Raw genomic sequence first — 54,862 nt, forward strand, 5'->3', positions numbered from 1 at the left:
GGACCTCGGTGACCCACGCCTCGGCGACGCCGATGCGCTCGCCGGGGTAGGAGTCGAGGAGCTTGCGCCACGAGCGGTGGATCTCGTGGACGGCGTCGTTGTCGAAGTACGGCACGACGTCGTTGCCGATGAGGCGGACCTGGTCGGCGTGGCCGATGTCGGGCAGCCCCTCGGGCTTGATCATGCCGTGCGCGACGTCGACGCGGAAGCCGTCGACGCCCAGGTCGAGCCAGAAGCGCAGGATCGACTCGAACTCCGCGCGCACCTCGGGGTTGTCCCAGTTGAGGTCGGGCTGCGAGGAGTCGAACAGGTGCAGGTACCACTGGCCGTCCTCGACCTGGGTCCAGGCGGACCCGCCGAAGATCGACTCCCAGTCGTTCGGCTCGTCGCGGAAGATGTAGCGGTCGCGGTTGACGCCGCGCAGCGCCTCCTGGAACCAGGCATGGGCGGAGGAGGTGTGGTTGGGCACCACGTCCACGATCACCCTGATGCCCATGCCGTGCGCCTCGTCGATGAGCGCCTTGGCGTCGGCGAGCGTGCCGAACAGCGGGTCGACGTCGCGGTAGTCGGCCACGTCGTAGCCGAAGTCGGCCATCGGCGAGGTGTAGAACGGGGTCAGCCAGATGGCGTCGACACCCAGGTCGGCGAGGTACCCCAGGTGGTCGCGCACGCCCTTCAGGTCGCCGACGCCGTCCGCGTCGCCGTCGGCGAAGCTGCGCACGTACACCTGGTAGATCACCGCGTCCCGCCACCAGCGGGTCGATGTCGAAGAGTGGGTCATGAGACGTCCCCCGGAACAAACTGACAGGCCCCGCCGTACGACAGGGCCCCCTCATATGAAAAGGCTTGCCGCAAGTTTACGCAAGGCTTTCCAAAGTGGGATTTTTCGCAATAACTGGAGGCGTGGGCTGGTTGCGGGCATACCGAAACGCGACCAGGGGTGGGACGGAAGTGGGTGGCCCGTCAGGGGACCTTGAATGAGGAACGCGACGGTTACAGATTTTTCATGTCAAGTCTGGACACCGGAGTGAACACGCGATGTACTACCTCAACATTCAGCCCCGTCACAGGTGACGTCTCATGCCCGCCAAGCAGCGATGACTCCCTCCGTCCCGGGAGTCTGATGCGTATCGACAAGCGTGGAGCAGACCCATGAGCACGGTCGTCCTTGACAAGGTAACCAAGGTCTACCCCGGGGGATACCTGGCGGTCGATCGGCTGAACCTGCGTGCCGCCGACGGGGAGTTCCTCGTTCTGCTCGGACCGTCGGGTTGCGGCAAGTCGACACTGCTCAGGATGATCGCCGGCCTCGAAGAGGTCACCGACGGCGACCTCTGGCTCGACGGCCGGCTCGCCAACCATCTGGCCCCGCGCGACCGCGACGTCGCCATGGTCTTCCAGAACGGCGCGCTCTACCCGCACCGCACCGTGCGCGGCAACATGTCCTTCCCCCTGGAGATCGCCAAGGCCGACCCCGCGCTGGTCAAGGAGCGCGTGACGGAGCTGTCCAAGGCCTTGCACATCGACGAGACCCTGGACCGCAGGCCGGGCACCCTGTCCGGCGGCCAGCGTCAGCGGGTGGCCATGGGCCGCGCCATCGTGCGCCAGCCGAAGATCTTCCTGATGGACGAGCCGCTGTCCAACCTCGACGCCGGCATGCGCACCGAGCTGCGCATGGAGATCTCCTCGCTGGTCCGCTCGCTCGGCGTCACCACCATCTACGTCACGCACGACCAGGTCGAGGCGCTCACGCTGGCCGACCGCATCGCCATCATGAACAGGGGCGTGCTGCAGGACGTCGGCACGCCCGGCCAGATCTACAACGACCCGGCGACCGCGTTCGTGGCCGCCTTCCTCAGCTCCCAGCAGCTCAACCTGCTGCCGGCGACCGTGCGAACCCCCCAGAACCAGTACGTGCTGCTGGACTTCGGCCCCCACCAGCTGGTGATGCCCTGGAGCGATCCCAGGGCGTACGCGGTCTCCCAGCACACCGGCGGCCAGATCATCGTGGGGCTGCGACCCGACGGGCTCGCTCCCGTCCAGGAGTCGTACGAGGGGCCGAGCTTCTACGGCAGGGTCAGGGCGCTGGAGTACCACGGGCACGAGTGGCTGGCGTACGTCGAGTGCGGGGTGCCCGCGGTGGCCGTCCCCGAGCCGCCCGACCCCAGGCGCAACGCCAACGGCCACGAGAACGTCGGCGGCGGGCTGCGCGCCATGGCCAGGCGGCTGTTCGGCGCGCCGGAGGAGGAACACGCCGAGCAGGAGCAGGTCGGTCACCTGCGCGACGGCAGCCACCGCAGGGCGGACCTGATCGTACGGCTCGGCGTCAGGCCCGCGTGGCGCACCGGCGACCCCGCCAAGATCGGTGTGGACGTCACCAGGCTCATGCTGTTCAAGCCGGACGGCGCCCGCATCGACCCGCCTCGCCGCTGAGGCCCCCGACCATCTGGGCGATCCTGTGGGGCCCGCGCGGGTGGCGGCCGCTGCCCTGAGACCCGCGCGGGCGGTTGGCGGTCAGTCGGCGACCGGCTCGAAGCGGGCGGCCATGCGGGAGACGACCTCGACGATGCGGGACGCGCGCTCGAGCTCGGCCCGGTGGAAGGGCGGGCCCTCGGAGCGGGCCACGACGACGTGCATCGCCGTGCTGGCCACGGGCAGGACCATCAGCCGGTGTTCGCCTGCCACGTGAGAGGCGGCCCTGAGCGGCAGCTCCTCCAGCCCGAAGGCGGGGGGCGCGGCGGGGCTGGCGTGCCGGACGACGCCGTCGGCCAGGGCGAGCGCCCAGTCGCCTCCGCACAGCGACGGCAGGGCGTCGACCATGGTGGCGAGCCCGCGCGCGGGTTCGGTCGCGACGTGCAGGAGGAGATCGTAGTCGGGCGCGGAGCCTGGCACCTCCCTGGTCGGCCAGACGCCCTCGACCCGCATGCCGGGGACGGCCGACAGTTTCTCACGCACGGAAGCGGGGGTGGCGGTGCCCGGCCACGACACGGTGAAGTCGTCGACCGCTCGGCCCGTCTCGCGTTCGAGCACGGTCACCTGGAGTATGTCGGCTCCGAGCGCGCCGAGCGCCCTTGCGACCTGACCCAGACCGCCTGGGCGATCCGGCAACGAAACCCTGAGTCTCAGCAACATCGCATCTCCCCCTTTCGAAGGCTCAACACAGTGCCGCAGGGAGATTTCGCGCGCGTTTCCGGGCTATGTCCAGAATGATGCCCAATCACCCTTTTGTCGACAGCCGGAAGGGCGCCCCCGAGTGCGTTGGAAAACCAAATGGTAGAGTGCATCCAGTTTTCCAACTAACTAGGAGGCGCGATGCGTGACGCCGTGATCGTGCAGGCCGTACGGACTCCCATCGGCAAGGGCAAGCCCACGGGCGCGCTGGCGCACGTCCACCCCGTCGAACTGCTGGCGCACACCCTGCGAGCGCTGGTCGAGCGCAGCGGCGTGGACCCCGCGCTCGTGGACGACGTGATCGGCGGGTGCGTCGACCAGGTCGGCGAGCAGGCGATGAACACCACCCGGTACGCGTGGCTGTCGGCGGGCTTCCCGGACGAGGTGCCTGCGGTGACCGTCGACAGGCAGTGCGGGTCCTCCCAGCAGGCGGTCCACTTCGCCGCCCAGGGCGTCGTGTCGGGCGCCTACGACCTGGTCGTCGCGTGCGGTGTGGAGTCGATGAGCAGGGTGCCCATGTGGTCGAACGTGCCGCAGGGCGCCGACCCCTTCGGCCCCGGCGTCGCGGCGCGCTTCCCCGAGGGCCTGGTCCCGCAGGGGATCAGCGCCGAGCTGATCGCGGCCAAGTGGGGCCTGACCCGTGAGGCGATGGACGCCTTCTCCATGGACTCGCACCGCAAGGCGGCCGCCGCCGACCTCTCCGCCGAGATCGCCCCGATCGACGGCTACGACAGGGACGAGTCCGTACGGCCCGGCACGACGATGGAGGTGCTCGCCGGCCTGAAGCCCGCGTTCGCCGACCCCGGCTACGCCGAGCGCTTCCCGCAGATCAACTGGTCGGTCACGGCGGGCAACGCCAGCCCGACCAACGACGGCGCGGCCGCCCTGCTGATCGCCAGCGGCGAGACCGCCGCGAGGCTCGGCCTGCGCCCGCTGGCCCGGCTGCACTCCTTCGCCGTGACGGGTTCCGACCCGCTGCTCATGCTCACGGGCGTCATCCCCGCCACGGAGAAGGTGCTCAGGAAGGCGGGTCTGAGCCTGTCCGACATCGATCTGTTCGAAGTCAACGAGGCCTTCGCCAGCGTGGTGCTGGCCTGGCTGCAGGAGACGGGCGCCGACCCCGCGAAGGTCAACGTCAACGGCGGCGCCATCGCGCTCGGCCACCCGCTCGGCGCCAGCGGCGCGCGCATCATGACCACCCTCGTCCACGCCATGCGGCAGCGGGGCTCCCGCTACGCGCTGCAGACCATGTGCGAGGCCGGCGGCCTCGCCAACGCCACCGTCCTGGAGCGGATCCAATGAAGATCGACGGCAGTGTCGCCCTGGTGACGGGCGCCAACCGCGGGCTCGGCGCGGCCTTCGCCCGCGCCCTCCTCGAGCGCGGCGCGAAGACCGTCTACGCGGGCGCCCGCGACCCCTCCACCGTGACCGACCCGCGGCTGGTGCCGGTACGCCTGGACGTCACCGACCCCGCCCAGGTCACCGCGGCTGCCGAGCTGTGCGGCGACACCGATCTGCTGGTCAACAACGCGGGCGTGCTCGGCCCGCCCGAGCGGGAGATGGCGACGAACTATCTGGGCGTGCTGGCGATGAGCCGCGCCTTCGCCCCCGTGCTGGCCCGCAACGGAGGCGGCGCGCTGGTCAACATGCTCTCGGTGCTGTCGTTCCTGACGTTCCCGCAGGTGGCCACCTACGCCGCCTCCAAGGCCGCCGCGTGGTCGCTGACGAACGCGCTGCGGATGGAGCTGCGAGAGCAGGGCACGCTCGTGGTGGGCGTCCACGCGGGCTACATCGACACCGACATGGCGGCACGCGTGGACGCGCCCAAGCTGGCCCCGGCCGAGGTGGTCGCCATGGCGCTGGACGGCGTCGAGGCGGGCCTGACCGAGGTGCTGGCCGACGAGCTGAGCAGGAACGCCAAGGCCGCCCTCTCGCAGCCGCCTTCCTGAGGCGGCTCAGTGCTGGTAGGCCCCGGCGTCGCGCGCGCCGCCGAGGGCCTTGCCCGCGAAGTCCTTGGTGATGGCGGAGCCGCCGAACCAGACGGGGCTCAGCACGGCGGCGCGCCCCACGGCGGGCGAGCCAGGGCGCAGGCGCAGGTCGGTCCTGGAGACGAAGCGCGGGTCGGCGATCACCGACTTGGGGCCGAGTGTGAAGCGCTTCTTCCTGCCCAGGTAGACGCTGCCCGCGTCGTCCGCGCCCTTCCCGTCCTCCCAGCCCATCTCGCCGCCGACCACGATCACGTTGTTGCGCAGCTTGAGGATGCCGGGCGCGCACCCGTCGTGGCACGACCAGCCGATCGTCTTGGCCGCGGGCAGGTACACCGAGTTGTGCACGGCCAGGGTCCCCTTCACGGGCCCGACCACGTGTCCCGACCCGCGCGTCACCAGGAACGAGCCCAGCTTGCGGCTGGAGGTGACCACGTTGAAGGCGAACACGTTGCCCGTCGCCGTGCTGCCCTTCCGCGCGCCGAGCTCGGTGAAGGTGACGTTGTCGCGGGAGAGGTTGTGCGTGATCCTGTTGCGGTCGCCGTTGAAGATCTCGATGGCCGCCCCGTCGACGCCGTAGTCCTTGCTGGCGGCGTAGCTGCCGGTGATCGTGTTGCCGGTGACGAGGTTGTCGTCGCCGTTGAGCAGGACGCCGAAGGCGCCCGAGTCGTTGTCGCCGCCGTCGTCGTTGACGCTCATCCGGTCGTTGCCGGTGAGCGTGCTGTTCCTGATGGTGTTGCGGCTGCCCTCAGGGGCGACGTGGACGCCCGCGATGTTGCGGTCGGCCGCCACGCCGTCGAGCTCGTTGCCGTCGCCGCTGATCTCGAAGCCCGCCCACTGGCAGTTGCTGGCCCTGATCCCTGCGACCTTCCAGTGGTTGCCGGTGATCACGACACAGGGCTGCTCCTGGCCGCTGAGCTTGGGGGCTGCGCCCGTGCCGTACGGCTGGAGCACGATCGGCCTGGCCGCGGTCCCCTTCGCGGCGAGGGTCAGCGTCTCGCTCCAGCCGCCGCCCCGCTTGAGGTTGACCGTGTCGCCGGGCTTGAGGGCGGCGGCGTTGACCATGGCCAGGCTCTTCCATGCCGTGGTCGCGCTGGTGCCCGCCGCCGCGTCGTCGCCTGCCTTGGAGTCGACGTAGTACGCCGTTCCCGCGACATTGCTCTCCAGGTGTCCGGCGGGCAACAACAACAGGGCCACGACCAGCGACTTCATCGGCGCACCACTTATCTAGTTGAAAGACGAACCGTCAGCTGCATACCGTAGCGTGATCAGCTCCGCACGGCGAGACGCCAAACCTTGAAGGATGGCCCTTCTCCCGGTAGGACAGGGGAGTCAAGGTCGTCGGCGTTGTAGACGCCGCGTGCCGTGCCGTCCAGCGGCAGGCTCACCGGGTCGCCCGGCGCCCTGCGCGCGCACACCAGCAGCGACTCGGTGGCGGTCTCCCTGAGGAACACCAGGCAGTCGGCGGAGGCGTGCACCCAGCGCAGCCCTCCCCTGCGCAGCGCGGGCTCGGCCCTGCGCAGGCCCAGCAGCTCGCGGTAGGCGGCGTGGATCTCCTCGTCGCGCTCGCCTGGCCTGTTCCACGGCATCGGGGTGCGGGAGTACTCGCCGTTGGCGCCGGTGAGTCCGAACTCGCTGCCCGCGAACACCATCGGCGTGCCGGGCAGCGTGGCCTGCAGGCCGAGGGCGACCAGGTGGCGCTCGGCCGAACCCGTGACGGTGCGGATGCGGGGCGAGTCGTGGGAGTCGAGCAGCTGCCACGAGTGGACGAGCGAGCGCCACGACATGTGCGCGGCGAACTCCCTGAAGGTGGCGACGGTCGCCACGCCGTCCCTGGTGGGCACGCCGCCAGGCACCCCGAGGAAGTGGGTGAGGTCGAGCGACTCGCCGCGCAGCCAGGCCCACACAGGACGGGTGAAGCCGCCGTAGTTCATCGTGCCGTGCCAGCCGTCGGCGTCCAGGTCGGCGGACGCGTCGTGGTTGTGCTCGGCGATGAAGGCCGCGCCGCGCGGCCTGAGCAGCCTGGCCACCTCGTGGTTGTGGTCGTCGGCTCCGCGCCTGCCCGTCATGTTCGCCACGTCGACGCGCCAGCCGTCCAGCGGGCCCAGCCACTTCGTCATGACGGCGGCCATCCTGTCGCGGACCAGGTCGCTGCCCCAGTTGAGCTTGGGCAGCGTCTTCACGCCCCACCACGACTCGTATTCGCCTGTGTCGCCGTCGAAGTAGTACATCTCCCGCTCGGGCGCGCCGACATCGGAGACGGCGGCGGCGAACCACTCGTGCGAGTCGCCCGTGTGGTTGGTCGTGATGTCGCCGAGCAGCCGCATGCCGCGCTCGTGCAGCGCCGCCGAGAGCCGCTCCAGCGCCTCGTCGCCGCCGAGCAGCGGGTCGACGGCGTCGAAGCGCGCCGCGTCGTACCGGTGGTTGGAGCGGCCGGGGAAGATGGGCGTGAGGTAGACGGTGTCGGCGCCGAGCGCCTGGATGTGGTCCAGGTGCTCGACGATGCCGTCGAGGTCGCCGCCGTAGAACTGCTCGGGCGTGCCCGGCCCCTGCCCGATGACCTCGTCGGTGTCCCACTCGGCCGGCAACGCCCACGCGGGCGGCTCGGCGTGCCCGCGCGAGCGGGCGAACCGGTCGGGGAAGATCTGGTAGACGATCGCGTCGGCCATCCAGGCGGGCGGCACCTCGTGGGCGACGAGCCTGAAGTCGGTCGCGTCGGTCACGTCGTGACCGACCATCCCGCGCGCGGTCAGCCACCGCTGCCCGCCGGGAGACAGCAGCAGGAAACGGTACGGCACGACGGGGTTGACCGCCGTGATCGTCGCCTTCCACCAGGTGTCGGCGCCGCCGTACCCGCCGAGGTCGCGACGGGACGGATCGGGCTCGGCCGCGCTGTAGCGCGGCTCGCCGTCCTGGACGGTGCGGACGTGCACGGCTTCCAGGGCGAAGCCCGGGGGGACGCGCAGCCATACCGTCACCTCCTCCCCCAGCGCGGGGGCGAGCGTGGAGACGTAGAGGGACGAGCCGTCGTGATGCGGCTGGTCGAGGAGATGCACGGAGCGTCCTTAGCCCTTGACCGCGCCCGCGGTCAGCCCTGAAACGATGAACTTCTGCAGCCAGAGGAACACGCTGACGGTCGGTACGGCGGTGAGCAGGGTGGCCGCGGCGAACATGCCGAAGTTGGCGTTGCGCCCGTCACCCGCGATCATGCCGTACATGCCCACGGCCAGCGTCTTGCTCTCGGGGTCGCGCAGGAAGATGTTGGCCATCAGGAACTCGCTCATCGTGCCGATGAAGGCCAGCAGCGCGGTGACGGCGAGGATGGGCGTGACCAGCGGAAGGATGATCTTCCAGAAGACCTGCGCGTGGGTGGCGCCGTCGACCGTGGCCGACTCGTCGAGCTCCTTGGGGATGGTGTCGAGGAAGCCCTTCATCAGCCAGGTGTTCACGCCGAGCGCGCCGCCCAGGTAGAGCAGCAGGATGCCCCACGTGGTGTTGAAGCCGAACGCCGGGTAGAGCTCGGTGACCCTGGTGAAGATCATGAAGATGGTCACGATGGCCAGGAACTGCGGGAACATCTGGATCAGCAGCAGAGCGAGCAGGCCGACCCTGCGACCGGCGAAGCGCATGCGGCTGAAGGCGTAGGCGGCGAACATCGACAGCAGCAGGCTCGCCGAGGAGGCCGCGAGCGCGATGAACACCGAGTTGAGGAACCAGCGGCCGAAGGGGTAGATGTCCGAGCCGAACAGCTTGACGAAGTTGTCGAGGCCCGCGCCGTTGGGCAGCAGGTCGGAGGAGGCGAGCGTGCCCAGCGGGTTGATCGCAGCCGAGACCACGAACAGGATCGGGAACAGCGCGAACGCGCACACCAGCAGCACGTATGCATGCCGCAGGGCCAGCTTCACCACGCCTCCTTGGTCGGCCTGGTGAAACGCGAAACGCTGTGTTCCCCGACCTCACGACGTTCGGTCATGCGTACACATCCTCCTGCTTGCGGGTCCGCCTGAACGTGATCGCCGAGATAGTGGCCACGATCGCGAAGATGAACACCGACATGGTCGCCGCCAGGCCGAACTGCGCCGAACCCGTGCCGAACGCGAGCCTGACCGTGTAGCTGATCAGCAGGTCGGTGCCGCCCACCGTGGGGCTCTCGGCGGGGAAGGGCCCGCCGTCGGTGGTGAGCGCGATCGCGTTGTAGTTGTTGAAGTTGAAGGCGAACGAGGAGATCAGCAGCGGGCTCAGCGCCACCAGCAGCAGCGGCAGCGTCACCTTGCGGAAGGCGTAGGACGGCGGCGCCCCGTCGATGGAGGCGGCCTCGGTCAGCTCGCGCGGGATCGCCTGCAACGCGCCCGTGGTGACCAGGAACATGTACGGGAAGCCCAGCCACAGGTTGACCAGGATGACGGCGGCCTTGGCCGACACCATGCCGCCCATCCAGTCGACGTCGAGCCCGAACAGGTTGTTGATCAGGCCGAAGTCGCGGTTGAACATGTCCCGCCAGACCAGCAGCATCGCGAAGGCGGGCATGGCGTACGGCAGGATCAGCGCGATCCGGTAGATCCTGGTGCCGCGCATCCTGGGATGGTGCAGCGCCAGCGCCACGGACATGCCGAGCGCGAACGTGGCCAGCACCGACAGCAGCGCGAAGGCCACGTTCCAGGTGAACATGCCGAGGAAGTGCGCCGACAGCGTCGGGTCGGTGACGACGCGGGCGAAGTTGGCGAAGCCGACGTTGACCTGCCAGCCCTGCGCGAGGTGCTCGCCCTTGGCGTTGACGAAGTAGCCCTGCGACTCGTCGGCCTTCCAGGTGTCGCCGTTGCCCTTCACGCAGTCGCAGGCCGCGTCGTAGGCCAGCGCCGCCCTGCCCTCGACCGCGCGGCTCAGGCCGTTGGCCTTGATCAGCCCGCCGTCGGTGGGCACGGCCAGTTCGGCGATCTGCTTGGCGCGGGCGGCTGCCTCCTGCGTCTTGAGCACCGTGTAGCCGGGCGCCTCGAGGACCTTGCCCGTCACTCCCAGCCTGGCGCCCTGGACGGGGGTGAGCCCGCCGGCCGTGCCCGCCTGCACCTGCTTGGTCTTGGGGTCGACCAGCAGGAAGACGAGCGCGTCGTCCTTGAGCGCGGCGCTCAGGCCGTACTCGGGCGAGCCCGGCGCCTGCCGTACCGAGCCCGTCTCGATCGCGGTGATCGCGGCCGCCTTGTCGCCGCGGTGGCCGTCGCCGAAGTTGGTGAAGGCGGTGCTCACCGTGTAGAGCACGGGGAAGACCTGGAAGGCGATCAGGAAGACGGTGCCGGGGACGAGGTACTTCGCCGGCACGAAGCGGCGGGTCAGATAGAGGTAGCCGATGACCGCGCTGGCCAGGCCGAGCAGGGTCAGCGAGACCCACGACTCGGCCGCGACCAGCGGCGGCACGGCGTAGAGCAGGATCGCGGCGGCCACGCCCAGCACGGCGATCCTGCTCACCACGAAGGCGGTGGTCAACTCGCGACGGGGCCGCGGAGAGGACCTGATCTCCGCGGCCTGACGCACGTCCAGGGACATCGGCTAGTTCTTCAGCGAGCCGTCGATGGTCTTCTGCGCCGACTCCGCGGCCTTGACCGGGTCGCTGCCCTTGACGACGGCGGCCTCGGCGATGCCGAACGGCTCCCAGATGGCCGACATCTCGGGGATGGCGGGCATGGGGATGCCGCCGCTGCCCGCCTCGAGGAACTTGCCGGCGTCGGGGTCGGCGGCCTTGACGGACTCGAGGGCGGCGGTCAGGGCCGGCGGACGCGGGTCGGCGTCGTAGAGGGCCTTGGCGACGTCGGCGTTGGTCACGTAGTTGGTGACGAACTCCTGGGCGAGGGTCTTGCTGGCGCCCTTGGAGGCGACGAAGAAGGACTGCACGCCCACGAACGGCGTGGCGGGCTTGCCGTCCTTGAAGCCGGGGACGGCGCTGATGTCATAGGCGACGCCGCTCTTCTTGACGTCGGCCATGGCCCACGGGCCGGAGACGAGGAAGGCGCACTTGCCGCCCGCGAACGACGGGATGGTGTTCTCGTTGGTGAGCGAGGTCTTCAGCGCCGCGTCGCCCTTCTCGCCGAGCTTGGCGAGCTTCTCGAAGGCTGCCTGCGACTCCTTGGAGCCGACCAGCACCTGCTTGGGGTCGGGGTCGCCGCCGGAGGTGGTGCCGAAGATGGCGCCGCCCGCGGAGGAGAAGAGCGGGTAGACGTGGTAGGCGTCGCCCTTGGCGGTGACGGGCAGGCAGAGCACCTCGTCGACCTTGCCGGCCTTCTTCAGCTCCTTGCCCTTGGCGATCACATCGTCGAAGGTGGCGGGGGCGTCGGGCGCGAGCTTGGTGTTGCGGATCAGCGCGACGTTCTCCACGGCGTACGGCGCGCCGTACACCTGGCCGTTGAAGGTGACCGCCTTGAGCGCGATCGGCGAGAAGCTCGCCTTCTGCTCCTCGGTCAGGTTGACGGGGTCGATGGCGCCGTTCTGCACCAGGTTGCCGATCCAGTCGTGCGCGCCGATCATCACGTCGGGGCCGCTGCCCTGCTGGGAGGCGGTGAGGAAGGTCTGCTGGTTGTCCTTGCTGATCTCCTTCACCTCCACCGTGACACCGTTCTCGGTGCCGAACTGCTCGGCGAAGGGCTTGAGCGCCTTGGTGCGGTTGGGGTCGGCCCAGATCACGAGCTTGCCGCTGCCCTTGTCGGCGGTCGCCGAGGCCGTGGCAGAGGCCGAGGTCGCCGAGCTCGGCGCCGCGGACGGCGCAGGCTCTGAGCCGCCGCACGCCGTGGCGCCGAACGCCACGGTCGTCAGCGCGGCCACACCCAGTGCTCGGATGCGCATGGGACCCTCCTGAGGTCAAGCGGCACGTGTGGGGGAGCGCCGCTGAAAGATCCTGAAACAGCCGCCTTTGCGGCTTATGTTTCGGGGACGTTAGCGACTCTTTGCAAGAATTGGAAGAACTTGCGTACGAGAGTTACCTCACCGCTACCTGCCCTGAAGCGCCATATGGGGGACGTGCGAGACGATCCACGATGTTGCAACTTTCCGAAACTTGCGCTTGACCATCTTCACGGGGGATCCTTCTTCCGACATCGTGGACATCGGGGAAGGACGGCTCCATGCTCGGCAACGACGACTGGTGGCGCGACGCTGTCGTGTACCAGGTGTACCCCCGCAGCTTCGCCGACGGCAACGGGGATGGGACCGGCGATCTGATCGGGCTTCGCGAGCGCCTGGGATACCTGTCGGAGTTGGGCGTGGACGCCATCTGGCTGAGCCCCTTCTACACCTCGCCGCTCAACGACGGCGGCTACGACGTGGCCGACTACCGTGACGTCGACCCGCGCTTCGGCACGCTCGCCGACTTCGACGCGATGATCGCCGACGCCCACGCGCTCGGCATCAGGGTGATCGTGGACATCGTGCCCAACCACACCTCCTCCGAGCACCCGTGGTTCAAGGCAGGGCTGCGCGACCGCTACATCTTCCGCGACGAGCCGAACGACTGGGAGTCGATCTTCGGCGGGTCCGCCTGGACCCAGGTCGAGGACGGCCAGTGGTACCTGCACCTGTTCGACCCCACGCAGCCCGACCTCAACTGGGAGCATCCCGCGGTCCGCGAGGAGTTCCGCGAGGTGCTGCGCTTCTGGTTGGACAGGGGCGTCGACGGGTTCAGGATCGACGTGGCCCACGGCATGGTCAAGGCGGAGGGGCTGCCGTCGGTGGGGCCCAAGGAGGGACGCCAGGCCGAGATGCTGGGCGACGAGAGCGTGCCGTACTTCGACCAGGACGGCGTGCACGAGATCTACCGTGAGTGGCGGCCCATCCTGGACTCCTACCCCGGCGGGCGGATGGCGGTCGCCGAGGCATGGGTGTCCTCCCCCGCCAGGCTGGCCCGCTACATCGGCCCCGAGGAGTTGCACCAGGCGTTCAACTTCGAGTTCATGATGGCCGCCTACGGCGCCAAGTCCTTCCGCGACGTCATCGACAAGGCGCTGGCGGAGGCGGAGCTGGTAGGCGCACCGACGACCTGGGTGCTGTCCAACCACGACAAGCCTCGCCACGTGACCAGGCACGGCAGCCTGGCCCGTGCCCGCGCCGCCACCCAGCTCATGCTGTCGCTGCCGGGCTCGGCCTACCTCTACAACGGCGAGGAGCTCGGCCTGCCCGAGGTGCTCGACCTGCCCGACGAGCTCAGGGAGGACCCGGCTTTCCTGCGCAGCGGCGAGAGCCGCGACGGCTGCAGGGTGCCGCTGCCGTGGACCGCCTCCGACGGCTACGGCTGGCGGCGGCCGTGGCTGCCGATCCCCTCCACCTGGGGGCCGCTGAGCCGCGAGGCGCAGGAGCGCGACCCCGGCTCGACGCTCGCCTTCTACCGGGCCGCGCTGCGGCTGCGCAAGGAGCACCCCGCGCTCGGCGGCGGCGAGCTGACCTGGCTCGACTCGCCGAAGGACGTGCTGGCCTTCCGGCGCGAGCCCGGCCTGCTCGTGCTGGTCAACTTCGGCGAGTCCACCATCCCCTGCGAGGGCCGGGTGCTGCTGTCGAGCGGCCCGCTGGCCCCGGACGGCTCGCTGCCCTCGGACACCGCGGTCTGGGTGGCCACGCAGGACGGCCCGCTCGGCTGAGCCAGGGCGGGCGGCAGGAGCGCGAGGGGGAACGCGGCGTGGAGACGCATGACGTCGTCGTGATCGGGGCCGGCGCGATGGGCTCGGCGGCGAGCCGCGCCCTCGCCGCGGCCGGCCGCCAGGTGGTGACGCTGGAGAAGTACGGGCTCGGCCACGACCGCGGCGGCTCGCACGGCGGGACGAGGCTGTTCAGGCTCGCCGTCGACGACGAGGACTACGCGCTCAGGGCGGCTCTGGCGGGCCGGCTGTGGGCCGAGCTCGAAGGCGAGTCCGGTGAGCGGCTGCTCGAACCCACCGGCGGCGTCGACCACGGCGTCGGCGAGAGGACCGCCGAGGAGTTCCGCTCCCTGTTCGCCCGTCACGGCATCCCGCACGAGGTGCTGGAGCCGGGCCAGGCCGCCGAGCGGTGGCCCGGCATGCGCTTCGAGACCCCGGTGCTGTACCAGCCGGGCTCTGGGCGGCTGCTCGCCGACCGCGCCGTCGCGGTGATCCAGCGGCTGGCCCGCGAGCACGGCGCCGAGTTCCGCCCCCACTGCCCGGTGACCTCGCTGCGCGTCGTCAGGCACGGCGACGGCGTCGCCGACGGGCTGGTGGAGATGGACACGCCGGGCGGCGCCGTACGCGCGCGCCAGGTCGTCGTCACGGCGGGTCCGTGGGCGCCCGGGCTGCTCGACGGGTACGTCGACCTGCCTGACATCGTGGTGACCCAGGAGCAGCCGAGGATCTTCGCGCCATGCGAAGGCGCCGATCCATGGCCGAGCTTCGTGCACTGGCGGCAGGGCACCGACCCGCTCTCGGCGGCCGGGGCGTACGGGCTGTTCGAGCAGGGCTCGGGCGTCAAGGTCGGGCTCCACGGGACCGGCCCTGTCGTCGACCCCGACACCCGCGACTTCGCGCCGGAGGCGCGGGCCGACGCGGCGCTGCTCGACTACGTCAGGGACTGGTTCCCAGGGCTGGACGCCGATGACTCGACGCCGATCAGCTGCCTGTACGACAACACGGCGCGCGACACGTTCGTGATCGACCGGCGGGGGCCGGTCAGCGTCGCCACGGGCTTCTGCGGGCAGGGCTTCAAGTTCGTCCCGCTCGTCGCGCGCCACCTCACCGACCTCGTCACGGGCGAGGGCCGGGCGCCGGACTCCTACCGGCTGGCGGCCCACGGGCGCTGAACCACGGTACGGCGCAGCCAGCGGAAGATGACCTAATCTTTCCCTCTCTTGGGCTTTTGGGACAACAGTCGCTCGTTAGCCTCGTGGCGTGTCGCGCATGTGGGCGAGCTCCCTCCGCGGACGGGTCACGCTCATCGCTGTGGCCGTCGCGGCCTTCGTGCTGGTCCCGACCGGGTTCGCGGGGGCCATCGTGACGCGGTCCGCCGTCACCGCGGGCGCGTGGAAGGACACCAGGGACGCCGCCGCCGCCGTCACCGCCTCGCTGCGCGAGGGACATCTGGTCACCGGCACGATCCCCGTCACGGTCGACCAGGTCGATCTGCTCCAGGTCGTCACCAGAGGAGGCAGGGTGGTGGCCAACAGCGGCGCCGCGGCCCGCCTGCCCCCGCTCGCCAACGTCATGCCCGCGCCCGGCAGGCGCATCGTCAACCTGACCACCTGCGGCGCGGCGGGCTGCGTCCACCTGACCGCGATCAGGCTGTCGACCTCCCCCGACTCGATGGTGGTCTACGCGGCCCGGCCGACACCCAGCCTCCTGGCCACCCGCACCCTCGAGCTGGCCATCGGCGCCCAGGTGATCCTGGTCATCGGGCTCGTGGGCTGGGTGACCTGGATGGTCACAGGCCGCACGCTGCAGCCGGTGAGCACGATGCGCACCGAGCTGGACGCGGTCAACGCCACCGACCTCAGCAGGCGGGTGACGGTGCCGCCGGGGGTGCACGAGGTGTCGCAGCTGGCCAAGTCGATCAACGGTACGCTCGACCGGCTCGAACGCTCGGCCGAGCAGCAGCGGCAGTTCGCCTCCGACGCCTCGCACGAGCTGCGCACCCCGATCGCCGGGCTGCGGGCGCAGCTGGAGAGCGCCCAGCTCTACCCCGAGGACACCGACCTGGAGGCGCTGGTGGACAGCGCCCTGCACGACACCGACAGGCTCGAGGCGATCATGACGGACCTGCTGCTCCTGGCCAGGATCGGCTCGCGGGTGGACGTGGCCAGGGAGCGGATCGACCTGCCGGGCCTGGTGCGCGAGGAACTGGCGGGCCGCGTGGACAAGGTCCCCGTCAGGCTCGACATGACCGAGGGCATCGTGGTCGACGGCGTCCTGATGCAGCTGCGCCGGGCGCTGACCAACCTGCTGGACAACGCTCAGCGACACGCCGAGAGCTTCGTGTCGGTGTCGGTGACCGCGCATGACGGCTTCGCCGTGCTCGCCGTACAGGACGACGGGGCGGGGATCTCGCCCGACGAGCGGGAGCGGGTCTTCGAACGCTTCACCAGGCTGGATGCCGCCCGCAGCAGGGACGCGGGCGGCACAGGACTCGGCCTGGCGATCGTGCGTGACGTGGCGGTGGCGCACCGCGGGGACATCAGGGTGGCCGACAGTCCCCGCGGGGCGCGCTTCGTGCTGAGGCTGCCTCTGGCATGAAGGGCGCCCACGCCGCAGGAAGGGACCGGTCAGACCGCCGTCATCTCGCGTTCGGCGGGCGGCTGCTGCTGCTCCTCCGCCTCGTCCAGGAGCGTCGCCTCGTCGAAGGGCGCCTCGCCGGCGAGGACCTCGACGGCGCGCTGCCTGTCGAACTCTCCGGTCCAGGTGCCGATCAGCACCGTGGCGACCGCGTTGCCCGCGAAGTTGGTCAGCGCCCTGGCCTCGGACATGAAGCGGTCGATGCCGACGATGAGGCCGACGCCGTCCACCAGGTCGGGCCGGTGGGACTGCAGGCCGCCCGCCAGCGTGGCCAGGCCCGCGCCCGTCACCCCCGCCGCGCCCTTGGACGCGATGATCATGAACAGGAGCAGCGAGATCTGCTCGCCGAGCGTCAGCGGCGAGCCGGTGGCCGAGGCGACGAAGAGCGTCGCCATGGTCAGGTAGATCGCGGTGCCGTCCAGGTTGAAGGAGTAGCCGGTGGGCACCGTGATGCCGACCACCGGGCGCGAGACGCCGAGGTGCTCCATCTTGGCGATCAGCCTGGGCAGCGCGGACTCCGAGGACGACGTCGACAGGATCAGCAGGAACTCCCTGCCCAGGTAGCGCAGCAGCGACCAGAGGTTGATCCTGGCGACCACCCACAGCAGCGGGCCGAGCACGAGGCCGACGAACAGCAGGCAGGTGGCGTAGAAGCCGACCATGATGACCGCGAGCGACTCCAGGGCCTTGATGCCGGTGGAGCCGACGACCGCGGCGATCGCGCCGAAGGCGCCCACCGGCGCGGCCCACATGATCATGGCCAGGACGCGGAAGACGAGCCGCTGGATGTGCTCGATGCCCTTGAGTATCGGGGCCCCCTTGGTCCCCATGGCCTGCAGGGCGAAGCCGACCAGGAGGGCGACGAGCAGCGTCTGGAGCACCTGACCCTCGGTGAAGGCCGAGACCAGGGTGGTGGGGATGACGCCGAGCAGGAAGTCGACGGTGCTCGACTCGCCGCCCTTGGCCGCCTCCGCCTCCGCGGCCTGCTTGGCGGCGTCGGTCAGCTGCAGCCCAGCGCCCGGGTCGAGGAGGTTGCCGACGGCCAGGCCGATGCCGAGCGCGACCGTCGACATGAGCAGGAAGTAGCCGAGCGCGAGGCCGCCCACCCTGCCGACCTTGGCCGCCTTGCTGACCGAGCCGACGCCGAGCACGATCGTGCAGAAGATGATGGGGCTGATCATCATCTTGATCAGCGCGACGAAGGCGGTGCCGAGGGGCTTGAGTTCCTTGCCGACCTCGGGCGTGACGAAGCCGACGACGACTCCGGCGACGACGGCGAGGATCACCGCCAGGTACAGGTACCGTGTGCGGTCACGCATGGGGCGACTCCTTGAACGCTTGGCTGCTGTTCGTGCGAATATGCGCTCCGGGAGTGATGTAGGTCACTATTGCGTAAGTTTCGTTCACGGGAGAGAGGAGGCGTCTGTGCGGAACTGGAGCCTGGCCCGGCAGATGCTGGTCCTCCAGCTCGCGGTCGTGGTGGTGACGCTCACGGGCGCCGTGGCGCTGACGCTGATCCAGACCCGCGAACTGCTCACCGAGGAGGCCGAGGGCAAGGCGCGGGCCGTCACGGTGAGCGTGGCCAACTCACCCGACGTGCTGTCGGCGCTGGACGACGCCGCCCCTTCCGTACGGCTGCAGCCGTACGCCGAGCGGGTGCGCACGGCCACGGGCGTCGACTTCATCACGATCATGGACACCCGCGGGCACAGGTACACCCACCCTAACCCTGGGCAGATCGGCGGGCTGTTCCTCGGCCACATCGACCGCGCGCTGCGGGGCGAGACGTTCACCGAGACCTACACGGGCACGCTCGGGCCCTCCATGCGGGCGGTCGCGCCGGTGAAGGACGCGACAGGCACCGTCAGGGCGCTGGTCAGCGCGGGGATCACGGTCGAGCGGATCGACGCGAGGCTGCGCGAGCAGATAGCGTGGGCGGGGCTGGTGGGCGCGCTCGGGCTGGGGGTGGCCGCGGGCGGCACGTGGCTGGTCGGCGACCGCCTGCGCCGCCAGACGCACGGGCTCGGACCGGCCGAGCTGGGGCGCATCCACGAGCACCACGACGCGATCCTGCACGCGGTGCGGGAAGGGCTGCTGCTGGTGGCCAAGGACGGCACGCTCACGCTGTGCAACGACGGCGCCCGCACGCTGCTCGGCCTGCCGTCCGACGCCGAGGGACGGCACGTCGCCGATCTCGGCATAGCCGACGTCGTCGCCCCCCTCCCGCCCGTCCCGGGCCCGCGCGAACCCACGTCACAGCGACCCACTTCACAGCAACCCCCGTCACAGGAACCCGCGTCACAGCCGCCCGGGTCACGGCAACCCGGGTCGCGGGAGCCCCGCCCGAGGGAAGCGACGCCGGAGGACGAGGTGGCGCCTGAGGACAGGGTGCACCTGGTCGGCGAGCGCGTGCTCGTCGTCAACGTCGCGCCCAGCAGGCTCGGCACCGTCGTCACCCTCCGCGACCGCACCGAGCTCCAGGCGCTCACCGGTGAGCTCGACGCCGAGCGCGGCTTCGCCGACTCGCTGCGGGCGGCCGCCCACGAGTCGGCCAACCGCCTCCACACCGTCATCACGCTGGTCGAGCTGGGCAGGACCGAACAGGCCGTCGCGTTCGGCACCGCCGAGCTGAGGGCCGCCCAGGAGCTCACCGACAGAGTGGTCGGCGCGGTGCGCGAGCCCGTGCTCGCCGCCCTCCTGCTCGGCAAGTCGGCCGAGGCCGCCGAGCGGGGCGCGGAGCTGGTCATCACCCCCGACAGCGAGCTCGACGACCTGGGCCTGGACCCCCGCCAGATGGTGACGATCGTGGGCAACCTCATCGACAACGCGATCGACGCGGCCACCCGGGTGGAGGTGCACCTGCACGCCGACCAGGAGAGCTTCGTCATCAGGGTCGAGGACGACGGCCCCGGCCTCGCCGACACCGCCGCGTTCACGAAGGGCTGGACGTCCAAGGGCGACGGCCGGGGGCTCGGCCTCGCCCTGGTCGGGCAGGCGGTTCGACAGCTCGGCGGCACGATCGAGGTGGCGGGCTCCGCCTTCACGGTGAAGGTGCCCCGATGACGGGCCCCACGATCACGGTCCTGGTCGTCGAGGACGAGGAGATCACCGCCGAGGCCAACCGCGTCTACGTGGAGCGGGTGCCCGGCTTCACCGTCGCGGGCGTGGCCAGGTCGGGCAGCGAGGCGCTGCGCTTCCTGCGGACCACGCCCGTCGACCTGATCCTGCTCGACTTCTACCTGCCCGACATGCACGGGCTGGAGGTGTGCAGGGCGGTCAGGGCCGCCGGCCTGTCGTGCGACGTGATCGCGGTGACCTCGGCCCGCGACCTGGTGGTGGTGCGCAACGCGGTGGCGCTCGGTGTCGCGCAGTATCTGCTCAAGCCGTTCACCTTCGCGACCCTGCGGGAGAAGCTGACGCGTTACGCGGAGTTCAGGGCAGGCGAGGGCGAGGTGACGGGACAGGGCGACGTCGACAGGGCACTCGCGACGCTCAGGGGCGGACCCTCGGGACTGCCCAAGGGGATGACGCAGGACACCCTGGACGCGGTGGCGGCCGAGCTGCGCAAGGCGGCCAAGAGCGCGCAGGCCGTGGGCGCCGCGATCGGCGTGTCGCGGGTGACGGCGCGGCGGTATCTGGAGTACCTGGTGGAGACGGGGGCGGCCGACAGGGTCCCGCAGTACGGCGGGGTGGGCAGACCTGAGCTCCTCTACCGGATCCGCACGCAACGTTAACAGGGAGTTCAGCTCCGATCCCCGGCACGGTCGGATGGCGTGGCTAGCTTCCTTGGCACCTCAAGCAATTCAAGGAGCCACGTTGCGAGTCCTCGCCGTCATTCCCGCCCGCGGAGGTTCGGCGGGCATTCCCCTGAAGAACCTCGCCCAGGTGGGCGGCGTCCCGCTGGTGACGCGCGCCGTCAAGGCCGCGCTCCGCGCCGAGCTGGTCGACCAGGTGGTGGTCAGCACCGATCACGAGGGGATCGCGAAGGCCGCCCGCGAGGCGGGCGCCACGGTCGTCGAGCGGCCCGCCGAGCTGAGCGGCGCGAGCGCCTCCAGCGAGTCGGCGGTCCTGCACGCGCTCGACACGCTCGGCGGCGACCCCGAGATCGTCGTGCTCGTGCAGTGCACCAGCGCGTTCATCGACCCCTCCGACCTGTCGGAGGCGGTCCGCAAGGTGCTGGACGGCGAGGCCGACGCGGTGCTGTCGGGCGCGCAGAACCACGCCTTCCTCTGGACGCCCGAGGGCGCGGGGATCAACCACGACCGGGCGACGCGGCAGATGCGCCAGGACAGGCCCGCCGAGTTCCGCGAGACCGGTGCCTTCTACGTCATGCGGACGGCCGGCCTGCGCGAGCACGGTCACCGCTTCTTCGGCGAGGTCACCGTCCAGCCGGTCCCGACCCGCCACGCGATCGAGATCGACGACCCCGAGGACCTGGAGATCGTCAGGGCGCTCGCGCCGCTCGTCGACCTTCCCGAGCCGATCGACGTCGACGCGGTCATCACCGACTTCGACGGGGTGCACACCGACGACCGCGCCTACGTCGACTCCGAGGGCCGCGAGATGGTCCTGGTGAGCCGCGCCGACGGCATGGGCATCTCGCTGCTGCGCCGTTCGGGTGTGAAGCTGCTGGTGATGTCCACCGAGCAGAACCCGGTCGTGGCTGCCCGCGCCCGCAAGCTGGGCGTGCCTGTCCTGCAGGGCCTGGCCGAGAAGCGGACCGTGCTGCGCGACTGGCTGACGATCGAGGGCCTCGACCCCGCCCGCGTCGCCTACGTCGGCAACGACGTCAACGACCTGGGCCCGATGTCGCTGGTCGGCTGGCCGATCACGGTGCCCGACGCGCACCCGAGCGTGCGGGCCGCGGCGCGGGTCGTGCTGACCAGGGCCGGCGGCGACGGCGCCGTCAGGGAGCTGTGCGAGCGGGTGCTCGCGGCCAGGCCCGAGGTTCAGGAGCCGGCCGCCCCCGCCCCCCTGACCAGGGCGTCGCTGCGGATCGGCCAGCCGAAGCCGGTGGCCGTCGGCGACCTGCTGGTCGGCGACGGCGAGCCGGTCTACGTGATCGGCGAGATCGGCATCAACCACAACGGCGACATCGACATCGCCCGCAGGCTCATCGACGTGGCGGCGGACGCGGGCTGCCAGGCGGTGAAGTTCCAGAAGCGCACGCCCGAGATCTGCGTGCCGGTGGAACAGCGCTCGCAGATCAGGCAGACGCCGTGGGGCGAGATGACCTACCTGGAGTACAAGGAGCGCACCGAGTTCGGCCGCGAGGAGTACACCCAGATCGCCAAGTACTGCGACGAGCGCGGCCTCCACTGGTTCGCCTCTCCGTGGGACGTGCCGTCGGTGGAGTTCCTCGAGGAGATGGACGTCCTCGTCCACAAGATCGCCTCGGCCAGCGTCGCCGACCACGAGCTGCTGCGCGCCCTGGCCGCGACCGGCAAGCCGCTGATCCTGTCGACCGGCATGTCCACGCTGCAGGAGATCGACCAGGCGGTCGAGATCCTCGGCACCGACAAGCTGATCATGATGCACGCCACCTCCACCTACCCGCTGCCGCCGGAGGAGGCCAACCTGCGCACGATCACCACCCTCAAGGAGCGGTACGGCGTGCCCGTCGGCTACTCCGGCCACGAGCGCGGCCTGCAGATCTCGCTGGCGGCGGTCACGCTGGGCGCGGTCACCGTCGAGCGGCACATCACGCTCGACCGCACCATGTGGGGCTCCGACCACGCCGCCTCGCTGGAGCCCGCCGGCCTCGAGCACCTGGTGCGCGACATCAGGATCATCGAGCAGGCCATGGGCGACGGCGTCAAGCGCGTCTTCCCCGGTGAGGAGGCGCCGAAGGCCAGGCTCCGCAGGGTCACGGTGTGACGAGGCGTGATCACCCTCTCCGTCGTCGTACCGGTCCGCGACGGCGAGCGTTTCATCCTCGACGCGCTCGCCTCGCTGGCCCGCAACGCCCGGCGTGACTTCGAGTTCATCGTCGTGGACGACGGCTCGGTCGACGAGACGGCGGCCATCGTCTCCGAGTCGGAGGTGCCTGGCCTGTCCCTGGTGCGCAACCCGGCGCCCGTCGGGCTGGCCGACGCGCGCAACACGGGGCTGAAGCTGGCCTCGGGTACCTACGTGACGTTCATGGACGGCGACGACTGGCTCGCCCCCGGATACCTGGCCGATCTCGTCGCCGCGATCGACGGGCTCGGCTGTGACTTCGTCCGCGTCGACCACGTGCAGGTCGAAGGGCGTAAGCGGGTGGTGCACCGGGCTCCGGAGGCGCGCCGGGGCCTGGTGCTCGACCCGCGCGACGCGATCCTGCCCGCGGGCGTCAGGACGATGGTCGACTACCCCTACGCGTGGGCCGGGATCTACCGGCGCGCGCTGGGTGACCTGCTGCGCTTTCCAGGGTCGCTGCACACGGCCGAGGACAGGCCGTGGATCTGGCGCCTGCACAGGCAGGCGGCCTCGTTCGGCGTGGTGTCCCTGGCCGGGCTGTTCTACCGCAGGGGCGTGTCGGGGTCGCTGACCCAGATCGGCGACGAACGGCAGCTGCACTTCTTCGACGCCTTCGAGCTCGTCTTCGAGGACCTGGAGCCCGAGTTCGCGCCGAAGGCGGTGCGCAACTTCTGCGCGCTGTTCGCCCATCACCTGGAGATCGCCGACAGGTTCACGCCCGAGCTGCGGCGCCGGTTCGAGACGCGGGGCGCGGCGATGGTGCGGGCACTGCCCGCCGAGCTGGTGGCCGACGCCGTGCCGCGCATGTCCGTCGAGCGCGAGCAGACGCTGCGCGCGCTGCTGCCTGAGATCCCCGCCGGTGTGCGGGTGCGGAGGGAGGAGCCGTGACGCGGGTTTTCTACGCCTCGACGCTGTTCGGGGCGATGTCGCTGGCGGCGGCGATCGACGCCGGCCACTTCGGCGAGGGCGGGCGCAGGCTGCTGATCGTCTCCACGAACACGGCCGTCCCCGAGGTGTCCACCCCCCTGGACCAGACGCCGGGGTTCGCGGCGCTGCGCTCCCGCTTCGACGAGGTGCGTTCGTGGAACGAGCTCATCGCGCCGCTGCACCCGTCCGACTGGAAGGCGCGCATCATCGAGGTGCCGATGATGAGCCGGCTGATCAGCGCGTCGCTCGGGCTGGACACGGTCGAGGAGTTGGTGCTGGAGTCGATCGCGGTTCCGCCCGCGCGCACGATCGCGGGGCTGGTGCGCGACTGCCCCATCACCGTCTACTCCGACGGGCTCATGAGCTACGGTCCCACCCGTGACCCGCTGCCGGCCGAGATCTTCCGGCGCGTCACCCGCCTGCTGCACCTGGACCTGGTCCCCGGGCTGAGGCCGCTGCTGCTCTCGGAGTACGGCGTGCCGGCCACCACCCTGTCGCCGGAGTCGTTCCTGTCGGTGGTCGGGCAGGTGGCGGGCACCGCGCCCGACATGATGGCGGGCGAGGCGATGATCCTCGGGCAGTACCTGTCCTCGCTCGACATCGTCACGCCCGAGGAGGAGCACGGCCTGCACGAGGCGATGCTGCGCGGGCTCGTCGCGCGCGGGCACAGGAGCGTGGTGTTCAAGCCGCACCCCGCCGCAGGCCGCCGCCACACGCAGTTGCTGCGGGCCTGCGCCGACGAGCTGGGGGTACGGCTGGTCGTGGCGGGCGAGAGCGTGCCGGCCGAGGTGTGCTTCGCGGCGCTGCGGCCCGCCCTGGTCGTGGGGTGCTTCTCGACCGGTCTGGTGACGGCTTCACGCTACTTCGGGCTCGAGGTGGCGACGCACGGGACCTCGACGGTGCTGGAGCGGCTCTCGCCGTACGAGAACAGCAACAGGATCCCGGTGACGGTCGTCGACGCGCTGCTGCCCTGGCTGACCGCCGACGGGGCGCTGCAGGCGCCGCCGCCGGTGGAGATCTCCGACCTGGTGGGGGCGGTGGGGTACTGCATGCAGAGCGAGGCCTACCCCGAGCTGCGGCCGGTCGCGGAGGCGTTCATCGCGGGGCACGGCGTCGGCCGCTACTTCAAGCGGCAGCGGTTGGGGGCGATCGGGCTGCTGCCGCAGGGCGAGCGCCCCGGCACGCTCGGCCGCATCCGCCGCCGCCTCTCGCGCACCCTCGGCTGATCCGCCTCCTGCCCCGGGTGCGGGGCCGCAGGACCGGGTACGACCACAGGCGCACACGAGGAGAGGGGCGCCTGAGATGGTCCACGATCTGCTGGTCAGGAACGCCGTCCTGGTGGCGACCTGCGACGACGACAGGCGAGAGCTGGCGGGCGGCTGGGTCGCCGTCACCGGCGGCCTGGTCAGCGGCGTGGGCGCCGGCGAGGAACCGCGAGCTGTGGAGATCCTCGACGCCTCCGGCTGCCTGGTGACCCCCGGGCTGGTCAACACCCATCATCACATCTACCAGAACCTCACCAGGTCCTACGCGCCGGTCGTCAACGGCAGCCTGTTCGAGTGGCTGACCGGCCTGTACCCGCTGTGGGCCGGCCTGGACGAGGAGGCGAGCTACCTCTCGGCGTGGGTGGGCCTGGCGGAGCTGGCGCTGGGCGGCTGCACGACCTCCACCGACCACCTCTACGTCGCGGGGGACGGCGACCTGTGGTCGGCGGAGATCCAGGCGGCGAGGGAGCTGGGGTTCAGGTTCCATCCGACGCGCGGCTCGATGAGCCTGTCGGTCAAGGACGGCGGCCTGCCGCCCGACTCGGTCGTGCAGGACGAGGAGGAGATCCTCGCCGACAGCGAGCGCCTGGTGAAGCTGCACCACGACCCCTCCCACGGGGCGATGGTGCGGGTGGCGATCGCGCCGTGCTCGCCGTTCAGCGTCAGCCCCTCCCTGATGCGGCGGGCCGCGGAGCTGGCCGAGTCCCTGGACGTGCGGCTGCACACCCACCTGGCGGAGGATCCCGACGAGGACGCCTACTGCATGGAGCGGTTCGGCAGGCGGCCGGTGGAGCAGTTCGAGGAGGTCGGATGGCTGACCGGCAGGTCGTGGGTGGCGCACTGCATCTACCCCTCGGACGGGGAGATCGCCAGGCTCGGGGCGGCGGGTGTGGGAGTGGCGCACTGCCCTTCGTCGAACATGCTGATCGGCGGAGGCGGCTTCGCGCCCGTCCGCGAGTTCAGGGCGGCGGGAGTGCCGGTCGGGCTGGGATGCGACGGCTCGGCCTCCACCGACTCCGCCTCGCTCTGGCTCGAGGCCCGTACGGCGCTGCTGCTCGGCCGCCAACGGCTCGGCCCCACGGGGATGACCGCCCGTGACGTGCTCGACCTGGCCACGCGCGGCGGCGCGGCGTGCCTGGGGCGCTCCGGCGAACTCGGCGTGCTGGAGCCGGGCGCCGTGGGCGACCTGGTGTGCTGGCCACTGGAGGGGCCGGCCTACGCGGGCGCGCTGACCGACCCGGTGGAGGCGTGGCTGCGGTGCGGGCCCGCCTCGGCCAGGCACACGCTGATCGCGGGCCGGGCGCTCGTGCGGGACGGGCTGCTGACCGCGCAGGGCGTGGAGGACGTGCTGCGCCGGCACCGGGCGGCCGCCGCCAGGATGCAGCGGCTCGCCGGCTGACGCTGGGGCGTCAGGTGAACGACCTGATGTAGCGGCGGACCTTGCGCTTGGCGCGGTAGCCGACCCGCAGCACCTGGGGTGGCACCTCCACCCGCAGGCGGGCGCGGCGCCGCGCGGCCACGTGTTCCGGCCCGTCGAGCAGGGACCGCGCGGGCGTGCGCGGCCCGATGACCAGCGCGGTGAGCAGCGCCACCCAGTCGCTGCGGCCGGCGGGGTGGAAGTAGTTCTCCGCGCACCACCCGGGCGAGGGCTCGCGGAAGGCGCCCTCCGCCACCTCCTGGAGCGTGCCGAGGACGCCGCTCCCCTCGAACACCAGGTTGATCATCTCGGCGCTCACCCCGAAGTCCGACAGGACCAGCAGCGGCACCTCCTGGGCGATCGCCTCCAGCGCCGCGGTGGAGCTGACGGTGACGAACCCCGCGGCCTGGGCCAGGTGCTCGTGCATCGGCCCCGCCGCGAACCTGACCGTGCCTTCGATGCCGAGCTCCCGCCACAGCCGCTGGTAGTGGTAGCGCTCGTTGTGCGTCTGGCGCTCGTCCTCCAGGGCCCGCAGCTTGACCACGACGTCCAGGTCAGGCCGGGCGGCGGCGAGCGCCGCCAGAGAACGCAGGATCAGCTCGCGTTCCTCGCGCCGCCCCGGCACCTTGGCCTGCGTGGCGAAGACCACGCGGTTGCCGCCCTCGACGGAGGGGACGTCGCGCAGGAAGGGCAGCCTGGCCAGGCCCACCGCGCCGCCACCGCCGAGCCGCGCGGCCAGCTCACCGAACTCGGCGACCTCCCTGCCGCTGTGCACGACGAACAGGTCACAGCCGCTGCGGAACAGCCAGGCCTTCTCGGTCGCCGGCACCGAGATGCCGGGCAGTCCTGTGACGAAGACCGGCCTGGGTCGCAGGCCGTCGAACACCTCGGCGACCAGCACGTCCACCACGGGGCCCGTGCACGCCACGAGGATCGCGTCGGGACGCAGCCGCTCCGCCGTACGCCTGAGGGCTCTGGCCGACAGGACCGGGACGGTCGAGGCCCTGGTCCCCGCCACCGCGGCGGCGATCTGCTCGGGCGAGGGGGTGATCGGGGTGCGCACGACCGCCAGTTCTGTCACGCAGTCGGCAGGCAGGTCGTCCAGGAGGCTGGCCGCCCACTTCAGGTACGAGTCGGAATCGGCCAGGGCCAGGACCTTCAACTGGGTACTCCCGTGAACATCTGCAGGTGCGAACGGAGGGAAGGCGCCGCGCGGCTGGTCCACCAGTCATCGGGCACGTGCACGGGCTCGACGGCGACGCCGCGCGGGGAGAGCAGCACCCGCAGCGAGCTGATCGCGGTCGAGGGAAGGCTGACCACACGTTGTTCGGCCGACAGGCCCCGCAGCGTCAGCTCGGCGGGGACGCCGGGGGCGTGGACGGTGATGCCCGGCCGCTCGCGGATGACCGCCAGGTCGATGGGGTCCTCGCGGCGGTGGGGGTAGTAGGCCAGCGGCTCCCGCTCTGCCAGCTCAGTCAGCCAGCGCAGGTAGCGCTCGCGGTGCACCAGGCCGTTCCTGACCAGGGAGGTGCCGAGGACGACCGTCCGCTCGGAGGGGCCGGGCGTGCTCATCGGCTGACTGCGCAGCCAGCCGAAGTCGTGGCGGGCCAGCTCCACGCCCGCCTGCCCGACGGCCGCGGCCAGTTCGCCCTCCACGGGAAGGGCGGTGAAGACGGAGAGCGCGCCCCTGCGGGCGGTGGCGCGCAGCCTGCGGGCGGCCAGGTGGCCGAGCGTGTTCCGCCACGTGCTCGGGGTGGCGCGCGCCCGCAGCAGCGGCTTGACAGGGCGGGCCGACAGCAGTTCGAGCAGCCTGATCGTGGCGAGACCGTCGTCGACGATCACGACGCGGCCCGGACGGATCATGACCCAGCGCAGTTGGACCCTTCCGGAGAAGGCGTCGCCGACGGCGTTGAGCCTGCGTGGCATGCGCTCGCTGGGCTTGGCGAGCTCGAGCCCCTCTGGCAGGTCGAGCGTGACCAGCTCACGCCTGGTGGCCGCGAGCGGGCGCAGCCCGGCGCGTGGCACCACCAGCGTCCGGTCTCCCAGCAGCCCGGCGTGGTGGGCCTCGACGGCGCAGAGCATCTGTAGTGGCGACTCCACCCAGGCCACGGATTCCTGTTCGTTCACGACACGCGCAACGGTAGGACGCCCACTCGAAGCGCCAGCTAACGCGGAGTGAACAATGGAGGCATGAACATGAACTCGCTGCTGCTCAACACAGACGGCGTTCAGATACCGCAACTCGGCTTCGGCGTCTGGCAGGTGCCCGACGACGAGGCGGAACGGGCCGTGTCAGCCGCGATCGAGGCCGGCTACACCAGCGTCGACACGGCCAAGCTGTACTACAACGAGGAGGGCGTCGGCCGCGCGATCGCCGGCTCGAGCGTGCCTCGCGAGAAACTGTTCATCGCCACCAAGCTGTGGAACAACGAGCACGACAGGGCCGAGGCCGCCTTCGAGACGAGCCTGTCGAAGCTCGGCCTCGACTACCTCGACCTGTATCTCATCCACTGGCCCGTCCCTTCCCAGGACAAGTACGTCGAGGCGTGGCAGTCGCTGGAGCGGCTCTACAGGGCGGGCAGGGTCAGGGCGATCGGCGTCTCGAACTTCACGATCGAGACCCTCGAGCGGCTCATGAACGAGACGGAGATCGTCCCCTCGATCAACCAGATCGAGCTGCACCCCCACTTCCCTCAGGCGGAGCTGCGCGCCTTTCACGAGGCCAACGGCATCCTGACAGAGGCGTGGAGCCCGCTCGGCCAGGGCAGGGGGCTGCTCGACGACCCCGCGCTGGCCACGCTGGGCCACAAGCACGGCAAGTCGCCAGCCCAGATCGTGCTGCGCTGGCACATCCAGCTCGGCAACGTGGTGATCCCCAAGTCGGTCACCCCCTCGCGGATCAGGGAGAACATCGACGTGTTCGACTTCACCCTCGACGCCGAGGACATGGCGGCGATCGGCGCGCTGAACAGGGGCACGCGCCTCGGTCCCGACCCCGCCACCTTCGACTGGATGGGCTGACCCGCCCGTCGGCCACGGCCTGCGCCCCGGGCGCGGGCCGTACGCGTGTCCGGGGTGATGGGAAGATCGATCACCGATAGAGAGGACTCTCATGCGTGACTTGGGTTGGGGAATCGCGGCCACGGGCGGGATCGCCAGGACGGTCGGCGCGGTCATCGCCGCGGAGCCCGGCATGCGGGTCGCCGCCGTGGGCTCCCGCGACCAGGGCAGGGCCGCCGAGCTGGCGGCGACGCTGGGGGCCGAGTCGGCCTACGGCTCCTACGCGCAGCTGTGCCAGGACCCGGCGGTGGACGTGGTCTATGTGGCCACCCCGCACGCCCAGCACCTGGAGGTGGCCGAGGCGGCCATCGCGGCGGGCAAGGCCGTGCTGTGTGAGAAACCTCTCACGGCGAGCCTGGCCGACGCCGAGCGGATGGTGGACCTGGCCAGGCAGGCTGGCGTGTTCCTCATGGAAGCGATGTGGATGCGCTTCAACCCGCTGATCAGAGGGCTGCTGACCGAGGAGCGGTTCGGGGCGCTGCGCTCTGTGCAGGCGTCGTTCGGGTTCGTCATGCCGTACGAGGAGCGGCATCGGCTGTGGGATCCCGCGCTGGGCGGCGGAGTCCTGCTGGACCTGGGGATCTACCCGTTCGGGCTGGCGCAGCTGCTGCTCGGCGAGCCGGCTGAGACGCATCTCACAGGATCGCTCGGTCCCTCGGGCGTCGACGCCGAGGTGGGGGCGCTGCTGACCTACGAGGGCGGGGCGCGGGCGCTGCTCGACACGTCCCTGCTCAGCCCGCTGGCCAACACCGCGACCGTGGTCGGGACGGAGCTGCGGGCCGACATCGCCGCGCCGTTCTGGGCGCCGCAGCGGATCCTGCTCTCAGGGCCCGGCGTCGAGCCCGAGGAACTCGTCCTTGACCCGGCCATGAACGGCTACGCCGAAGAGGTGCGCGAGGTACGGCTGGCACTGGCCGAGGGCAGGACGGAGAGCGCGATCATGCCGTTGGAGGAGAGCCTGGCGATGATGCGGATGCTGGAGGACGCGCGGATCAGGCTAGGCGCTCGCTAGCGCGGGCGGCGGCCTCCTCGTGCCCCGACCCCGCGGCCATGAGGAAGTGGGCCCGGGCCCGCTCCGGCCTGCCCTCCCTGTCCTCGAGCAGGCCCAGGTTGAACATGGCGCGCGGGGCCGCTTCCGGGTGGCCCGATTCGACAGCCTTGGTGTACCACCGGCGCGCGACCTCGGTGTTGCCGCAGCAGTCCTCCAGGACGCCGAGGTTGAACTGCGCCCTGGGTGTGGCGGCCCTGCCGTACCAGTGGCGAGCCTCGTCGAGATGGCCGCTCTCGTCCTCGATCAGCGCCAGGTTGAAGGCCGCCCGCTGGGCGGCCGCGGGATGACCCGATTCGATCGCCAGGAGATACCATCGCCGGGCTTCGTCCGGACGGTGTCCGTCTTCCCGCAGCCCCCTGTTGAACAGGTCCTGTGGCGACATGTCCTGACCGTAGATGATCGACGGACCTTTATCAATTTGTAAGCTACTTGCCTCATGTATTACCTTAGGCTCACTCAAGGCATAAACCGGGCAATCCGGACATTGCCAGACATTGCAATCATCACAGGTTCACCTGTGACCGCTGAATCCGCACCACGCGGAACCGGGGACCCAATCTCTCTGGGGTGAATCGGCACATCGTGCCGTAGGGCAGCTTCGCGTCCGAACCCGTCAGCTAACCCGGTAAGCGGCAGGAAGCTAGCAAGGAGTTCCCCTTCACATGGCAAAGCACAGCCGTAGCCGTGCCCCCAAGCTCAACTACGCGCATGCCGCGCTGGGCGCAGTCGTCATCGCCGGCGCGCTCGTACCCACCCAGATCGCTCAGGCCGACAAGCTCCCGCTTGCCGACAGCCCCCGGGTAGCCGCCCTCGCAGGCGCGCCCAAGGAGGACGCGGCCAGGGTCAGCGCCGCCGGCAAGGCTCAGACGAAGGCCATGCCGAGCGCTGCCGCGGTTCTGGCCGAGGCCAAGAAGCAGATCGGTATCAAGGAGAACGCCGCGGGCGGCGGCACCAAGTTCCAGAACTGGTACGTCAACTCGCAGCGCGCCAGGGAGACCGTCGCCAGGGACGGCGGCAGCGTCACCGCCTACGCCAACGCCGCGTGGTGCGCGATGTTCGTCTCCTGGGTCGGCGAGCAGACCGGCGCCCGTCCGCAGGTCGGCTGGGACGCCTACACCGTGGCTCACGCCAAGTGGTTCAAGGCCAACAAGCGCTGGGGCCAGACCCCCAAGCCCGGAGCGGTCGTCTTCTTCTCCTGGAGCGGCAGCAAGAGCCTCGACGACATCAACCACGTCGGTTTCGTCGAGAAGGGCAACGGCGACGGCACGATCTCCACGATCGAGGGCAACACCGGCAACGGCGTCGTCGAGCAGCGCGTCCGTCCCACGTCGCAGGTCGTCGGCTACGGCTACCCCACCTACTCGGGCTGACGATTCCGCCGCACTCCCCCGGCCCTGTTGCCAGGTCGGCCCGATGATCGAACCACGACTCATCGGGCACGTCTCCTGGTAACGGGGGCCCACCACGGGACCCGGGGCGGCCGCCGTCAGGGCCCTCGCCACGCGGGGCGCCTCGGCTCTCCCGCTTTCCAGCGGCGGGCCCCCTCCCCCCACCGCACGTGCCGTGTCCTCCCCCGGCCTTCCCCCCCGACGACACGCGTCCGGTCGCGGCGGGTCCAGGACACCTTCCCCTCCCGTCTCCGGCTGCCCCTGACCGGCGTCTCCGGCCAGGTCCCCCCTCCGTCGAACCCCTTTCGATGCGGTCCAGCGGCGCGCCGCGTCCGTCGCGGCCACCGCGTCGCCGATCCAGGCGTCCCGGCGCTCACGAGCGTCGAGTCAAAGGACCGTCGAGCCAGAGGAACGTCACGCCAGAGGACATCGCGTCAGAGGAAAACGGCGCGGCCGAACCGGGTCTCAGCCGGTCTTCCCCCTGTGGTGGGCAGCCGGACGACCCTGAGCACGCCGATGAGGATCAGGGCGAACCCGACGACCTGGCCGAGCGGCGGCCATGTGCCGCGTGCCGCGTAGACGTAGGCGAACCCGGCCACGGTCTCGACGTTGATGAGCATGCCCGCGGCCGTGGGCGACAGCCGGGCCGAGGCGACGTTCCACAGGCCCGTGGCCGCCCACGACACCACGACACCCAGCACGAGCACGGCGACGACGAACGCGGCCAGGTCCGGACTCTCCCCGGACGGGCCGGAATCGGGCGACAGTTCGCCCGACAGCGCGGCCACAGGAAGGCCGGCCAGCGTGACGACCCCCGTGCCGAGGCCGATCACCGTGGACCAGCCCCCGCCCGGCACCTCGGGGTGGCGGCTCAGGAAGCGCGCGTTGGCCAGCCCGTACCAGGTCCACAGGAGGACGGCGCCCACGGCGGCCAGCAGGCCGAGCACCTTCAGCCCGAGCGGCCGGTCCTCGGTGGGGGCGGCCCCACCCAGCTCCAGCGCGTTCACCACGGTCAGGCCGATCGCCACGAGCGTCACCGGCATGACGAGCGAGCGCCACCGGTAGGCCCCCGACAGCGCGTTGCCGAGCAGTGCCACTGTGACGGGGATGCAGCCGATCACGATGTCGGTGACCGGCGCGCCGACCAGCTCGATGCCGACGACGAGCAGCAGGTAGTACAGGACGTTGCCCGTCAGCGCGAACGCCAGGGCCACTCGCCAGTGCCGCCGCAGCAGGCGCCACAGAACACGCCCGCCGAAGGCGAAGAGCACCAGGGAGACCAGGCCGTAGGCCAGGTACCTGCCGACCGTCACGGCCACCGGGCTCCAGCCGGGCAGCAGCACCGGTATCAGGAAGGCCAGGCCCCAGATGAGGCCGGCCACCGTGCCGGCGGCGGAACCCACGGACTGTTCCCGCCGGGTGAGACCTCCCATGCGCTCCCCTCCTTCCCTCTTCCGCTACCCAGGTCAGCGGATGGCCGCCCCCTGCTGAGCGGCGGGGGCCACGCCGAGTCGCACGGCGGACGCCACCCCGAACCGCACGGTGCATGCCACGCCAAACCGCACGGCGGGCACCACGCCGAGTCGCACGGCGGACGCCACGCCGGGCCTCGGCTCACTCGTCCGGGCTCACGCCCTGTGCGGCGGCGATCACGCCGTGGACGGCCTCGCCGATCCGCGCGGCTGAATCGGCGGGGTCGGCCAGGTCGGGCCTGCCCGCGTCGAGCCAGGCGATGACCGCTTCCAGGGTGGGGGTGTGTAGCAGGCGCGACGCCCACGAACGCCATGGGCCCGGCGGGATGCGTCCGGCCAGGTTGCGCTCGGCGACCTCGCGGGAGGCCGCCGTGAGGCCGTGGACGAGGTCGCGGATGGGCGCTGTGGCTGCCTGCCGACCCCAACCGACGGCAGGCGCTCGTCGCCGACCCCTCCCTCATCGACCCAGCCGTGGAGGAGATCCTGCGCGCCCGGCCAGGGCGGCGGCATCCCCCGCTACGCCCGCACCGACCTCGACATCGAAGGCGTACGCGTACGCGCGGGAGAACCGGTGCTCCTGAACACCGGCGCGGCCAGCCACGACGCGACGGTGTCCGAGGGCCCGGCCCGGACCGCACCGCGCCGCACATTCGGCCACGGCCCGCGCCACTGCATCGGAGCGCCCTGGCGCGGATCGAGCTGCAGGTGCTCTTCTCCCAGCTCACTGCCCGTTTTCCCGCTACGGCGACTGCGGGGGTGGAGGAGCTGAGGGAACAACGTCCTGAGCGGCGAACTGACCGAAGTGCCGGTGCGGTGGTGACCTGCCTGCCGCGGCGGCAGGCGGGGCGTCATCGATGGCGCAGCCGATGGATCTGGGCTTCGAGCCATGCCATGGATCGCTCGACCTGCTCCCGGCTCAAGCCGGTGGCGTCGACCAGATCCGCGAGGGTCAGCGGCTCGGTCGTGCTGTCCATCACTCTGGCGATCTTCCCCGCCCACAGCTCTTCGTCGACGAAGGGTCTGCGGCGGTAGTGCTCGTCGAGGGCGGCCAGGTGCTCATGGGTACAGGCGGTCAGGAAACGTCTGCCGTCGAACCTGGGATTGCTGGCGTGGATCACGGAGGAGTCGAGCGCCATGCTGTACAGCTCTGCCCCCGCTGAGATCACCGCGCCGCACCAGTCGCACAGCGCGGGCGAAACATCCTCTTTGCCCGGCTTGTCGCGCTTCATGTCGGTCGTTTACCCGCCTGTACCCGCCGGACAGCCGTTATGTGCTTCCCGATCAGGCAAAGTGTTGGACCCGAGACGCGAACCGTGTCCACCCGCAGGCGCTCGGCCTGCCGCGCTCCCCTCGAACCCGCAGGCCGCGCCATGGATCTCCCGGTCCAGGCACACGCCGCAAGCGGCGCCGTGGCGCGTCGCTCATCCCCCTCGGCGACATTCCGCTCGACGTCGCCGACCATCTGCCCGTGGCGCTTCGTAGGAGCCCGCTCAGCCGTTCTCCTGGGCGATCCCCGCTCTCCTTCCTGACAGCGGCGCGCCCGGCCGTCGTTGGAGAGCCTTACGGATGGGGGATGCACCCCGGCTGTCAGGGTGAATGCCCAGCCAGATCGCCGCGTAGGTGTCGGTGAGCAGCGACTGTTCCTCGGTGAGATCCACGCGCTCCAGCAAAGCGGTCAGGACGTAGCCGGCCGCCTCTGCCGAACCGAATGCCACCAGCCACGCGAGCGCGTCGTCGATTCCCTGCGCCGAACGGCCCACCAGTCCCTGCCAGACCGGAGCAGCCTGCACGGCCATACCGTGGCGGGCGAGCCAGTCCGAGGCGTAGGCCAGCGCGTCGGTCCGCTGCTCGTAGTCGAGCTTCGCCTTCGTCAGCAGGCCGCGAAGCACGAGGCCCGCCTCCGGCATCGAGTGATGCCCTTCCAGCCAGGCCAGCGCACAGGAGCTGATGCGCTCCGCGGCGGCGGTCTTCCTCAGCCGCACGCTCATCAGCAGGGGTTCCAGCACCAGGTATGCCTGTGGCGCGCCGGAATGCGCTTCGGACCAGTCCAGGGCGAAGTCCGTCAGGGGCGGCGCGGTGGCCGCACCCTCTGCACCAGGATCGGCAAGGGAGAGCCGAGTGGTCCTCTTGTCACGCCAGGCCAGCGCGTAGTTGAGCGCTAGCGCGGCCTGAGGGACCGGAAGTCCGGGCCTGCGCAGCAGGGGCCGCAACACGTATTCGGCGTCCGGGTTGGGCTCCTCCCGCGCGAGGCGATGCCATTTGGCCAGCCAGGTCATGGCGTGATCGACAGCCTGGCGAGCCTGGCCGGTGTCCAGATCGCGGCGGTCGAGGAGTGGATGGAGCACGAAGCCGGCCTTCGGGGCGCGAGCCCAACCCCCCTCGCCCAGCCAGCGCAGCGCGTGGGAGACGGCAGCGCTCGCCTGATCGGCCGACAGGACAGGGCTCTCCAACAGCGGATGGAGCACGAAACTGACGTCGCCCTCGACCTGGGCTATCGCCAGCCAGTCCAGGGCTCGGGAGACGACTTCTGCCCACTGCGCGGGGTCCAGGTCGTCGCGTTTGAGCAGCGGACCCAGCACGCGGCTGGCGTCGATGTCGGCGAAAGGCCGGCCGAGCCTGCGCAGCGCGTGCCCGAGAGCGGCGGCCGCCTGCTCCAGAGGGAGATCCTGGCGGCGTAGCAGGGAGCCGAGGACCGCGTCGGTGTGAGCCTCGGCGGCGGGGTCATCGAGCAGAGCCAGGATACGGTCGACGGCCACGGCCCCTTGAGCGCCGTCCAGCTCCGGGTGCCGCAGCAACTGCCGCAGCACGGACGAGGCGTCCGGGTGCCCGACGTTGCGTTCAAGCCATGCCAGAGCCTTGTCGGCGAGCAGTGGTGGTGACTGCTCGGCTTCCTCGTCGAGGTGCTCGCCTCCGAGGGGCACGAGTGGCGCCTCCTCAGGGCTCCGCCAGGCCAGAGCATGAGCCAGCACACGCGCTGTCCTGTCGTCGTCCAGCATCGGAACGACCAGCAGGGCGCGCAGGACGGCCCGCGAGTTCCGACTGCGCGCGTCCCAGCTGAGCCACGTGAGGGCGGCGGACACGACGGCGGCGGTCTGGTCGTCCGTCAGGTGGCACCGCTCGAGGAGCGGCAGCAGGACGTGGCCGGTGTAGATGCTGCGCGCGGCCTCGGTGGCGAGCCATGCGAGCGCGTACTCGACGATGCTCCTGGCTTGGCGGCCGTCCGGTTCGGGACGTCCGAGCAGGCGGCGCAGCAGAAAATCGGTGTCGTTGTGCGGCGGCTTGCCGTCGTGGGACACGCCGTTGCGCGACAACCAGCTCAGCGCGAGATCGATCAGCCGGGCGAACTGGCCTGCCGTGAGGTCGCTCCTACCGAGGAGCGCGCGGAGCAGATCGGAATACAGGCCGTCGGTCCTGCGTGACTCCAGGAGATCCAGAGCCTGGTCGATGACCAGGTGAGCCTGGTCCGCACTGAGCGGTCGTTTCACCAGGAGGCGGATGAAGCCGGCCTCGGTGTCCGAGGACTGTGCCGCCATCCAGGTGAAGGCATGGGCGATGGCACGCTGTTCCTGATCCGCTCGGTAGGCCTCACGGTTGAGCACGCCCTGCAGAACGCCGACGGCGTTGGGATCCTTGGTGACCTCATTGGCGTCCAGCCAGGCCAGCGCGTGCGCGACGAGATCGAGTTTCTGCTCAGGCGAGGCGCGCCGGTAGCCGAGCAGGGAAGGCAGAAGGGTGGATGCCATCGGCTGGCGGCCGTGGATCCGCAGCCATGACAGCGCGTGGCCGATGAATCGCGTGGCCTGCTGCGAGGTCAGCCGGTCCCGCTTGACCACCCGTCTGCGCAGACCGTCCTGTCCTGCCATCCCCAGCAGGACGCCCAGCGCCTCCTGGTCGCCGGCGTACCGGTCCAGCCAGATCAACGCGTGCTGCACCGTCTCGTCGGCCTGGGCGTCCGTGAGGCCTTTCTTCTGGACCAGTCGCGTCAGGATGTACTGGGCTTCGCGCCCGGCGTTATGCCGTCCCAGCCACGCCAGAACCCGGTCGATGACCCAGGGGGCATCGTCGTCGCTCGGGCGTTTGATGAGCTTTTTCGCCACCGATCGGGCGTCCGCCTCGGCACCGTGGGCGCTGACCCAGGCCAGCGTATGGTCGACGAGGCGGCTGGCGTGCTGGGAGGCCAGCCGGGTTGTTCTCGGCAGGCTGCGGATGACGAATCGGCTCTCGGGGAGAGTTCCGTGCAGGTCGAGCCAGCGCAGCGCGTGGCGTACCGTCGCGGACTCGCTGTCGAGGGGTAATGCCTTCACTGCCAGCAGGGGCGCCAGCACGAAGCTGGCCTGCCGGGTTTCACCGGCGGCTTCCGTCCAGCGCAGGGCATGACCGGTTACCGCCGCCGTCACCTCGGGATCGAGGTCGTGACGGCGCAGCAGGTGGCGCAGCAGGAAGGGCGCCGCGCTCGGACTCACCCCCGCGTCGAGCACGGCCAAGGCCTTACGGCAGAGCGCTTCCACCTGCGGCGCGGGAAGGTCCGCTCGGGAGAGCAGGGCGGCGAGGATCTGGTGATCGTGCGGTTCGCGGGAGGCGAACAGTGCGGCCATGGCGGCGGCCGTCAAGCGCGGCGGGAGCGGACCGGCGGAGCGGCGTACGGCGCCCGCCAGGAGGGCGCGAGCCAACACGGGATTCCGCTCCTCGGCCCGGCGGAGCCAAGGCTCGACCAGCAAATCCCAGTTCTCGACCGCGCCGGGGAGCCAGGGGGAGCCGGTGACCAGGTTCAGCAGTGTCCCCACCGAGTCCGGCGTGAGCGGCGCGAGTAACTCGGCAAGACGTTCCGCATGCCTGCGCAGCCAGGACGTGCACAGGGCTTCCAGCCGGCGGGCCTTCCTGTCGTCGGCGTTCCCGGCCGCGCGCCGCAGATGACCGATGAGCCGATCGATTGAGCGGGCTCCGACCAAGTACGCGCCGAACAGGGCATGAGCCTGCTCAGCGCTGGTGGGAGGCAGCAGTGCGGCGATCAGCAGTTCCTCGACAACGGAGTCGTGCACCGCTTCGAGCTCGTGCCGGCCCGACTCCTGGATCCAGCCCAGCCTGCGCATGTTGCGGACGATGTCAGGACCCGGACTGGTGGTCTTGCCGAGTGTTCCGGTCTCGGCCAGCTCGTTCACGACGGCGATGACGTCGGCCGCCGGCTGCGGAGACGCGGCGAGCGCCGCCACCGACGCGAGCAACACCGGATTGGCGCTCTCGGCGCCGGGGATGAGCGAGTCCTTGTCCGTGTGTCCGTGGCGTCCGAGCGCGTCCTCGGTGAACAACGCGGTGCTCAGCCACTTCGTGAGGTCTCCGGTGCGCACTCCGGCAAAGGCGGGAATGGCCTCGCCGGCGGTCAGACGCCGCTCGATCTCCGCGGAGATCAGCAGAGCGATGATGGGGCGCTCGCCACAGATCCTGGCCATCTCGTCCTCGCCCCAGCGTTCCAGAGCGTGGGGTGCCACGTTCGCGTAGATACGCCTGGCCACCGCGGCAGAGTGCCGCCCTTCCGCCAGCGGCACCACATGGAAGTTCTCGTCGCCGTACTCGTCCGCCGAGCGAGGGTAGGAATTTCCCTTACGCACGGTCGAGAGGCAGGAGACCCGGACGCCCGTCCTGTCGAGATCGCTTCGTAGTGTCTCCAGCACCAGGCCTGTGCAGTTGTGCAGGCCGTCGATGATGAGGAGAACACGCCTGCTGCCCCAGCGCGACACCGCCTTGGTGAGCTGTTCGTTGGTGACGTCGGGCGCTGCGGCGACATGGAGGACCTGCCACTCCCCTGTCAGCCCGGCCAGGGCGGCGACCTGCATGCAGGTACGGGTCTTGCCCGAACCCGCCGAGCCGGTCAGGAGCACGTCCGCCGAGTCGGGGGCGGCGAGCGCGGTGAAGATGCGTGAAGGGTCCGCTTCGTCGTCCGGGCCCGGTGAGACGAACGGCAGGTGTTCGGGGAACAGGTGGCGTCTGGTCACGCGCAGGTCCCGTACCAGCGCCTCATGTGGGGTGACCTGTGTCAGCGCCGCGTCATCGCCGGTGGACAGCGGTACAGGGAGCGGTTCGGCGGTGACGTCGTGGTCCAGGAGGCACGCTCGGAAGGCGGGGTCGGCAGCCATCGTGTCGAGCCGTACGGCGGTGAGGTTGTTGGAGCCCGCCGACGTGAGATGGTGGGTCTGGACGCCGATGAGGTGGCCGGTACGATCAATGATCGCCATGCCGGAGGCGCCGACCCACGGAGAGGACCCGCGGATCTTTTCCGGATCACGGTCGGGCACCAGCAGGTCGAGCGTATCGACGTCGGTGTGCGAACCGGTGGCGATGTACCCCTCGACCTGGGTCTCCGGCGCGGGAGTGGCCGTCTCCTTGTCGAATGCGAACTCCGGGAAGCCCACGGCCCGGAACAGAACCCTGCCCGTCCGCTTGGGCAGCGTGCCGAGCGGGGCCGGTTCCAGGTCCCTGACTGATCTGTCCAGGACCAGCAGTGCGAGATCCAGCCGGGGATGGTGGACCACCCTTGCCGCCGCGAAGTCCTTGCCGCCCAGATGGGGCCGGATCAGGTATCGGCCGTCCTGCTCCACCGCGTGCTTCACGGTGAGGACCAGCCGCCCGGTCAGGAGGAAGCCGGTGGCGACGAAGAGGACGTCTGCCGTGCCGGGCTCTTCGCCCTTGACCTCCACCACCCGGTCGAGGAAGTCCCGTCCATAGTCGAGGCGCACCTTTTCAGGCCCCTCTCAACGGCGTGCGGGACGCCCCTGACTGCTGGTGAGGACTCGTCCTCCGCCTTCCGTCTCGGCCGCGAGGTGGAGGGAGACCGTGTGGGTGGACGTGGTGCTCGCCGAAGCCTTGCCGTTGGCCGATAGCACCCAGAACTTGATGCCGGCCGAGGCTTCCGCGGACGCCGTGACCGCGACTTGCAGCTCCAGGTCGACCGACTCCACGTGGAACCTGACCGGCTGGTCCTGGCCGTCGGCCATGGCGGTGATCAGTTCCTGCCGAAGTGCCTGGATGGTGTCCGCCAGCCCGATCTCCATCAACGCGCATCCCCATTCTGATGACCAGTTGCTCGCCGCCATGGCCGCACTCGCCTCAAGCGGCGGAGCTATGCGCGTCACATCATAAAGGTCAAGAAATGCAGATGATCAGTGATTCGATCATTGCCTGTGCGTGCGCCGGCTCTTGATGGCATGCCCGTCACACTCCGGCAATCCGGGTGGGCGATCGCGAGGAGTCACAGCGCGTGGCCGCCGGCGACCTGAAGGACCTGTCCGGTGATCCAGCGGGCTTGGTGCGAGGCCAGGAAGACGACGGCGCCGGCGATGTCGTCCGGCTCGCCGACGCGTCCCAGCGGGACGATCGAGCGGGCGTGCTCGACCATCGTGGCGCGCGGTGTCCGGTTCGCCGAGATCCGCCCTCACCGTGATCGCGTCGCCGAGTTCGGCCGCCAGCGCCTCGGCCGTACCGGGCGAGGGGGCGCGGTGCTCCCACGCCACTCCGGGAGGCGGTGCGGGCGCGTCGGCGGCGTGGTGCACCGCCACCCGCGCCCCTTCGGCCGCGAAGGCGCGGGCGATCGCCGCGCCGATTCCCCCGTCGGCCCCGGCGACCAGCACGACCCTGCCGGCGAGCTTCGTATCGACCATGACCGGAGCATGCCGAAAGCCGCGACGGATGATCAAGGCACCCCGGGCGGCGGAACCGCGGCGCGGGGCGTCAGCCGGGGAACAGCAGGAACTCCGGAGGGACGGCATCGGTGAGCCACACCCCGTTGGCACTGACCATGAACGTGTGTCCCGCCGCGTGCATCTCCCCCGCCGCGACCACCAGCACCACGGGAACCCCCCGACGCGCGCCGACCCGTACGGCCGTGGCCCTGTCGACCGACAGGTGGACGTGCGTCCTGGACATGGGCAGCAGCCCCGACCGCCGGATCGCGGCCAGGCTGCGGCTCACCGTCCCGTGATAGAGCACGTGCGGCGGTTCCACCGGCGGCAGGCCGAGGTCGACGCGCACCGAGTGTCCCTGGCTCGCCCTGATGCGGTCGCCCGAGATCGCGTACCGCCGTTTGTCGTTGTCCGACACCGCCGTGTCGAGCTCGGCCCTGGTGATGGGGAAGCCGTGCAGGGCGGCGGCGGTCAGCAGCTCGTCGATCGGTACCCAGCCCTGCTCGTCCAGCGTGATGCCGATCGCCGCGGGGTCGTGGCGCAGGTGCCTGGCGAGGTATTTGGAGATCCGCACGGTCCTGTCGGTCATGCGGGCATTGTGCCGACCGCCCGCCGTCCCCGGCAAAGGGGTTACGGCGGGCGGTGGCGCGCTCATCCGCCGCAGGCGGCGAAGACGAACGTGTCCTTGAGCAGCGAGTAGGAGTCGCGCACCTTGGTCGCGCCCGAGCTCGCGTCGTGCTGCAGGACGGTCATTTTGGTGGCCTTGCCCTCGGGGTACTGCGAGACGTGCAGGGTCACCTGGTTGTCGCCGGTCCAGTCGACCTTGTGGACGGTGCCCTCCTTGGGCAGCTTGATCGCGTGCCCGCCGAGGACCTGGCCGGCGGTCAGGTCGTAGAGCGTGACCTTCGTGCCCCCGACCAGCACCGCGAGCGTCTTGCCGTCGGCGTTGAGCGCGTAGGGGCCGTTGGCGGCCACCAGTTGGGGCGGCGTGTCGCTCAGCAGCCGCGCGCCCGACAGGTCGAGGACGTGCAGTTCGATCTCGGACTCCGCACCCTCGGTGCTGGCCAGGACCTTCTCCCCGTCGCCGCTGAAGCCGACGAAGGTGCTGTGCTTGGGCAGCGTGCCGAGCCTGCCGCCCGTCGCGGTGTCGAACAGCCGCACCCTGTCGGCGATGACGGCGAGCCTGGCACCGTCGTCGGACAGCTGCAACGTCACGTCGTACTGGTTGGTCTTCGCCGGCAGCGCGTCCGCGGGCAGCGGCTTGACGCCGCCCTTCATGGTGCGCACGACCAGCCGTCCCGCCTTCGTGTAGTAGGCGACCCTCGTGCCGTCGCCGGAGACGGTGATGGGGGCGACCGCGTAGTCGACGGGCTTGCCGTCGGCGCCGACCGCGCGCAGCTGGGCGTCCTTCAGCAGCGTGATCTCGCCCTTGTGGGAGACCAGCCGCCAGGTGCCGCAGGGCACGACGTTGCCGTCCTTCTGCGGACAGCCCTGGGCGGAGGCGTAGCGGATGGCGTCGCCCCTGCCGGCGCCGTGATGCTCGTGACCGGGCCCGTGGGCGGGGCCGGCGTACGCGGCCGCCCCCTGCGCTCCGAGCATCGCCATGGCGACCGCGATCGCCGCCAGGATCCTGAGTCTCATCTCGTCACTCTCCCGCCGTCAGCCAGGTCTGGTGCCTGGCGGTGAACCTGAACGTGTCGACGGGCCTGACCGCGCCCGTGCCCGTGTCGACGGTGAGCACCCGTACCACCGTCGGCTTGCCGTCCCCGCCGGACTGCGTCTTGATCGTCAGCCGGTCCTCACCGCTCCACTGGGCGTGGTAGACGGTCTCGCCCTTCCCCAGCCGGACATCGACCGCCGCGGCCAGCCGGTCGGTCGCCAGGTCGTACAGGCGCAGCTTGGGCTTCTCCCCCGTGAACGCCGCCACCGTACGGCCGTCGGCCGCCAGCGCCCGCACGGTCGCGTTGGCCACCACCTGCGGCGGGACCTGCGCGATCACGCTGCCGTCCACCCCGTGGGCGACGAGCGTCGTGGTGTTGTCGGTGTTGTAGCGCAGGGCGAGCGCCTCGTCGCCGTCGCCGCTGAAGCCCTCGAGATCGTCCCCCGCGGGCAGCTTCACGATCTTCCCCGTGGCCACCGTGACGATCTTGCCGGGCTCCTTCTCGTCGTCGTCGTACTCCAGCAGGACCCTGTCGCCCGTGGGCGACAGCCGTACCCACAGGTCCTCGGTGCCGAGCCTGGTCAGCGACTTCGGCAGCAGGGTGGCCCTGCCACCCGCGGCCCTGCGTACGGCCAGGCGGTGGTCCGTCCTCCGCTCGTAGACGATCCATCGGCCGTCGTCGCTGATGGTGAACCTGGCGGTGTCGTCGGTCCTGCGCCCGTCGGCGTCCACCGAGGTGGCGGCCGCATCCGTGACCGCGATCTCCCTCCCCGAGGTGAGCCTTAACCGCCAGGCGCCGCAGGCGCGGCTGATCTCGTCCTCGGCCTCGCAGGCGCCCACCCACGCGACCTTGGCCGCCCCCGCGCTGTCGGCGTGGGCGAGCGCGGGCAGGCCTGCCGCGGCGACCGCGACCACCGCCGCTCCCAGAAGTGTCCTTCGCACAGTGCCTCTCCTTCTCCTCACCGGGTTGGACTCCCGGCGGGGTGGAGAGGTTGGTCACAGGTGGGACACGGCTCAGCCGGCGCGCGACGGCTCGTAGGCGTGAAGGAGCAGCCGTTCGGCGTCGTCGAGGTAGATCTCGAGGAAGGTGGCCGCCTCGTCGGCCCGCCCCGCGGCCATCAGCTCCAGCAGCTGCCTGTTGCGCTCGACGAACGGCTCGTGCAGCACCCGGGGGTTGTGCATGACGTGGAAGACCAGGCGCAACTCGGCCAGCAGCTGCCGCATCGCCTCGTTCAGCCGAGGGCTGCGGTGCAGCGCGACCAGCGCCTGGTGGAAGCGGCTGTTGGCGGTTCCGACGTCCTGCCAGCGGCCGGCCATGGCGAACCGCTCGGCCTCCTCGACCGTCTCCTTGATCAGCGCGAGCGCCTCCAGGGAGGCGGCGCGCCGTACCGCGGCCCCTTCGAGGATCCTGCGCATCTCGTAGAGGTCGGCGACGTCGGCGGCCGAGAGGACGCGTACGAAGACGCCACGGTTGAGCTTGTGTTCGAGCAGCCGCTCGTGGCCCAGGAGCCTGAAGGCCTCGCGCAGGGTGTTACGGGAGACGCCGAGGGCGCTGCCGATGGCCTCCTCCGACAGCCGCTGCCCCGGCGCGAACAGTCCCTCGATGATGTGCTCGCGCAGAATGTCGGCCACCCTTTCGGCCGTGCTGCTGCGGCCCAGACGGACCCGTTCGTGTTCAAGCGCCGCCACCGCGTCATCCACAAGTGACAGCGAATCATCGAACAAAACTCTTGTCGAATTGTTCAACGATCCTTAGATTCAAGGAAACACCCCCCTTCCCACCTAGGAGCGATGACATGCACCAGACGCGGCGAGTGATCCTCGCCAGCCTGATCGGCACGTCGCTGGAGTGGTACGACTTCTTCCTCTACAGCACGGCGGCGTCGCTGGTGTTCGGCAAGTTGTTCTTCCCGACGTTCGACCCGCTCAACGCCACCCTGCTCGCCCTGGTCACCAACGCGGTCGCCTTCGTGGCCCGCCCGCTCGGCGGCATCGTCTTCGGCCACTTCGGCGACAGGGTCGGCCGCAAGACGGTACTCGTGGTCACGCTGCTGGTGATGGGCGTCTCCACGTTCCTCATCGGCGTGCTGCCCACCTATGCCGCCATCGGCGCGGCCGCCCCTGTCCTGCTCGGCCTGCTCCGGTTCGTCCAGGGACTCGGCCTGGGCGGCGAGTGGGGTGGTGCGGTCATCATGTCCATGGAGCACGGCGAGCCGGGACGGCGCGGCTTCAACGCGAGCTGGCCGCAGGTCGGCGTGCCCGCGGGCTTCATCCTGGCCACGGCCCTGCTCGGCATCCTGGACGCCACCATGTCGGAGGCCGCCTTCCTGTCGTGGGGCTGGCGGGTGCCGTTCCTGCTGTCGGGCGTGCTGGTCCTGGTCGGCCTCTGGGTCCGCGTGAAGATCACCGAATCGCCGCTGTTCGCCGAGGTCGAGCAGAAGGGCGTGAAGGCCAAGATGCCGCTGATCGAGGTGCTGCGCACGCACCCGCGCGCGCTGCTGTCGGCCTTCACCGCCCGCATCGGCGTGGACGTCGCCTTCTACACCTTCACCATCTACATCCTGCTCTACATCACGACCGTGCTCGGCATGGACCGCTCGGTCGGCCTCAACGCCGTTCTCATCGGCTCGGCCTGCCAGCTGGTGCTGATCCCGCTGTTCGGCGCGCTGTCCGACCGGTACGGCAGGCGCGCCGTCTACCTGGCGGGCGCGATCGGCGCGGCCGTCTGGGTGTTCGTCTTCTTCCCTCTTCTCGACACCAGGTCGTTCCCGCTCATCGTGGTCGCCGCGGTGGTCGCCCTGGTGACCCACGCGGCGATGTACGGCCCGCAGGCCTCCTTCATCGCCGAGCTGTTCAGCACCCGCCTGCGCTACAGCGGCGCGTCGATGGGCTACCAGGTGGCGGGCATCGTGGGCGGCGGCATCGCGCCGATCATCGCCCTCCACCTCTACACCACCTACAAGACGACCACCGCCGTGTCGATCTATGTGGTGATCGCTCTGGCGATCACCGCCTTCGGCCTCGCGATCGCGCCCAAGAGCGAGGACGTGGACAGGCCCGTTCCCGAAACCATCGCATAGCCGCGAAAGGGGCGTGGGCGGCGGCTGCCACCGCCGCCCACAAGGGGGCTCGCGTGAGAATCGTCCTGATCGTCAACGCCGCCGTGGTCGCGTCGACCATCCTGATCGGCCTGGTCGGCGGGCTGGAGAGCACCAGTGGAGTACGCGCCCGGCGACCCGCAGTCGGTCGTCGTCCCCTCGAGATGACTCAGAAGTAGACGCCGCAGCGCAGGATGACGTTGGCGTACGGCCGGGCCTCCCCCGTCCGCACCACCAGCCGCACCTCCTTGGACATGCGTTTGAGCTCCTCGTGCGGCACGTGCTCGAGGCCGGGCAGCCGGTCGGCGAGCAAGGCCGCGCAGGAGGGGTTGGCCTCGGCCACCTCTCCTGCGGCCACCGCGCCCTCGACGACGAGTTCGGCCAGCAGCCCGTCGAGCACCTCGGCGAAGGACGGCACGCCCGGCACGAAGGCCAGGTCGACGGTCGTGACGCCGGGCGGGATCGGCATCCCGCTGTCGCAGACCAGCACCTGGTCGGTGTGACCGAGCGCGGCCAGCCGCCCCGCCAGGGCGGCGTTGAGTATCCCCGTGCGCTTCACAACTCCTCCAGCCGCGGGTACGAGCTCTGCGCGCCTTCGCGGCGCACGGCGGCCGCGCCCACCCTCGCGGCGAAGGCCGCCGCCTCGGGCAGGCCGTCGCCGCGGGCCAGCCGCCAGGCGAGCGCACCGGTGAACGCGTCGCCCGCGCCCGTGGTGTCGACCGCCTCGACGGCAGGGCTCGGCACGGCGGTGACGGCGGCCCCCGCTTTCTCCGCCACCACGGCGCCGTCCGCGCCCAGTGTCACCACCACCGACCTCGGCCCGAGGGCGAGCAGGTCACGCGCCATCCCGGCCGCGCCGCGAACCGCGCCCCGCCCCCGCTCGCCGTCCCCGTCACCGGCCGCGTCGCCGGCGGTGCCACCAGTCGGGTCGCCGGCGGTGTCACCCGTCGGGTCGCCGGCGGTGTCACCGGTCGTGTCGCCGGCGGTGTCACTCGTCGGGTCGTGAGCCGCGGCGCGGCCGGCGGAGGCGCCGCCGAGCAGGAACGCCGCCTCGTGCTCGTTGACCACCAGCGGATCGGCGAGCGACAGCAGCTCGGCCGGCAGCTCCCTCGGCGGCGAGGCGTTGAGCAGCACCCGCCGGGCGGCACGGGCCGCCGCCGTCACGGTGTCGAGCGGGATCTCCAGCATCAGCGAGACCACCGACGCCTCCTCCAGCAGCGGCGCGGCGCCGACCACGTCCTCCGGGCTGAGGCGGGCGTTGGCGCCCGGCGAGACGATGATGCTGTTGTCGCCGTCGGCGTCGACGGTGATGAGCGCGACGCCGCCGGCCCCCTCGGTGGGCAGCACGTGCCCGGTGTCGACGCCCTCGCCTGCGAGCCCTTCGGCCAGGCGCGTGCCGTACTGGTCGGTCCCGGTCCTGGCGAGCAGGGCCACGTGCGCGCCGAGCCTGGCGGCGGCGACGGCCTGGTTGGCGCCCTTGCCGCCGGGAAAGATGTCCAGGTCGGAGCCCATCACGGTCTCCCCGGGCGCGGGGCGCCGCGCCACCCGGACCACCAGATCGGCGTTGACCGACCCCACGACCACCACGTCCACGGTCAGCCCGTGAACTCGGCGATGTTCTCCTTGGTCGCGACCTTCACCGGCACCGCCACGACCTTCTGGATGCTCTCGCCCTTGGCGACCTTGACCGCGTTGTCGACGGCCTGCTGGCCGAGCAGCTTGGGCTGCTGGGCGATGCTCGCGGCGAGCGTGCCGGCCTGGATGGCCTTCAGCCCGTCGGGGGTGCCGTCGAAGCCGACGACCTTGACCTCCTTGCCGGCCTTCGCGCCCAGGGCCTTGATCGCGCCGAGCGCCATCTCGTCGTTCTCAGCGAAGACACCGCTGATGTCGGGGTTCGACTGCAGGAGGTTGGTCATGACGTCCAAGCCCTTGGTGCGGTCGAAGTCCGCCGGCTGCTGCGCCACCACCTGGATGTTCGGGAAGGCCTTGATGCCCTCGCTGAAGCCCTGGCCCCTGTCGCGCGAGGCGGAGGTGCCGGGGACGCCCTGGAGCACCACGACCTTGCCCTTCTCGCCCATCTGCTTGGCCAGTTCCTGCGCGGCCAGCTTGCCGCCCGCGACGTTGTCGGAGGCGACGGTCTGCGCGACCTCGGCGCCGTTGACGCCGCGGTCGACGGCGATCACCGGGATCTTGACGCGGTCGGCCGCCTTGACGGCGGGCGCGGCCGCGTCGGAGTCGACCGGGTTGACGATGATCGCCTTCATGTTCTGGCTGGTGAAGTTCTGGACCTGGTTCACCTGCTGGGAGGCGTCGTTCTGGGCGTCGGTGACCGTCAGCGGGACGCCGAGCTTCTTGGCCTCCTCCTCCGCGCCTGCGCGCAGCTGGACGAAGTAGGGGTTGTTCAGCGTCGAGACCGACATGCCGATCTTGACGTCGCCCGCGGCGCCGGGGGCGGTGGTTCCGCCGGAGCCGCCCGAACCGCCGGAACCGCAGGCGGCGAGACCGAGTGCGAGCGCGGCGCCTGCCGCGATGATGCCGAGTTTCATGATGGTTGCTTCCCCTCAGTTGGCTGATCTGCGGCGCAGGGTGTCGACGAGGACCGCGAGCGCGATCACCACACCGATCACGACCTGCTGCCAGAAGGCGGAGACGGACAGAAGATTGAGGCCGTTGCGCAGGACGGCGAGGATGAGCGCGCCGACGAAGGTGCCGAAGGCGCGGCCCTTGCCGCCGGACAGGCTCGCCCCGCCGATGACGACGGCGGCGATGGCGTCGAGTTCGTACCCGGCCGCGGCCTGCGGCTGGGCGGAGGCCAGACGGCTGGCCAGGACGATGCCCGCCACGGCGGCGAAGCCGCCCGACAGGGCGTAGGTGACGAGCTTCATCCTGTTGACCTTGATGCCGGACAGCCTGGCGGCCTCCTCGTTGCCGCCGATGGCGTACATCGCGCGGCCCACGTAGGTGCGGTTGAGGATGACCGCGGCGATGACACCCATGACGACCATCACCAGGACAGGCACCGGCAGGTATCCGGCGATCGTGTCGCCCACGTGGGAGACCTCGTCCGGCATGGCGATCGGGCTGCCCTGGGAGATGACCAGCGCGAGGCCTCTGGCGATGCCGAGCATGGCCAGGGTGGCGATGAAGGGGGGAAGCTTGCCGTACGCGATGAGCGCGGCGTTGGCCAGGCCGCACACGACGCCGACGGCCAGTGCGATCAGCGTGGCCAGCGGCCACGGCAGGCCCGAGGTCGTGGACAGGTAGGCCAGCGTGATCGCCGACAGCGCGGCCACGGAGCCGACCGACAGGTCGATGCCGCCCGTGATGATCACGAAAGTGGCGCCGAAGGCGAGGATCGCGGTGACGGCCGCCTGCACACCCACGTTGAGCAGGTTGCTCACGCTGAGGAAGTCGCTGGACAGCAGCGACAGCGCGACGGCCAGGACCACGAGCGCGACGAGCGCGCCGTTCTCCGAGAGCCAGACTCTCGTCTTACTGGACACGAGTACCCTCCACCTCGGCGACGGCCAGCGCCATCACCGCGTCCTGTGTCGCCTCGTCGGCGGGGAGCTCGCCGACGAGTCTGCCTCTGGCCATGACGAGCACCCTGTCGCTCATGCCGATCACCTCGGGAAGATCGCTGGAGATCATGAGGACGGCGTGGCCCGAGGCGGTGAGTGAATTGATCAGTTGGTAGATCTCGACCTTGGCGCCCACGTCGATGCCGCGGGTGGGCTCGTCGAGGATCAGCACGCTGACGTCGGCCAGCAGCCACTTGCCGATGACGACCTTCTGCTGGTTGCCGCCGGAGAGCGTGCGGACCTCCTGGCCCAGACCGCTCATCCGGACGCCGAGCTGTCCCGCGACCTTGGCCGCCGCCGTGCGCTGTCCCGCGCGGTCGACGAAGCCGGCGTGGGTGGCCCTGCCGAGCGTGACCAGGCCGAGGTTCTCGGCGATGTCCGCGCCGAGCAGCAGCCCCTGGCCCTTGCGGTCCTCCGGCACCAGGCCGAGGCCCGCCGCCATCGCCCCGTCGATGTCGCCTGGCCGCAGCCGCCTGCCGTCGACCTCGACCTGGCCGGAGTCGTAGCGGTCCGCTCCGAAGATCGCTCTGGCGACCTCGGTACGGCCCGCGCCGACCAGGCCCGCGAGCCCGACGACCTCGCCCGCCCGCACCTCGAAGGAGACGTCCTCGAACGCGCCGCGCCTGGTCAGCCCTTCCACCTTGAGCAGCGCCTGCCCCGGCTCCTCTGCCGCGCGCGGGTACTGCTGGTCGATCGGCCGGCCCACCATGAGCCTGACCAGTTCGTTCTCGGGCGTGTTCGCGGGCACCTCGGCCACCGACCGGCCGTCGCGCAGAACCGTCACCGTGTCGCCGATCTGGGCGATCTCCTCCAGGTGGTGGGTGATGAACACGACGGCCACACCCTGGTCGCGCAGCTGCCTGACGATGGCGAACAGCTTCTCGACCTCGCTGGTGGTCAGCACGGCCGTCGGCTCGTCCATGATGAGCACGCGCGCGTCCAGCGCCAGCGCCTTCGCGATCTCCACCATCTGCATGCGGGCGATGCCGAGCGAGCCGATCCTGGTGCGGGGGTCGACGTCGAGGCCGACCCGGTCGAGGAGCTCCTTGGCCTTCCTGTGCATCGCATTGACGTCGACGAAGCCGAACCTGCGCGGCGGGCGGCCCAGCGAGAGGTTCTCGCCGACGGTCAGGTCGGGGACCAGGTTGAACTCCTGGTAGATCGTCGCGATGCCGAGCCGCTGGGCGTCGCCCGCGGTGCGGATCTCCACCGGCCGCCCGTCGAGCACGATGCGCCCCTCGTCCGGGTGGTACGCGCCGGAGAGCATCTTGATCAGGGTGCTCTTGCCGGCGCCGTTCTCGCCGAGCAGCACGTGGACCTCGCCGGTGCGCAGCTCCAGGTCCACCCCGTCGAGCGCGAGGACGCCGGGGAACCGTTTGCGCAGGCCCTCGACCCTGAGGATCTCCTGGTTCATCGGTGACTCCTGAGGAGAGGCCGGGCTTCGGCCCCTGGGTGGGATCGGGATCGCGACAGGGCCGTCCAGGCCCGAGCGGTGCGGTGACCTTTCCTGTTCCGCCTCACAGCGACCCCTCTCTTGGTGTGGTTCTGGTGTTCGGGCGGGCGACAGCCACGCCGGTCTGCCCGGGATCGGGTGGGGAGGACGTCAACTCAGGCCCCCTTCCTCTCGCAGGACCTGCGGATGACCAGCTCGGCGGGGAGCGCGACCGACTCCCCCGTCCTTCCCTCGATGCGGTCGAGCAACAGCCGTACGGCCCGGCGGCCCAGCTCGGCGGTCGGCTGGGCGATCGCGGTGATCGGCGGGTCGACGTGGACGAACCACGTCACGTCGTCGAAGGAGGCGACGGCCACGTCGTCGGGGACGCGCAGGCCTCTGGATCTGATCTCGTCGAGGCCGCCCAGTGTCATCAGGTTGTCGCCGAAGAAGATCACTTCTGGGGGTTCGGCCAGGTCGAGCAGGTGAGCGGTGATCGCCCTGCCGCTGCCTTCGCGGAAGTCGCCCGCGGCCATGTACTCCGGCCTGACCTCGAGCCCGGCCTCGGTCATCGCGGCGGCGAACGCGTCGGTCCGCTCGCGGCCCGTGGAGAGGGTCGCGGGGCCCGAGGCGAAGGCGATCCTGCGGTGGCCCATCGCTTTGAGGTGCGCCACCAGCTCGGCGATCGCCTTCGCTCCGTCGGCGCGCACGTACGGCACGTCGAGGCCGCTGATCGTGCGGTCGAGGAAGACCAGCGGCCTGCCGGTGGAGACGAGCTCCTGCACGAGCGGGGTGACCTCGGCGGTGGGGCAGATGAGCAGGCCGTCGACGCGCTGCCCGACGAGCGTGCGCACGTAGTGGTCCTGCTCCTCGGCCCGCTCGTCGGCGTTGCCGATGATGACGGTGTAGCCCGCGCGCCTGGCCTCGTCCTCAACCCCCCTGGCCAGCTGGGTGAAGAACGGGTTGAGGATGTCACCGATGATGAGGCCGAACGTCCTGGTGGCCTCGGTGCGCAGCGAGCGGGCGACGGCGTTGGGCACGTAACGCAGCGCGGACATGGCGGCGTAGACGCGGTCGCGGGTCTCCGCGGTGACCGACGGGTTGTCGTTCAGCACGCGGGACACCGTGGCGACCGAGACGCCCGCATGTGCGGCCACGTCCTTGATGCGTGCCATGCGTCCTCCATGAAATCGATTACATCACCTTAGGTAATCGATTACATGGAAGTAAACGGCAAAGTTTGTGACCCGCGTCACATTTGTCCGAATATTTAGGCTGATGCGGAGGCGGCTTTGGCCGTACTCCAGCGGCCGCGGAAAGCGAGCATGGACACCAGGAAGACGACCTGGCCCGCGAGCGCGACCAGCAGCCACGCGCCCCATCCGCCCACGGCGACCACCTGGGGCGACACCAGCAGCAGGACCACGATCATGACGCGGACCACCATGCCCCAGATGCCGAGCGCGGCGCCCTGCAGGCGCGGCTCGACGTCCTCCGCGTCCTCGGAGAAGTTGGCCATCCACGGCACGTAGGCGACGCCGAGCACCAGGAACAGCGCCGCGTAGACGGCGGTGACCACGGCGCCGGAGGCGCCCTGGCCGATGAGCGCGACGAACGTGCCGAGAGCGGCGATCGTCAGCACCGTCCCGACCAGGGTGAACGGCTTGCGCAGCTGGAGCCGGTCGGACAGGCGGCCCACGGCGATCACCGCCACGGCGTTGAGCACGATGCCGAGCGCGACCACGCCGTTGGCCTGCGCGGCGGTCATCCCGAACGCGTCGACCATGATGGTCTGCCCGAAGATCGCGAAGGTCCAGTAGAGGATCTGCCAGCCGGTGTTGCCGAACACGTGCGCCCACAGGTGGGGGTGCCTGAGCAGTTCGCGCACCTTGCCAGGGTCGACCTTCTCCTCCGCCGCCACCTCGGACTCGGCGGTCAGCACCTGCGCCCTCAGCGCGGCCGAAGGCTCGGCGATCTGCCAGATGATGATCGCGCACAGCAGCAGCGAGACCCCGCCCATGATGACGGCCTGCGACTGCCAGGCGTTGTCGAAGATCGGCAGCGTCACACTGGCGATCGCCGAGGCCAGGAAGGAGGCGCCGACCGGACCCCACGTCCAGAACCCGAAGGCCTGCGCCCTGCCCATCCGCGGCGAGAAGTCGCGCACCAGGCTGGCGGTGATCGTGATGGCCGCGCCTTCGATGAACAGCATCAGGCAGCGCACGAAGAACAGCCCGCCGACGGTGTCGACGGTGGCCAGCAGGAAGTTGCACGCCGCCGTGACGGTGAGGGTCGGCACCAGCAGCGTCACCCTGCCCCACCGATCGGACAGGACGCCGCCGATTCCCGCCGAAAGCCCGCCGACCAGCACGGACAGCGCCGCGATCAGGCCGTAGACCTGCAGGGACATGCCGAGGTCCGCGCGCAGGAGGGGAAGGATCGTGGCGAGGGTGATCTCGAAGTTGGCCACCAGGCTCGCCAGGACGGCGACCGCCAGCAACCTGATGCGGCGTGCGCCGACGGGGTAGACGGTGAGCTCGCGGACGTAGAACGGTTTCATACCCCAACCTCCAGGTGGCGGAAGGTCGCTCTAGAACTCGCTTCTACTATTACGATGTGACATCACGATGTGATCTCGGTCACAGGACTGCCTGGTGAGACTGGTGAGGTTGTAATGCAATCGCCGCCGTTTTCGAGCACGCGGCTTTCCAAATAGCCATAAACTCCGCGCCGTGAGCCTGCCTGTACGTGAACGTTCCCCCCGGCCCGGCGGCGGTCGCCACCGCCGGCCCGTTCCCACGTCCCTGCCACCGGACGCCCCCGTCCTCGTGCTCGTCAATCCCGGCGACGCCGGCGACCTGGCCGCGGAGATCGCCGCGCTGGTCCGGGTCGACAACCCGCACATCGAGGTGCGGCTGGCCACGCTGCATGACCTGGCAGACCAGCTCCCCCAGGATCGCGGCGCGATCGTGGTCCCCCTGACGCTCTGGTCCGACCCCCGCGTCACCGAAGAGATCACCAAGACCATCGCCGCGACCGGCGGCGACGCCACCGTCACCGACGCTCTCGGCCCCCACCCGCTGCTGGCCGAGGCCCTGCACATCAAGCTCGCCGAGAAGGAGCTCGCCAGGGCCGACCGCATGCGGCTGCTCAGCGTCTCCAGCCCCGTCGACGCCGTCATCCTCGGCACCGTGGGCGGAGAGCATGCCGTACACGCCGCGCAGGCCACCGCCGTCCTGCTGGCCTCCCGCCTCACGCTGCCCGTCGTGGCCGCCTCGCTCGACAGCGACCCGGGCGTAGCCGTCGCCGCCGAACGCCTGCGCGCCGCCGGCGCCGCCCGTCTGGCCATCTCGCCCTGCCTGATCGGCCACGAGACCGGCGCCTCCGCCCTGGAGTCGGCCGCCGCGACCGTCGACGCCGGCTACGCCGACCCCCTGGGAGCCCACGGCGCCGTGGCCGAACTTGTCGCGCGCGCTTACGGCAGTCAACTGGCGACTTGACAACACTTGTGAAGATCGTCCTATAAGGGTTACCGTCTGCGCATGCGCAGCGTCCACGTCACCGGCAAGCGGCTGGGGCTGCGCGAGGTCTCGGCCGTGGACGTCGACGCGTTGCACGCGGTCTACGGGGATCCCGCCGCGACCCAGCACCTGCCGTTCGACCCGCGGACCCGCGCGGAGGTCGTCGACATCGTCGACGAGGCGGTCGCGGCGGCCCAGGCCGACCCCCGCCGGCTGTACGTGCTGGCCGTCACCGAGACCGAGGGCCACGTGATCGGCGTGGCCCGTCTGCACATCGAGGCCGACCATCCGCACAGCGCCGAGATCGGCCTCGGTCTCAGGCCCGACCTGTGGGGGCGCGGCATCGGCACCGACCTGTTCAGGCTGGTGCTGACCTTCGGATTCAAGGAGCTGGGGCTGCACCGGCTCTGGGGCGCCCGCTCCCCCGCCAACACCGCCGCCCAACTGGCCATGCTCGTGGCAGGGATGGTCGAGGAGGGCCGCATCCGCCACCACGTGTCGACTCCGGACGGCTGGCGCGACTCCATCGTCCACTCCGCCCTCTCCGACGAATGGCCCGCCGACCGCGCCCTCTGACCCGGCCCGCGTAGCCGGGCGCCGTCCGCGCCGTCTTCCCTCAGGTCCGCCTCCGTACGGCAGCGGACCTGCGCCTTCCCCTGGCACGCCGACAAGCCGCCCCTCAGCACGGTGCGGTGATCGAAGGCCCCCATACACCTTTCAGGGGCACCGACACGGCGTATCGCAGGACTGCTCACGAACGGTTCGTACGGGCGAATCGCGGCCTGTCCAGACGCCGACGACCCCGTGGCGGGACACGGATTGCCCCGACGACTACGGGATTCCGGCAAATCGTTCATACATTCCGCTATTGGCATGAAAGGGACATGTAAGTCGGTTCGGCTAGAAATCACTCGTAGCTCAAACGAGCTCACACCGAGCCCACTAAAGGAGAAACCG

The 54,862-nt window shown here is 70.6% G+C and carries 46 protein-coding genes, 1 pseudogene and 1 riboswitch; of the genes and pseudogenes, 19 read left to right on the forward strand and 28 right to left on the reverse strand.

All coding sequences use genetic code 11. The annotated features are described in order from the left end of the window. On the reverse strand, window positions 1-781 hold a 781-nt coding region (locus AC3EO4_RS50925; protein WP_431903286.1), incomplete at its 3' end, for an alpha-amylase family glycosyl hydrolase. Window positions 782-1,152: 371 nt separating this feature from the next. On the opposite strand from AC3EO4_RS50925, the gene AC3EO4_RS50930 reads away from it, so the two are divergent. Next, the gene (locus AC3EO4_RS50930; RefSeq protein WP_431903288.1) at window positions 1,153-2,433 is read left to right on the forward strand and encodes an ABC transporter ATP-binding protein; all 1,281 of its coding nucleotides are present in this window, start codon (window positions 1,153-1,155) and stop codon (window positions 2,431-2,433) included. Window positions 2,434-2,514: 81 nt separating this feature from the next. On the opposite strand, the gene AC3EO4_RS50935 is transcribed toward AC3EO4_RS50930, so the two are convergent. Beyond that, window positions 2,515-3,132, reverse strand: a complete 618-nt coding sequence (locus tag AC3EO4_RS50935) for an ACT domain-containing protein (RefSeq protein ID WP_379574483.1) — start codon at window positions 3,130-3,132, stop codon at window positions 2,515-2,517. Window positions 3,133-3,312: 180 nt separating this feature from the next. Between AC3EO4_RS50935 and AC3EO4_RS50940 the strand changes: the two genes are divergently transcribed. Next, the gene (locus AC3EO4_RS50940) at window positions 3,313-4,473 is read left to right on the forward strand and encodes a thiolase family protein (protein ID WP_431903291.1); all 1,161 of its coding nucleotides are present in this window, start codon (window positions 3,313-3,315) and stop codon (window positions 4,471-4,473) included. Next, window positions 4,470-5,120, forward strand: a complete 651-nt coding sequence (locus tag AC3EO4_RS50945) for an SDR family oxidoreductase (protein WP_431903293.1) — start codon at window positions 4,470-4,472, stop codon at window positions 5,118-5,120. Before AC3EO4_RS50940 ends, AC3EO4_RS50945 begins: the two co-directional genes overlap by 4 nt. Before the next feature lie 6 nt (window positions 5,121-5,126). Here the strand turns inward: AC3EO4_RS50945 and AC3EO4_RS50950 are convergent, their stop codons facing one another. The 5 genes from AC3EO4_RS50950 to AC3EO4_RS50970 all read right to left on the reverse strand — a co-directional run bounded on the left by AC3EO4_RS50950 (window position 5,127) and on the right by AC3EO4_RS50970 (window position 11,984). Further along, window positions 5,127-6,368 carry a right-handed parallel beta-helix repeat-containing protein gene (locus AC3EO4_RS50950; protein ID WP_431903294.1) on the reverse strand — a complete coding sequence of 414 codons (1,242 nt, stop codon included), beginning with the start codon at window positions 6,366-6,368 and terminating at the stop codon, window positions 5,127-5,129. Window positions 6,369-6,424: 56 nt separating this feature from the next. After that, complete coding sequence (locus AC3EO4_RS50955) at window positions 6,425-8,212, reverse strand: glycoside hydrolase family 13 protein (protein ID WP_431903296.1); 1,788 nt, start codon at window positions 8,210-8,212, stop codon at window positions 6,425-6,427. Between the two features lie 9 nt (window positions 8,213-8,221). Beyond that, the gene (locus tag AC3EO4_RS50960) at window positions 8,222-9,061 is read right to left on the reverse strand and encodes a sugar ABC transporter permease (RefSeq protein WP_379574478.1); all 840 of its coding nucleotides are present in this window, start codon (window positions 9,059-9,061) and stop codon (window positions 8,222-8,224) included. A 64-nt stretch (window positions 9,062-9,125) separates the two neighbouring features. Then, window positions 9,126-10,694, reverse strand: a complete 1,569-nt coding sequence (locus AC3EO4_RS50965) for an ABC transporter permease subunit (protein WP_431903298.1) — start codon at window positions 10,692-10,694, stop codon at window positions 9,126-9,128. Between the two features lie 3 nt (window positions 10,695-10,697). Next, the gene (locus AC3EO4_RS50970; RefSeq protein WP_431903300.1) at window positions 10,698-11,984 is read right to left on the reverse strand and encodes a sugar ABC transporter substrate-binding protein; all 1,287 of its coding nucleotides are present in this window, start codon (window positions 11,982-11,984) and stop codon (window positions 10,698-10,700) included. A 278-nt stretch (window positions 11,985-12,262) separates the two neighbouring features. On the opposite strand from AC3EO4_RS50970, the gene AC3EO4_RS50975 reads away from it, so the two are divergent. From AC3EO4_RS50975 to AC3EO4_RS50985, 3 genes are all read left to right on the forward strand, one after another. Then, window positions 12,263-13,768: a glycoside hydrolase family 13 protein gene (locus tag AC3EO4_RS50975; RefSeq protein ID WP_431903302.1), complete on the forward strand. Its 1,506-nt coding sequence runs from the start codon at window positions 12,263-12,265 to the stop codon at window positions 13,766-13,768. A gap of 38 nt (window positions 13,769-13,806) precedes the next feature. Beyond that, a complete protein-coding gene (locus AC3EO4_RS50980; protein WP_431903304.1) occupies window positions 13,807-14,937 on the forward strand; it encodes an FAD-dependent oxidoreductase in 1,131 nt (376 codons plus the stop codon). Between the two features lie 97 nt (window positions 14,938-15,034). Next, window positions 15,035-16,363 (forward strand): sensor histidine kinase, encoded by a 1,329-nt coding sequence (locus AC3EO4_RS50985; protein ID WP_379574580.1) that lies wholly within the window; start codon window positions 15,035-15,037, stop codon window positions 16,361-16,363. A gap of 29 nt (window positions 16,364-16,392) precedes the next feature. On the opposite strand, the gene AC3EO4_RS50990 is transcribed toward AC3EO4_RS50985, so the two are convergent. Continuing rightward, the gene (locus AC3EO4_RS50990) at window positions 16,393-17,721 is read right to left on the reverse strand and encodes a cation:dicarboxylate symporter family transporter (protein ID WP_379574473.1); all 1,329 of its coding nucleotides are present in this window, start codon (window positions 17,719-17,721) and stop codon (window positions 16,393-16,395) included. Between the two features lie 106 nt (window positions 17,722-17,827). On the opposite strand from AC3EO4_RS50990, the gene AC3EO4_RS50995 reads away from it, so the two are divergent. From AC3EO4_RS50995 to AC3EO4_RS51020, 6 genes are all read left to right on the forward strand, one after another. After that, the gene (locus AC3EO4_RS50995; RefSeq protein ID WP_431903306.1) at window positions 17,828-19,465 is read left to right on the forward strand and encodes an ATP-binding protein; all 1,638 of its coding nucleotides are present in this window, start codon (window positions 17,828-17,830) and stop codon (window positions 19,463-19,465) included. Beyond that, a complete protein-coding gene (locus AC3EO4_RS51000; RefSeq protein WP_379574471.1) occupies window positions 19,462-20,136 on the forward strand; it encodes a response regulator in 675 nt (224 codons plus the stop codon). Before AC3EO4_RS50995 ends, AC3EO4_RS51000 begins: the two co-directional genes overlap by 4 nt. 82 nt (window positions 20,137-20,218) lie before the next feature. Continuing rightward, the gene (locus tag AC3EO4_RS51005; RefSeq protein ID WP_431903308.1) at window positions 20,219-22,279 is read left to right on the forward strand and encodes an N-acetylneuraminate synthase family protein; all 2,061 of its coding nucleotides are present in this window, start codon (window positions 20,219-20,221) and stop codon (window positions 22,277-22,279) included. 6 nt (window positions 22,280-22,285) lie between these two features. Then, window positions 22,286-23,248 carry a glycosyltransferase family 2 protein gene (locus AC3EO4_RS51010; RefSeq protein WP_379574469.1) on the forward strand — a complete coding sequence of 321 codons (963 nt, stop codon included), beginning with the start codon at window positions 22,286-22,288 and terminating at the stop codon, window positions 23,246-23,248. Next, window positions 23,245-24,513, forward strand: coding sequence for an alpha-2,8-polysialyltransferase family protein (locus AC3EO4_RS51015; protein ID WP_431903310.1), 1,269 nt, complete (start codon window positions 23,245-23,247; stop codon window positions 24,511-24,513). Before AC3EO4_RS51010 ends, AC3EO4_RS51015 begins: the two co-directional genes overlap by 4 nt. A gap of 76 nt (window positions 24,514-24,589) precedes the next feature. Continuing rightward, window positions 24,590-25,951: an 8-oxoguanine deaminase gene (locus AC3EO4_RS51020; RefSeq protein ID WP_379574467.1), complete on the forward strand. Its 1,362-nt coding sequence runs from the start codon at window positions 24,590-24,592 to the stop codon at window positions 25,949-25,951. A gap of 10 nt (window positions 25,952-25,961) precedes the next feature. Here the strand turns inward: AC3EO4_RS51020 and AC3EO4_RS51025 are convergent, their stop codons facing one another. Then, window positions 25,962-27,131, reverse strand: a complete 1,170-nt coding sequence (locus tag AC3EO4_RS51025; protein ID WP_431903312.1) for a DUF6716 putative glycosyltransferase — start codon at window positions 27,129-27,131, stop codon at window positions 25,962-25,964. Then, complete coding sequence (locus AC3EO4_RS51030; RefSeq protein ID WP_379574465.1) at window positions 27,128-28,096, reverse strand: hypothetical protein; 969 nt, start codon at window positions 28,094-28,096, stop codon at window positions 27,128-27,130. Before AC3EO4_RS51030 ends, AC3EO4_RS51025 begins: the two co-directional genes overlap by 4 nt. Window positions 28,097-28,165: 69 nt before the next feature. Between AC3EO4_RS51030 and AC3EO4_RS51035 the strand changes: the two genes are divergently transcribed. Both AC3EO4_RS51035 and AC3EO4_RS51040 read left to right on the forward strand, forming a co-directional pair. Further along, window positions 28,166-28,990: an aldo/keto reductase gene (locus AC3EO4_RS51035; protein ID WP_379574577.1), complete on the forward strand. Its 825-nt coding sequence runs from the start codon at window positions 28,166-28,168 to the stop codon at window positions 28,988-28,990. Window positions 28,991-29,081: 91 nt separating this feature from the next. Further along, a complete protein-coding gene (locus AC3EO4_RS51040) occupies window positions 29,082-30,041 on the forward strand; it encodes a Gfo/Idh/MocA family protein (RefSeq protein WP_379574464.1) in 960 nt (319 codons plus the stop codon). Here AC3EO4_RS51040 and AC3EO4_RS51045 read toward each other — a convergent pair. Next, window positions 30,022-30,462: a tetratricopeptide repeat protein gene (locus AC3EO4_RS51045; RefSeq protein ID WP_379574463.1), complete on the reverse strand. Its 441-nt coding sequence runs from the start codon at window positions 30,460-30,462 to the stop codon at window positions 30,022-30,024. The genes AC3EO4_RS51040 and AC3EO4_RS51045 overlap by 20 nt on opposite strands. A 130-nt stretch (window positions 30,463-30,592) precedes the next feature. Further along, a riboswitch (cyclic di-AMP (ydaO/yuaA leader) is annotated at window positions 30,593-30,727 on the forward strand. A gap of 15 nt (window positions 30,728-30,742) precedes the next feature. Between AC3EO4_RS51045 and AC3EO4_RS51050 the strand changes: the two genes are divergently transcribed. Then, window positions 30,743-31,450 carry a CHAP domain-containing protein gene (locus AC3EO4_RS51050; RefSeq protein ID WP_431903314.1) on the forward strand — a complete coding sequence of 236 codons (708 nt, stop codon included), beginning with the start codon at window positions 30,743-30,745 and terminating at the stop codon, window positions 31,448-31,450. A 452-nt stretch (window positions 31,451-31,902) separates the two neighbouring features. On the opposite strand, the gene AC3EO4_RS51055 is transcribed toward AC3EO4_RS51050, so the two are convergent. The 10 genes and pseudogenes from AC3EO4_RS51055 to AC3EO4_RS51100 all read right to left on the reverse strand — a co-directional run bounded on the left by AC3EO4_RS51055 (window position 31,903) and on the right by AC3EO4_RS51100 (window position 43,974). Further along, on the reverse strand, window positions 31,903-32,901 hold the full coding sequence (locus AC3EO4_RS51055; RefSeq protein WP_431903316.1) for a DMT family transporter: 999 nt from the start codon (window positions 32,899-32,901) through the stop codon (window positions 31,903-31,905). An 887-nt stretch (window positions 32,902-33,788) separates the two neighbouring features. Beyond that, window positions 33,789-34,169 carry a hypothetical protein gene (locus AC3EO4_RS51060; RefSeq protein WP_431903318.1) on the reverse strand — a complete coding sequence of 127 codons (381 nt, stop codon included), beginning with the start codon at window positions 34,167-34,169 and terminating at the stop codon, window positions 33,789-33,791. Between the two features lie 261 nt (window positions 34,170-34,430). Continuing rightward, complete coding sequence (locus AC3EO4_RS51065; RefSeq protein WP_431903320.1) at window positions 34,431-39,671, reverse strand: trypsin-like peptidase domain-containing protein; 5,241 nt, start codon at window positions 39,669-39,671, stop codon at window positions 34,431-34,433. A 15-nt stretch (window positions 39,672-39,686) separates the two neighbouring features. Continuing rightward, window positions 39,687-39,986, reverse strand: coding sequence for a trypco2 family protein (locus AC3EO4_RS51070; RefSeq protein WP_379574458.1), 300 nt, complete (start codon window positions 39,984-39,986; stop codon window positions 39,687-39,689). A 197-nt stretch (window positions 39,987-40,183) separates the two neighbouring features. Further along, a complete protein-coding gene (locus tag AC3EO4_RS51075; protein ID WP_379574457.1) occupies window positions 40,184-40,330 on the reverse strand; it encodes an SDR family oxidoreductase in 147 nt (48 codons plus the stop codon). 178 nt (window positions 40,331-40,508) lie between these two features. Then, window positions 40,509-40,700 (reverse strand): annotated as a pseudogene (locus tag AC3EO4_RS51080) (hypothetical protein); the annotation flags it as partial. Continuing rightward, on the reverse strand, window positions 40,663-41,202 hold the full coding sequence (locus AC3EO4_RS51085; protein WP_379574456.1) for an RNA 2'-phosphotransferase: 540 nt from the start codon (window positions 41,200-41,202) through the stop codon (window positions 40,663-40,665). The pseudogene AC3EO4_RS51080 and the gene AC3EO4_RS51085, both read right to left, overlap by 38 nt. A 62-nt stretch (window positions 41,203-41,264) precedes the next feature. Next, entirely contained in the window at window positions 41,265-42,254 is a 990-nt protein-coding gene (locus AC3EO4_RS51090) for a WD40 repeat domain-containing protein (RefSeq protein WP_431903322.1), read from the reverse strand. Window positions 42,255-42,258: 4 nt separating this feature from the next. Further along, window positions 42,259-43,215: a hypothetical protein gene (locus tag AC3EO4_RS51095; RefSeq protein WP_431903324.1), complete on the reverse strand. Its 957-nt coding sequence runs from the start codon at window positions 43,213-43,215 to the stop codon at window positions 42,259-42,261. Window positions 43,216-43,287: 72 nt separating this feature from the next. Further along, window positions 43,288-43,974, reverse strand: a complete 687-nt coding sequence (locus AC3EO4_RS51100) for a GntR family transcriptional regulator (RefSeq protein ID WP_431903326.1) — start codon at window positions 43,972-43,974, stop codon at window positions 43,288-43,290. Between the two features lie 95 nt (window positions 43,975-44,069). Between AC3EO4_RS51100 and AC3EO4_RS51105 the strand changes: the two genes are divergently transcribed. Both AC3EO4_RS51105 and AC3EO4_RS51110 read left to right on the forward strand, forming a co-directional pair. Continuing rightward, a complete protein-coding gene (locus tag AC3EO4_RS51105) occupies window positions 44,070-45,353 on the forward strand; it encodes an MFS transporter (protein ID WP_379574452.1) in 1,284 nt (427 codons plus the stop codon). A 53-nt stretch (window positions 45,354-45,406) separates the two neighbouring features. Beyond that, the gene (locus tag AC3EO4_RS51110) at window positions 45,407-45,550 is read left to right on the forward strand and encodes a hypothetical protein (RefSeq protein WP_431903328.1); all 144 of its coding nucleotides are present in this window, start codon (window positions 45,407-45,409) and stop codon (window positions 45,548-45,550) included. Here the strand turns inward: AC3EO4_RS51110 and rbsD are convergent. The 7 genes from rbsD to AC3EO4_RS51145 form a co-directional block, all read right to left on the reverse strand. Further along, on the reverse strand, window positions 45,541-45,930 hold the full coding sequence (gene rbsD, locus AC3EO4_RS51115) for a D-ribose pyranase (RefSeq protein WP_379574451.1): 390 nt from the start codon (window positions 45,928-45,930) through the stop codon (window positions 45,541-45,543). The two genes, AC3EO4_RS51110 and rbsD, sit on opposite strands and share 10 nt — an antisense overlap. Further along, window positions 45,927-46,964 carry a ribokinase gene (locus AC3EO4_RS51120; RefSeq protein ID WP_431903330.1) on the reverse strand — a complete coding sequence of 346 codons (1,038 nt, stop codon included), beginning with the start codon at window positions 46,962-46,964 and terminating at the stop codon, window positions 45,927-45,929. Before AC3EO4_RS51120 ends, rbsD begins: the two co-directional genes overlap by 4 nt. A 2-nt stretch (window positions 46,965-46,966) precedes the next feature. Continuing rightward, the gene (locus tag AC3EO4_RS51125; RefSeq protein ID WP_379574449.1) at window positions 46,967-47,917 is read right to left on the reverse strand and encodes a substrate-binding domain-containing protein; all 951 of its coding nucleotides are present in this window, start codon (window positions 47,915-47,917) and stop codon (window positions 46,967-46,969) included. A gap of 15 nt (window positions 47,918-47,932) precedes the next feature. After that, a complete protein-coding gene (locus AC3EO4_RS51130; RefSeq protein WP_379574447.1) occupies window positions 47,933-48,874 on the reverse strand; it encodes an ABC transporter permease in 942 nt (313 codons plus the stop codon). Next, a complete protein-coding gene (locus AC3EO4_RS51135) occupies window positions 48,864-50,366 on the reverse strand; it encodes a sugar ABC transporter ATP-binding protein (protein ID WP_431903333.1) in 1,503 nt (500 codons plus the stop codon). The genes AC3EO4_RS51130 and AC3EO4_RS51135 overlap by 11 nt, the downstream gene beginning before the upstream one ends. Before the next feature lie 194 nt (window positions 50,367-50,560). Beyond that, window positions 50,561-51,559: a LacI family DNA-binding transcriptional regulator gene (locus tag AC3EO4_RS51140; RefSeq protein WP_379574445.1), complete on the reverse strand. Its 999-nt coding sequence runs from the start codon at window positions 51,557-51,559 to the stop codon at window positions 50,561-50,563. Between the two features lie 95 nt (window positions 51,560-51,654). After that, window positions 51,655-52,944, reverse strand: coding sequence for an MFS transporter (locus AC3EO4_RS51145; RefSeq protein WP_431903335.1), 1,290 nt, complete (start codon window positions 52,942-52,944; stop codon window positions 51,655-51,657). 172 nt (window positions 52,945-53,116) lie between these two features. Between AC3EO4_RS51145 and AC3EO4_RS51150 the strand changes: the two genes are divergently transcribed. Beyond that, entirely contained in the window at window positions 53,117-53,884 is a 768-nt protein-coding gene (locus AC3EO4_RS51150) for a sirohydrochlorin chelatase (RefSeq protein ID WP_379574443.1), read from the forward strand. 42 nt (window positions 53,885-53,926) lie between these two features. Continuing rightward, window positions 53,927-54,481, forward strand: a complete 555-nt coding sequence (locus AC3EO4_RS51155; protein WP_379574442.1) for a GNAT family N-acetyltransferase — start codon at window positions 53,927-53,929, stop codon at window positions 54,479-54,481. The last annotated feature ends 381 nt before the right edge of the window (window positions 54,482-54,862 follow it).

This window comes from Nonomuraea sp. bgisy101, from assembly GCF_057708945.1.

What these genes read in the sequence shown, in the direction of transcription:
- AC3EO4_RS50930 (WP_431903288.1), top strand. Translation starts at nt 1,153, where the DNA reads ATGAGCACGGTCGTCCTTGACAAGGTAACCAAGGTCTACCCCGGGGGA.
- AC3EO4_RS50935 (WP_379574483.1), bottom strand. Translation starts at nt 3,132, where the DNA reads ATGTTGCTGAGACTCAGGGTTTCGTTGCCGGATCGCCCAGGCGGTCTG.
- AC3EO4_RS50940 (WP_431903291.1), top strand. Translation starts at nt 3,313, where the DNA reads ATGCGTGACGCCGTGATCGTGCAGGCCGTACGGACTCCCATCGGCAAG.
- AC3EO4_RS50945 (WP_431903293.1), top strand. Translation starts at nt 4,470, where the DNA reads ATGAAGATCGACGGCAGTGTCGCCCTGGTGACGGGCGCCAACCGCGGG.
- AC3EO4_RS50950 (WP_431903294.1), bottom strand. Translation starts at nt 6,368, where the DNA reads ATGAAGTCGCTGGTCGTGGCCCTGTTGTTGTTGCCCGCCGGACACCTG.
- AC3EO4_RS50965 (WP_431903298.1), bottom strand. Translation starts at nt 10,694, where the DNA reads ATGTCCCTGGACGTGCGTCAGGCCGCGGAGATCAGGTCCTCTCCGCGG.
- AC3EO4_RS50970 (WP_431903300.1), bottom strand. Translation starts at nt 11,984, where the DNA reads ATGCGCATCCGAGCACTGGGTGTGGCCGCGCTGACGACCGTGGCGTTC.
- AC3EO4_RS50975 (WP_431903302.1), top strand. Translation starts at nt 12,263, where the DNA reads ATGCTCGGCAACGACGACTGGTGGCGCGACGCTGTCGTGTACCAGGTG.
- AC3EO4_RS50985 (WP_379574580.1), top strand. Translation starts at nt 15,035, where the DNA reads ATGTGGGCGAGCTCCCTCCGCGGACGGGTCACGCTCATCGCTGTGGCC.
- AC3EO4_RS50990 (WP_379574473.1), bottom strand. Translation starts at nt 17,721, where the DNA reads ATGCGTGACCGCACACGGTACCTGTACCTGGCGGTGATCCTCGCCGTC.
- AC3EO4_RS51000 (WP_379574471.1), top strand. Translation starts at nt 19,462, where the DNA reads ATGACGGGCCCCACGATCACGGTCCTGGTCGTCGAGGACGAGGAGATC.
- AC3EO4_RS51020 (WP_379574467.1), top strand. Translation starts at nt 24,590, where the DNA reads ATGGTCCACGATCTGCTGGTCAGGAACGCCGTCCTGGTGGCGACCTGC.
- AC3EO4_RS51035 (WP_379574577.1), top strand. Translation starts at nt 28,166, where the DNA reads ATGAACTCGCTGCTGCTCAACACAGACGGCGTTCAGATACCGCAACTC.
- AC3EO4_RS51040 (WP_379574464.1), top strand. Translation starts at nt 29,082, where the DNA reads ATGCGTGACTTGGGTTGGGGAATCGCGGCCACGGGCGGGATCGCCAGG.
- AC3EO4_RS51045 (WP_379574463.1), bottom strand. Translation starts at nt 30,462, where the DNA reads ATGTCGCCACAGGACCTGTTCAACAGGGGGCTGCGGGAAGACGGACAC.
- AC3EO4_RS51050 (WP_431903314.1), top strand. Translation starts at nt 30,743, where the DNA reads ATGGCAAAGCACAGCCGTAGCCGTGCCCCCAAGCTCAACTACGCGCAT.
- AC3EO4_RS51055 (WP_431903316.1), bottom strand. Translation starts at nt 32,901, where the DNA reads ATGGGAGGTCTCACCCGGCGGGAACAGTCCGTGGGTTCCGCCGCCGGC.
- AC3EO4_RS51060 (WP_431903318.1), bottom strand. Translation starts at nt 34,169, where the DNA reads ATGAAGCGCGACAAGCCGGGCAAAGAGGATGTTTCGCCCGCGCTGTGC.
- AC3EO4_RS51070 (WP_379574458.1), bottom strand. Translation starts at nt 39,986, where the DNA reads ATGGAGATCGGGCTGGCGGACACCATCCAGGCACTTCGGCAGGAACTG.
- AC3EO4_RS51075 (WP_379574457.1), bottom strand. Translation starts at nt 40,330, where the DNA reads ATGGTCGAGCACGCCCGCTCGATCGTCCCGCTGGGACGCGTCGGCGAG.
- AC3EO4_RS51085 (WP_379574456.1), bottom strand. Translation starts at nt 41,202, where the DNA reads ATGACCGACAGGACCGTGCGGATCTCCAAATACCTCGCCAGGCACCTG.
- AC3EO4_RS51090 (WP_431903322.1), bottom strand. Translation starts at nt 42,254, where the DNA reads ATGAGACTCAGGATCCTGGCGGCGATCGCGGTCGCCATGGCGATGCTC.
- AC3EO4_RS51105 (WP_379574452.1), top strand. Translation starts at nt 44,070, where the DNA reads ATGCACCAGACGCGGCGAGTGATCCTCGCCAGCCTGATCGGCACGTCG.
- AC3EO4_RS51125 (WP_379574449.1), bottom strand. Translation starts at nt 47,917, where the DNA reads ATGAAACTCGGCATCATCGCGGCAGGCGCCGCGCTCGCACTCGGTCTC.
- AC3EO4_RS51135 (WP_431903333.1), bottom strand. Translation starts at nt 50,366, where the DNA reads ATGAACCAGGAGATCCTCAGGGTCGAGGGCCTGCGCAAACGGTTCCCC.
- AC3EO4_RS51140 (WP_379574445.1), bottom strand. Translation starts at nt 51,559, where the DNA reads ATGGCACGCATCAAGGACGTGGCCGCACATGCGGGCGTCTCGGTCGCC.
- AC3EO4_RS51145 (WP_431903335.1), bottom strand. Translation starts at nt 52,944, where the DNA reads ATGAAACCGTTCTACGTCCGCGAGCTCACCGTCTACCCCGTCGGCGCA.
- AC3EO4_RS51155 (WP_379574442.1), top strand. Translation starts at nt 53,927, where the DNA reads ATGCGCAGCGTCCACGTCACCGGCAAGCGGCTGGGGCTGCGCGAGGTC.